Raw genomic sequence first — 57,671 nt, 5'->3', positions numbered from 1 at the left:
GTTATTGGCGACGACCAAGTCGTGCCGAAGGGCAGCAGCTCCATAGAGCAATCCACCCAGAGCAGGCATGCTTTTGCTTTTCGAAGAGATACCAACGGCATACACCTTCTCGTGCTTACCTTGGGTAATATTCCTAATCAGGCCCCCGTCATGAAACAGTGGTCCTTTGGAATCGACATAGCGCATCTTGTTGGCCAGTTTGCCAGCGGTGCCGGGAAGGCGCAGGCTCATGGCTGCTGTCAATGCGCGTGACATTTCAACGCTTTTCATACGCCAGCCTCCTCGTCTTCAAGTATTTCCTTTATTTCCCGCGCATAGGAGTAGTGTCCGGCCTGATCGATATAATCTTCGAGTTTGGACTTCCAATTTTCCTTTGTTGCGTTCAGATTAATTGAAAGTTGCTCTAACACTTGCCGGACGGCATCCACGTCGGTGTTGAGGGTAAAAAACCGGGACATGGCTGCTGAAATTTTATCCGGGTCTTTGCTGTCATATGAAAAAGAGAGGATTGCCACAGTATGCAATACACTCTCATCTGAAGCCGTCACATCTTCGGTCGGCTCTTCATTGACAAACGACTGTTTGTTCTCCCATATCAGAAGCAACTTTAGCAGTGATTCTCTGTCGGCCTCGTTGGTCATCCCGCTGTAGGAAAGCAACTTCAAAGTGGTTATAAAAACCGCGCCTGATGTATTCTTGGGCTGATATTTGAGCAGGACGGTACCCTTATTATCGTCAACGCCCATCACGCCAGAGCTCAGTGATGACTCAATCGTGCCATCCGACCAGATCTCATATTTGCTTTCGCCATCAAGACCATCAAACCCCGAGGGCTTACAAAAAGAAGATGCTTTACGTTTCTTCACCGTGATTGAAACAGGCGCGTCAACAGCGTTGCCAATATCGGTGTCAATCGGCGGATTTATGATGATCAGACCGGTACCGTTTTGATAATTGGCCCGCGCCAGCTTACGCACGGTGCCGGTAAAGTCATCAATCCCTTTGGAGCCAAGCAGAACGCATGGGACGCCTTTCACCCCAAGGACTTCATCAACTGATACAAATTGTATTTCAGCTGATTGTTCCAGCACCGATGACTCAAACAGGTCTTTCTGGATATCAAGAATTAGGGTTTTCATCGCAGCTCCAATCTTGTCCTGATAAGTTTCATCTTCTTCAGAGCCTTGATAGCCTCATCATGATCCGGGTGCTCCTCTTCGCTGTAAGATCCGTTGCTCAGCCCTTTATAAATATCCACCCAAAGCTCAAAGGAGACCGGCTGACCTGAGGTCTCAAAGACGTTATCACCATCAGCGATCACCTTTGTATTGAAGGACTCATAGGCCATCTTGGTTTTCTGATAGGTATCCTCAGCCTTCGGTTCTTCCATGATGCTCTTGCCTTCAGACTGAAGCAGCTTATTCAATGCCTGAAGCCGGGTGCTGCGGATGATTTTCCTCAAGTCAGACTTAATCGTGTCCAGCCTGTCGGAGATCTTCTGTTGCATCGGCTGGAGCTTGGATTCGCACGCATCAACCTCGTTTTGCAGCAAGGTCAAAAGCTCATCTTCAGCCGTATCATCGCATTGGGATTGAATCTGACTTTCCAAACCGCCTGTAATCATCCCGTTATATTTCTGGATCTCAGACTTGATCCCGGTGAGGTCTGATAGGATTTCCTGCGGTGCATCCTTGGTAAATTCCGAAAGCTGAGTCCATACACTATCGGTAGCATCAAATGTATGAATGACCGATTCCCAGCGGGTTCTCAAGGCAACAAACCGTGTATAGAAGCTGTCTGTCATATCCGGCGAGACAAGATCACCCAAAGCGGACAAGCGTTCCCAGGCTGACTCGTATTTGGAATCCACAAGATACTGATCGATCAGCAAGGTATAGCTACCAGCCTTAATGGTTGCCATGCGCGTCATGGACGGAGAACCGACACCCTTTAAAGCGTTTTCCAGCTCATTCTGAATAGCCTTGAGCGGCAGTGTCAGTGGAACGATCGGGAATGGCTTTCCAGAAACAAGCTTCAATTCGTTGCTGTCCTTAATGATCCGGTTGATCTCAGACAGCAGCTCCTCGCGCTTGGATAGGAAGTGTTTTTTGAGCCAGCTCAGGAAGGAGACTTTCTCCCAGAGCGACAGGGAATTATATTTCCGTTCAAACTGACCGATCTGGGCCGCCACGCACTCGAACTCCACATTCTTACTGCCGATATCCAGCGGGCAGACTTTCACGATGAGGTTCTCGATTTGCAGGATCTGTGCGACCAGATCCGTAAACGCATCCTCCTGAAGTGAATTTATAGAAGGTGCTGTGAGGATCTTGAAATCAATCGCTTTGATTTTCTTTTCGGAATCCTCGAGTTTCAGGCTGGCGTCGGGATATGAGGCATTCCAGAGAATGCCTGCCTGAGTCGGGAAAAGTCCTTCACAGTTTTTGATCGCTTCCTTACATTCGTTCTTCAGCCACTTGGAAGCGGCTTCCCGTCGGATTTCCAGCTGATTCTGATCAATCGCCCGGAAAAGCTCTCCACTGGTCTGGCGGACGGCACCCAGCCCAATCAGAAGTTCAAGGATCTGCTCCATCTGCTGAACCGACTTGAATTCGGTTTCAGGCACGATAAAGAAGAAATTCTTGGCCAGTTTATTCGCTGCGGTCTGTGTTTTCAGTTCGCGCAGAATTGAAAAGAAACAACGGGGAACTCTCGAGTTGTGATCCGGGGTTAAGATTTCCAGCAGATCTCCATAGCTCCATGCGGTTGGCGGATTGGTATTCTTTTTGGCGGCCTGCTTGCAGTTTTCAAACTCCACATCGCTCAACGGACCGCCATGGTTTTCATGAGTGGCATCCAGAGAATTTTTCGTGGCAAGCATGTAGCGGTAGCCTTTGGCAAAATCGGCCACCGGTATACTTTTCGCCTTACTCCAGATCGGTGCGATCAGGTAACCGTCCTGCCTGATTTTGTTGGACCAGTTTCTGGCTTTGGAAACCCATTCATCCTGATAGGATTTCAGCAGACCATTGGCGACCTTGCTGAGCCTTGCATCCTGTGGTTCAAAAACGGAGTTCCGGGCAGAATACTTGATTAGAAAATCTTCTTCCTGAACCACCAGCCGTGAAGTCAGAACACATCGCTTCAGAATCGGATATTTATCCAGTTGTTCCTCAAAAGCGGCATAATCTGCGGATGCGGGGAACAGCACAATAATTGGATGCACTCGCTCGGTGCCAAGATATGTGCTCAGCTTTCTGATGGTCTCATCAGAATCGAGACAATAGACGATTGTCAGTTTTCCGTCTGGTGTAACCCGGAATCCATCCACAGATGGGGATGTGAATCGTGAAGAGAACACCTGATGAGGAATGCCGGACAATGCCTGCACGGTAGCTGCGTTCTCTAATGACTCATCCAACAGCTTTGCCAAACCAAGGCATGTCGCTACAGTCCGTTTATTTTTAGAAGCGGATACCTCTTTTACATAATCCTCAAGCTTCTGCTCAAAGCGACCGTCCTTGAAGAACCGAACACTTTCCGTATTCGCATTGAGCAATTTGTTGAATTCCTTCCACAGGCGGAATGCCATTCCGATAAAGCGGCTATCTTCCACCCTGTAATCAGGGCTCAGGAAGATCCTGTGCAGCGCTTCTGCGGCAAACTCAATTCCATCTCTCGGGTAAAGAGCCGTCAGCTGCTCGCCCCATTGCTCAAGGTCGGTGTAGATGACAATTTCCGAAGAGTCGTTGCTTCCCGCCGTGACCGAAAAGGCTTTCAACGCTTCCAGCAATCCAACCACGGACAATTGGCATGTGGAGGTAAAGTAGGTGTCTGATTTGCCTTCAACCGGTTTGAAGCCGTATTCAGGCCGGATGAGTTCACTGGCAAGCGTTGACGCATCGATATGCACCATGCTCAGCTCAGCAAATGTCTTTCCGCGCCCGGCGATTTCATGCTCAAGCAGGGTCTCAGCAAAAGCCGGGGAGATGTTGGCAGATGATGTCCCACCCACGCCCACGGGGAGCTGGCCGTAAACAATACGCTCCACGGTTTCTTGAGGCACATCCTTAATCTTGCCGATCAAAGGCATGGCGGCATTATCGTTGAAAATGTTGCCAGCCCGAGCATCGGTTTTGGCAAAATCCCGGATCAATGCCCACGAATTGATATCTTCGTTTCGCTCTTTGTGTCGGGCATAGGTCTCATGCACTGATGACATAATGACGTTCAGCCAGCCAAAGTTTCTGTTGGCAGAGAGAAAGGCCGCCTCCAGCGTACCCGCCGGATATTCCACCGACTCCGGATCAGCCAGCGACTCTTTGATATGATTCACATACCGGCTAACATCGGTGACCTGATTCGGTTCTATTGTTACACTGCTGGCGCGACGCAAGTTCGGACCGATCTGAATTTGGTCCCTCATACCCATGGAGCAGAGCAGCAGGAAATTCACATAGGGGTGCTGGCTGCGCCAGTTTTCGTGCTTGATAACCTCGGAGACCATCAGCAGGTATTCATCATCAATACTGGACGGGGTGTCATCACGAAGGCCCCGCTTCAGATCACCGGGGGTTTCCACTTCGTCAACGATTATCCAGAGATGTTTGATCCCTTTAGGTTTGAGGATTTCCATTGCGGCATCGAGCCTTGCGGAATAATCCAGATCTTCGTTTTTCACGCAGGCGGTCAGCTGATCAAGCGGAATCCCCTTGGCATGAAGGGCATTGGTGATGTCTGTATAGAGCGCTTTTACGCCTCCGGATTTCACATCGCATTCGAGCGTCTGGCGAAGGGATTCAACGGTGAGTCGTGCAACCCATGTGGGTGCATCAAGCTCATCATCACATACAGAGCTGTAGCGTATGTAAACAGGCAGGACACCATCGGACAGCGCCGGTTCAAGCACCCGTGCCTTTTTATCTTTTCGGTTATAGGGAGCGACCACATATTCGTGTTCATTCAAGAGCCACTCATCGATCTGTCCGGTGGCCTCTCCAATCAGTTCATAGCCGAGACGGGTCTTACCAAGACCCCAGTCTCCGAATGCCACGAAAAATCCCGCAATATCGTGAGTCTGACCATCCCAGAACGAACGTCGGAATTGGTGCAGAGCGTTAAATACCTGATTTTGTCCAACCATGCAGAAGCTGGGTGGATAAAGCGCGACTCCTTTTGCTGCCCAAGGTTTCATTATCATTTTACTGTTCCTCCGCGAGGTTGTTATTCGTTTTAATTCCGATAACCGTCCCTCTTGCGGACGGTGTAAATTCGATTTTCAGGCGACGGCAGTTACTGTCACCGAACAAGCCGCGTCCCATCCGGGGCTGGCCAGTGTGATAGGATTCAATGACCAGACGGTCGTCATACATGGATTCACGGGCAAACTGGTCCAGAGCCTCTTCCCGCTCTTCAACCGGGGTCTGGCAAAGCTCTCCAAATTTATCCGCAAGGGCGCTGGCGATAGCGTATCCTTCGCTGTCCATGGTTTGCAGTAATGCCTCAAGAAAGAGCTCATCCTTTGACTTGCCGTGGCCACCGGAAGCCGAAACGCCGAATGATTCAAGGACATCGTGACCGAGCATCAGGCCCACGTGATCCGTATCAACGGCCCAACCATTGCCTTCATCACTGAAAATTCCGATATAGAAGAGCAACCCGAAACTCTTTTTAATGGCAGAGGAGAGATCCTTAATGGAGGGCTGGTCGACACGTATGCCACACCATTCAATGGGCAGGCTCAAGCCGTGTTCCGACAGTTCGGCAATCCATAAGGGACCCAATGCCAATTCCGCATGGTCTGAGAGCAGAGCATTGAACTGTAGACAGTCCTTGGAGGTGATATCCAGTCTGGCCTGTTCCGGCCCTATAAATGACATCTGACTCTTGGGGAATTTGTTGAACACGTCCACCTGCAGCAGCCAGCCCTTGAGCATCAGCCCAATCAGAAGTCGTGTTCTTGGTTCCCGGAGCAGAAGATTTTTTGCCAGCAAATGAAGCCACTCATCTGACTCAGCGCTATTCTTGTAGGTGTTTCCCAGCTCCAATCCTGCCTCAGAAACCACAAAACCGTGGTCTGTTTTCTGGATAAGATCGAGCCCGTTTACACACAGCCTCTGGCCGAAACGCTCGAAGCCCATGGCGTTGACAATACCATCCGTTCCACGTCCTCGAGGTTTACCATCTTTCTTGAAGGTCAGGGTCGGCGTGATATCGAACAGCTCCTGCTCGATCTCCTGTCGTGTATAAACACGGCCTTCTTCCGCCCGGGCGAGAGCCTCCGGGTATTCCTGATACCTTGTCGGGTCACTCCACAGAAATAGTTTTGGTAATGCTACCTTCGAGGAGGTGTCTTTTATCTGACTCATGTATTCACCTCCTGCGGTTGATTTTTTTGTAAATGTTTTCTGACCGCTTCAATCATGCGGTCCTGCAAAGACTTGCCGGGCCGAAACACGGAACGAAGCCGTCCTGCCATCAAGGTGGACTGGAAATCTTCATGAAGAACGAGGTTGTCATCGGCCTGTTCCAGAATGTCCAGAGCCAGCAGGTTCTCCATCATATTTGCAACCTGTTCCTCCTCCAGCGGTCTGGCGGCAAAACACTCCTGGCATTGAACCAGCGGCGGCAACCAGTCTTTCAGTAATCCCATTTTCCGTGTTTCATAAAACAGCGCCACACCGGACAACCCGGCTCCGGGTTGTAAAACCAATTCGAAGCTCGGTGAAAAAGCGGTCTTTGCCCGGTAATGATTAATCGCCAGCTGGGTCACGGCCTTGTAAAAGGGCTGTTCAATCAGAGCATCCTGCAACGCATTCCGGGCAGCGTCAGCTGTCCCCATTTCACTCATTGGCTTTCCATATTCATCAAAGAGCGCGATGCCGCTTTGAATATCCGATCGGCTGACATTCCATGGTGCCGGAACCAGATTCATAAACTGTGCATTGCCGTCAGCATCCACCAAGGGGAGGATCGGCAGGAGTGCCGGGGTGCGTCCGTGGGTTTTGCACGGCTCCGGCATGGCATAAGGCACAAAGCGCTTCAAAACAAAATCAAAGAGGTCCTGCGGCCGGGCCGTTCTGCCCAGCAAAGTCTGGTTCCAGTTGTCCCAGTTGTTCTGCCTTTCGGAAAGCGATGCAAACAGAGTGGGTATCTGATCCGCCTTCTGATCGATGATCCGTTTCCCGTCGGTTTCAATTTCGTTCAGCATCCGGTTTATAGCTGAGAGGAACGGCAGCAGCTCATCGCCGGACCATTTTTCAACCTCATCATTCAGTCCCTGCTTGGCAGCGGATGCAGCACCTTCGGCAAGAATAGAAATCAGATAGCCACGATATTCCGGGACCTGAAACAATGCGATGCGGACGGCTTTCTCCGACTCTTCCCGGAGCAAGCTCCAAAATTCGGGTGAAAGGCTCCAGATATCGGTGGTCGCTGTATGCAGAATACCTGCGTTTTCGAAGGTCGTAATCCACTCCTGAGCACCGGCAAAACCGCTCAGTTCAAAGCGGGTGACCTCGCCCCATGTGATGAGGTGATCAATCAGGGCCTGTGCGCTCTGAAGCATCTTTGGTGTATTCAAATGGGTCATATCGTGCTTCATCCCGTCACCACCCATTGCATAAATTTTCTTTTCAAATCGTCTGTTTGTTTCCGTGTAAGATTTTTACCGGAGTAGGCTGAAACCTTGGTCTCGCGGCCGGAGCCTTTGAACTTTTTGTAAGTTGAGAACTCAAATGATTTGGCCGTCAACGCCTGTTCTTCAAAGCGGTATTCATAGCGCTCGTTATGACCTATGAAGGCTCCGCAAGGATCGGTTGTCCAGTAACCCGGGTAACTCAACCGTTCCAAGGCACGGCGCATTTCAACGGCGGACTGATACCTGCTGGCGGGATCTACATGGACCGCCTTATTGATAACAGTTTTAAGATTCCGGGGTACGAAAGGCTGGTAATCACTGGTCTGAACGACTTTTCCATCCTTCACCAGCTGATAGTAGTCTCCCTGACCCAAGGCATTGAATTTGTCGCGGATGTGACCAATACCATTCAGTAAGCGGAATGCAGTCAAACCCACCTGATAAATATCCGTCTGCACATTGATCTGATTGGAATTAAGCACTTCCGGAGCAATGTGCAGTTTGTATGCACTCCTTGGCTGAACCGGCTGCCCACTCGGTGAGTGACAAGTGATGCCATAATCGGTCAACACCCCTTGGTTGGCATCTCCGATAAGGATGTTTTTTGGCTTAATATCGTTGTGATAGAGGTTCAGTTCGTGCAGATATTCCAGTCCCCGCAGAATGTCGGCCATGAAGCGAATCACCTCAGGAAGCGGCATAAAATTCCCTGAATTGACCCCGGAGAGGATGGACCCGTTTGCATGGTAATCCATGGCGATAATGACAAGGTCGGTTCCGTTGTGCTGAACCACATCCGCATAGTGCATTTTCACCAGATTGGCATGATCCAAATGGTTCCCGATCCGAGCCTCCTGAAGGCGCTCGTCAATCGCTACCCCTTGGGCCAGCACTTTTACTGCAACATCCCTGGAAATGGTCCGATCGTGGGCCAACCATACATCACCAAAGCCACCGCCTCCGATGGACTGTTGGAGGACATACTTATAAATGGTCTGCCCGGGATTGATCTGCACTCGCTGCTGCATTATTTATCCCTCCCGGTCCATGCGGCAGCCACGGCATCAGCCATTTGCGCATTCCAGTATTTATCTGAACGTCCCACATTGTCTTCGGCAAATGCCTGGACTTTTTTGGAGCTCATGCCTTGCTGCATGTTTGCATACAGGAAGGTGTGGGCCGTTTTCCCATTCTGAAGGGCGGACAGCATGACAACGCCATCCATGTGGGTTGAAAAACGGTTCGCCATCTTTTCTGTTCCGAACTGGTTCATCTTGATGGCAACTTTGGAAATATCGGGATACATCCTGTATAGCCGCTCAAGCTCTGAATAAAGCCATTGCAGCTTTTGAGGTATCTCCTGACAGTCTGCCGGAAAATCCAGTTTGTTCTCAGCGGCGGAATTAACCAACGAGGCTGTCTGACCATCCCATTCAACAATGGCGTATCGGACACAGGTTGAAGCGGTGCGTATCCCGAGTATCTGCATGATTAAATGCCCTCCAGTTCTTTTTCGATATTTTCCCAAGTCGGGGCTTTGAGTTTGCCAGACAGGATGGCGTCGGTATCTAAATGGCCCTTAACCAATTTGTCCGTTGCTTCTTTTGCTTGGCTTGAAATCTCGAAGGACTTCTCACACAAAATTTGAAATTGAATAACTCTTCTACCAATCTGATTCTGCTCATCTTTGCTTAGATGGGGAAGACTGAAGGACTCTATATCATCTGGATATACGCGCCTTTGCACGCTTCCTCGTGAATATCGTTCACTTTGCATACGACCGAAAATAGAATTCAAGAACAGGCAAAGATATCCCGGATGGAAATCATCATTTGCCCTTATAACGGTAACATCTCCTCCCGCAGACATTTTTCCCCAGTGAGGCAAAACGATTGCGGCATCACCATGAGGTGAGCAGATTGAAGAGTAGACTATATCCTTTGCCTGGAGCTTGCCGACATGATTTCGATAGATGTTTGGTTCTATTTTTATTGCAGCTTGTGTATGTGATATTTTGTAGGGCTTTATATCTGTTGTTAATAAGCAAGGAATATTCCCTGCATCGCTACGCTTGGGAGTCGAAGAACGGAATATGCTTTCACAGGCAGAACCAAAATCAATTGTTCGTAAACCTATTTGTGTGAAGTGTGAATTAATCTGATAATATTTTGGCAAATAGAATTCTGCGGCGATGCGCTCCTGTAATCGATTTAGGTCAATAAAATTTGATTTTTCATTCGATGCGGCAAATGAGCTTGTTAGAAGTTTTTGGTCAAACATCTGATTTGCTTCTTTAAGGAGTGCATCAGCTCTTCGTCTGCATTCTTCAGCAAGCTTCAGCTGTTTCCCAATAAATCGCTGAACCTTCTCATCCGGCAATAAAACTGGTACGTTACGCAATTCTTCATTGCCGATAAATTCCACGGTTGTATTTGTTCTTAACCGAGACCTCCACTTGACCCCAGATTTACTCGATAGGTAGCTAGTTAAATAATAGGGATCACAGCCTTTTGTTTTAGAAAAGAAAACTGTTCCGCTTACTAAGGCTAACCTATTATTTTCGGACACATAGACAGTGTGTTGATTTGGCCCCTTAACCTTTATTAAAAGAGCTCCAGAAAATAGTTTTCCTTTTGGGTATCTATCAGCCATCCAGCTTTCGACATATTTAACCCGACTCCAATTGATACTCATTGTATCGCCATCTAAATCAACTCCTGAGATGAACGGAATTGCTTCATCAGGAATATTTGGTTGCTCAAAAGTCGTGGTTTTTTGATATAGAATTCTCCTTGGAGAATCTAAAAGATCACCCAGTAGCACTTTTTGATTACTGCGAAACCTACTCAACTCCTTATCTAAATCGTTGTATCTTTCATCATAATAGGACGCATCAATCCTGCCCTTTATTTCCTCGGGAGGGACAACCGCACAGGAAGGTGCTGTTCTTAAGATATGACTCATCTCGTTCCCTCCAGCTTAGAATATTCGTGTGCAATAGTGACGAGGTCATTACCTGCGGGATCAGGCATTTCTGTTTTGCCCTTTTTCAGATATCCAACATGATTGGCAACGCCCATAAAAACCGAACCCTGTTTTTCAGAGGCATGCTTTTTCTTTTGCAGATAAAGGAAGCTGGTCTTTGCGCCTGTGCCTGAGATTGCAAAGGTCTCCGTAGGCAGGCTGACAACCGCTTTCAGGATAGCCTTACCTCCTAAAAATTCGCCGGTCTCATCATCTTTCGATCCCATGATGTATTCACGGATATAGGCATCACCCGAGTTGCAGAGAATGCCGTCCGGAACGACAATCAAGAGGCGTCCACCGGGCTTCAGTAATTGCAGGTTGCGATCCACAAAAAGCGCAGCTGGGTCTGATTTATCTTGTTCTTTTCTCTTGCTGCGATCACCTGCCTTCCATTTCCAGCCAAGTTCGAGACCTAATTCATCCTTGCGCATTTTGGCCATACCAACCGGATCATCATACTTTCCAGAACCGAAAGGCGGATTGGTCAGAATCAGATCGAATTTACCCACCAGCTTATCCACATGGTTATCCGTAATGGAGTCGTCGACTTTCAGCAGCTGGCTGTGGTCCTCTCCATAGAGCAGCATGTTGATGCGTGCCTTCTGGATGCTGCCTTCTGCCTGATCCGCCCCAAAGAAGCTGTGGCGCTTCATCTGGCTAAGCCATGCCAGCTTGTCTTCGTCGCTGTGACCCACATGCTTGTCATCAAGAATGCGTTTTTTGATCTCGCGTAGTGCGCCCACCAGAAAACGGCCAGTACCACAACAGATATCCCCGCATAGAAAGGCGGGCAGATTTTTTTCATCTTTACCGGGACTCCAGCGCTCCTGCTGATCCTTATCACCCCGGCGAGCCCAAAGCTCGGCATCGGTGATGTCATGGAAAACCATGTGGGTCATGCACTCAACCACCTGTGAAGGGGTCAGGTAGGTAGCCAAGCCCTCGTTGCTGGCATATTTGCCGCGAAGGAAGACATCGAACGCCCAGCCAAGAAGGTCTTCGTGGATGAGATGCGCCCTCATCATCCGGGCCTGTTCGCCATTACCCACCAGTTCCTTGTCCGGCACTGACAAACGGATAGGCTGACCATCGCGGTCGCGCAGATCCATGGAATCGATTGCCATGGCGAGGATATCGGTGTTTTCAAGTTTCAGCGGCTCGTCATAAGCAAAAATGGTGTGAACTTCACCGGTAATGTCCTTGGCATTGTACTGCGGCAGATTGTTGATCTCCCTGAAGGCATCTTTCAGTTCGATGACAGCCTTCTTCCCATTCTTTTTTACATACTCGGAAGAGTAGATCTCGGAGAACAGCTTGCCCTTACCAGCACCGTCCTTGATCTTGTAGCGGGGTGATTTTTCAAGATGAATGCGCAGAAACAGAAGTTTGCCCAGTTCATCGATAGCCGCATTGGTCGGCTTAACGCCGCCCCGGGAGTAAATGGCATCATGCAACTGGTCGAATTTGCGCTGGATCGCCCGGAAGTCTCCACGGTGATACTCAGCGGAAAGATCCTGAAGCAGACGGGAACGGGAATCGGAAATCGGCTTGGCAATCTCTCGCCATAAATCCTTGCGCGGCAGGTCGGAAATCTGGGCGTCTTTTTCCAGATCAAAGACAAAATGATTGTCGCCATCCCATACCCAGACAAAGCGGAACGGCTTGCCTTCATCCGCACCCAGCCCGGCTTTGAACTTGGCGTCATCCTGAATGGAAGGACGGGCGGCATCGCCGGGATCTGCTGCCGCAAAAAGAATCACCGGCTCGTCACCATCCATCGCCACCAGATCCGCAGTGGCATCCATGCTGCCGTCGCCAAACGGATCAAACAGCTGGAAGTCCTCAATAAGTTTTTCGTAACCCAGTTCGGCAAGTTGCTCCCGGGCCTGTCCCCGGAGCTTGCCCGGTGCATTGTCTTTTTTCTTAGCCATAATTATCTATCCTCCTGCCGGTTGGGCCGGTTAAAAACATTCGTATTCATTGTCATAAACTGAGACCGTAAAGCCTGCTCCACCGCCGGTGCGCTTAGCCCGGTTGTTTGGGTTACCGCCGAAACTACATTGCTGATCAGATCGCCTTGTTTTCCGACTGTCCTGAAGTATTGGATCGCCGCATCATGGATCACCTCCTCATCGGACTTTCCGCTGCCGCGTGTGGTCCATTTGGAGCTGGCCAGATAAGGAACTTCGTCTTCCTTCACCATAAAACCGTCGCAAGGTTCCGCTGGTGAAGAGGCTTCCTTGTCGATACGTTCAAACTTCGGGTTCAACCGCAACAACAACAGGGCGCGTTCGGCACCACCGCACTGATTCAGGTCGGGTATTGAAGCCGCAATGGTCTCCGGTGTGGCGGCACCTTCGCGGTTTAGATATTCAATCATTTGGGATGCAATACTCATTGCTTCATTTCCTCCCGTAAAAACTGCTCAGCAAACTCCAATACATGGGCTTTTGCGGTCAAGGCTTCACGCCTTCTCTCGAAGGCCCGGGCGACACGACTGTCAAAATCTTCCCGCCAGATCACCGACAATTTGGGAACCAGCAGCGAATCCAGATCCTTTTTGCTGATAAAACGCTGCACGGCCCCAGTGGCAAGGCTGTTCAATTGCGCCCGCACAATAGGGTGAGTCATGGCAATGGTGAAATACCTTGGCGTTTCAGTGAAGCGCAGAGCGGTAAACGTGGCACTTCCAAGAATCCTGCAGTCTTCGGCCGCCGTCTTTTCATCCAGATAGGCCACTTGTTCTCCGTTACCCGTTGTGCAGATCAACACGTCCCCGGGATTCAACGGCTGCCTCATTCGGGGTGAAAGGTCGGATAATCGGCAGGTTTCCACGCTTTCCACCATCATGGTGTTTTCGTTGATATGCTCGGCTTTCACAGCGCAAACCTGTTCATCCTCGTCAATCCCTTTCAAGGTTGATGGAACCGTTTTGGCTACCTGAAGAAGATGTGTAACGCTGCCACTCTCCAGCAGCTGCTTCCGGAGCACCTCATTTGCGCAAAACGCAACATCCCATCGGCCAATCAATTCCGTTTTCCGGATCTTGAACTGGCGCATGGTTATCTGCATCTGTGTCTTGCGATCGATCTCCGCGTGGACAGCCTGTACAATCTGAGACAGTTCTGTTTCCGACTCCTGGCTCAGGCGTGCTGCATCGTCATAAGCCTTCTTGATTTTGTTTTGCAGTTCTCGGCCCGGAAGCGGGATGGGAATTCCGGCAATATCTTTAAGGCGCAATCGTCTTAACGCTGTGGCAGACCGCCTGTAGGCGAGATCTTTCAGAATCCTGCCCATGGTGGGTGCGGACAGTATGGCCGCCAGATATTCGGGTACAACGGCCGACTTCGGGCGCATGACCGTGATCTCGGAAGACACGGTAATATCGTCAAACCCCTCGGGCATAACCGCTGCCCTGAAAGGTTCGGCAGCCTGAGTGAACAGCACATCCTGAGGCTTTACCGCCGTCCACTTGGCGGCCTTATCTATTGACGCATATTTCAACCCGGAAAAATGGATATCGCATGCATCGAGATTGCTGAGACGCAGCATCGGGATACCTGCTTCACATGAGGTCAATCGTGAGCCGTCGGCAAAATAATCAAGCAGGTCCCCCAACTTGATGAAGCTGTCGTAGTTACCGTTTGTAATGGTCTTTACTGTCTTCTCACCAAGGTAAAACCGGGGGTCGAGGCGGTTGCCTTTTTTGCGAAACTTTTTCAGCTGGATCACGGTACTTCTCATGCGCGATCCTCCGGATTAAATGCCGCTTTAATGGTTTCAATCGTGGCAGCAATTACATCGCTGTCGAAGTCTTCCTGCTGTAATTCGGTCATTGAGATCGAGTAATCAGCGGGAATCTGTTTGGCCTTTTTCATGAACAAAATAGAGCATCGAATGCCTGTGCCGGAAAAACAGAATCCGGGCGGCAAGCTGACGATGCCAAGAACCTGCACGGAATCCAACAGCCAATCCCGGAAAGCCTTGTGGCTTGCTCCGGATAAAATCCCTTCCGGCAATACGACTGCAATTAGACCATCCGGCTTACACTGATCAATGACCTTGATTAAATAAAAGTATTCAGCGGGATATTTCTTTGACGCTGGATTACCTTTAAAAAAGGGACTGGTTAATGCGGCATCCTTTTTCAATTGTATTGATCTGCCGAATGGGGGGATCAATACAACGGCATCCTTTTTCTTGGCTGGTTTACTTTCAAGATAGCCATCATCGATGAAGGAGGCTTTGGGATACAAAACCTGCAACAGGGATAGAAGCTCCTGATTCCCATTCTCCAGAACGACTTCACCATTGCCCGAACCGGACAGAATTGAAAACTGAGCGCCTACAGCAGATGTAACAAGCGCTATTGAGTTTGCGCGTTCACCCATAGACTGAAAAACCGGAGACAGGGCCAACGGCAATCCTTGTATGCATTTTTTATCATCGCTTGCTCGTGCCACCCAATCGGTCAACCGGGCTGACTCTTCGGGTGTCGCTGGCTTCAGTCTAAAGCCAGCAAGGACGGCACACAACTTCAAAACGCCTTCAGAGTTGATATCTGCATCTTTCAGTTTGCCTTTGATGCTCGAAATCAAATCAGAACACTCATCAACCGTTCCAGAGATAGAGCACGCCCACGCATCCTCTTTTCCTGCCTCTTCATCAGCAATTCGGGCAACCAGAAGATTCGACGCAACAGCATCGATAGCCTCCCGTTTTTTCACGCTTTGCCGCAGGAGGGTCGAGAGATATTCAAAAACATCCTGCGATGGAAATAGCCCTGCCTTAACAGGTCTCAAAGCGCGAACGGGATGCAGCCCGCCTGCCTTTGGGGGTGCTTCATAGAACGACAGCGTCGAGCCGCCTTCAGCCACAACAAAGGATACGCCCTCGTTAGAAAGCAAAGACAGGTATCGATCAGAGACAGACCCACGCTTCGGAGACACGACAACACCCCGTTTTCCGGCATACTTAAACTCCGCATCAATAGACAGGCGACCCACGCTCGCATTATCCAGTGGGGTAACCTCAATGCCTCTTGCCTTTATGTATTCTTGAGCTTTCATATAATCTCCGTGTCACATACTCACTTTTACATTACCCAATATACAAACAGAGCCCGCCCATGTCAAATAAAATTTTATCACACAATCACATTTCTATTAACTTTTCTCCGTTCCACGCAGAAAAAATTCTTTTTAATCTCGGATTTTCAGGTGGTTGCATGGTGTACAGCCAGACGGGCCGGATCAAGTCGTTGGTCTTTACCGCCACCAGAACGCGCTTATAAACACAGCGGCCATTGGGATCGAATGCCTCGAGCCGGTCAATGGGCGGCAGATCGAAGCCGGGATTGGTGAAGGTCATCAGTTCCCCGTGGACCAGATCCCAGTCGCCTTCTGGTCGGGCCATGCCATATTCAGGCAGCTCGATGGCGTTCTGTGTTCGGGTATCGGCCAATGGATCATCGGTACCGGTGGCCAGCACTGAGCTCTCCGGGACCTCCAAGGCCGGGAATCCCGCTGGCAGCTGGTAGAGCCTTCCCCAAGTGGTGGCGGGTTCGATGCCGATGGCCCGGGTGCAGAACCGGTCAAAGTTCCAGAATCCCTTTTTGAGGGTTCCGTAGACAAAAAGCCGGAGGTGGTTGTCGTTATTTTTCATGCTTTCACTCCTTCGGGCAAGGTTCCTTTGCGTTCCTGACAGACAAATTTGAATGGATGGCTCTGCCACTCTTTGAGGGTTTCATGGCGGAAGGTCAGCATTGTGAGCGGCGGAATTTCCAGCTCGCGCCAGCCACGCAGGTCATCCAGAGCGGCTTCGATGTATTCCGGTTCCGAGGCGTAGAGCACCGCCCGGTGTTTGCGGCTGTAGCGCAGCGACAGCGGCTTATTCCCCTTGATGACGGTAATGGCCCCAGGATCGAGCCGTGAGGCCAGCACGGCGCTCATTTGGCCCCGACACAGGCGCAGGGCATTGCGGAAGCCTCTGCCGTCGATGGTTCCGTCGGGTGCAAAGCGGTCGGCCAACCGGAAAAGCAGTTCGCTGTCCACCTCGGCATAGCGCGGTAGCCCGAGTCTGCGGAACAGATAATTGGCGTTGTAGATGGTGCCGTTATGAGTGCCGATAATGATGCCGGAACGAATGGGGTGATTATTGCGGCTATTGGCTTCACTGCCCCGGGTGCGCCAGCGGGTGTGCCCCATGAGGATGGTGGTCTCGTTATCCACCTCGGCCATCAGCTCGTGAAATGTCGATTCCCTGACCAGCCGGTGTGCCCGGATGGGACGCTTGAAAAGACGGAAGTCGCCGTCGGTCCGCAGCCATGCTATGCCGCTGGCGTGAGGACCACGCTCCTCACTGCAGAGCAGCATGCGGATAAAAACCTCGTTCAGGTATTCCCGCTCGGCAATGCGGCGGCGTTTTTTGCCGAAGATGATGCCTACTTGTCCGCACATAGATCATCCTCCTTGTCAAAGGTGTCCTCCGGCGGCAGGTCGATAAAGGCGTCATCCGGCAGGAACTCCACCAGCCCATGCTTTCCCAGCAGAGTCAGGAATTCGGCGGCGGCCGCTTCGGGATCTTCGGGCAGCTGGAGTTTTCGGTCTGGCTGGATGCGGCCAAGCACCCCGTGCATGTAATCACGGGCGGTCGCTTCGATGGTGAACGGTGTCTGGCCCTTCATGATCTCCACCAGCTCCGCGCAGTTTTTACCTTTCAGAGCGATGCCATCAGCCTCGAGCGGTTCGCCGTCGAGTGTCGTCGAGTGGATCAGAATCTTCATGATTCACCTCCTAAAACAGAAAGGCCGGGATTAGACCCGGCCTCTGTGGTTTGAATGGTGGTTTCGGTTTCATCCGGTTTGGGACGACCTTTCTTGAAGGCCGCGTCACCGGGCATGTTTTTCATCAGGTGTAATCGGGCGGTTTTGAACTCATCCCCGATCAGGCCGAGATGGAGCAGAAAGACCCGGAAGTCATACTTAGCGCTTTGCGGATCGAAGTCCCGCTTGCGGCTGGATGCGGCTCGGCCGTTGAGCGCCTTGGCGGCGATGCCCAAGCAGAACTGCAGGTAGGCTTTAATCTTTCCGGCATGTAGGGTCGCCTCGAACCAGCGGAACTCCACCGTGCCCCGGTACCAGACGTTGTGCAGGTTGACTCCGTGGTAGCGAGTGTTGTCGTAATGTTGCGGCTGGTTGTTGTGGTAGCCGTACCAGATGCGGTTCAGCTGGGCCTTGGTCTTGGGCCGGTGCCTTTCGATATTCCGGATCAGCTCATCACTGACTGGTCGGGTGTAGCGGCGCAAGCGGTCGCTGTTGATCCCGAGGGCATGGAGGATCAGCGGTTCCTGTTTGTAAACCACCTTGGCAAGGTTGCCCAGCTTGCGCCCGTCAAAGGGTTCGGCGTCGATATGGATGTGGATGCCGCACTGGCTGTTGATCTTTCCACCGGCCTTGCGGATGGCCCGGGCCACCTCCTGCAGCTGCTCAAGGTCGTCATAGGCCAGAACCGGACTCACCAGCTCCGCCCGCAGGTGGGATGGCACATTGGTCAGGGAGGCGTCGTTGACCACCTTCCATTTGCGGCCCCGCAGGTCTTCCACTTCCCAAGGGTCGTAGCTGGCCGGTTGGCCGATATGCCTGACATGGCCGCCGACCACCGAGTGGATTGCCCAGGCTATCTGTTCCCGGGTGCGTTTTACGGTCTCGATCTCGATTCCGTATCTGAGTTCTCTTAAATCCATTCACAGTCTCCGTTGTTTCGGTTTTTAACTCGTTGCCGGGCTTGTGTTTAAACCCTCAGCTTACATGTGAATGAATGCTTTAATTCCGTCAGAAAGCAAGTAGAAGAACAGACAGATTCGACATTTAACACCTTTATTTTCAACATGTTATGATTCTTGAGGCGTTCGGGCGGGCACATCAAAAGAAACGCCCCGAAAGCATGCGGGCTCTCCGGGGCGTTGGCTGTTTTTCACGGATGGGGTGGGCTCAGGAGTCCGGGCTGCTACCCGTGATCAGGCTGGTATGAATCTCCTTATTCAGGGTTTCATCCTGCTTCATCTTATCCAGAAAGGCGGTGCAGGCTTCAGCCTCATCGAGCGGCAATCCGAGTTCCTCTTCCAACCGGCTCAACCTGTGGTGCAGGTTTTCAATCAGATTGAAGGAGTGATCCCGGACCAGTCCTTCCCGTTTTTCCTGTGGAGACGGGATGAATTCCGTCATCCCGCCACGGCGTTTAACGATCATCTCGGGACCTCCATCAGCTCAGGGTTGCACCGAGGGTGTGAATCCTCGGATAGGTCAATACGGTTCCGGTCAGCTCAGCCTTGTAGCGCACCTTGTTGCCCTGCGGATCGCTAAAGGTTCGGACCAGCGTGTATTCGGTCCAGTCTTCATCGATGGGCCGGGTGTCGTCGATGGTCATGGCTTCCCATGTTTCACCGCCATCATTGGAGGCGAACCACTGAACACTGGTGCCGCTGGGGATATCCATCTGGGTGTAGACCTTGGTGGATTCCACACCCTGCGTCAGCTCGTTTTCACGGGTCAGGTAGGTCCCGATGGTATTGTTGAGGTAGCCGATCAGGTTGACATCCCGGAAGTTGAGCGCCGGAGTGTCGTTTCCCATGCCGGTACTGAAACGCACTCGAACCAAGACGCCATTGGCCAGATTGGGCAGACGCTCTTCCTCGGCCGGAACAACCGCATCCCACGTCGCGCCACCATCGGTGGAGTATTCCCAGATAAGGTGGGTGCCTTCCGGGATGGCCGAATATTCATCGATGTTCAGATCAGAGAACTGCACACCGCTGACCGGCTGAAACTGGACCGTGCCTTCGTTCTCGAACTCGTAGCCATAAAGTTTCATAGTGAGGTCTGAGCCGTTGAGCGGTGTCCAGGTCTCGGCATTGGAGCTTTCCAGAAGCACACCTTCGGCATAGGTCTGGCGGGTGATGATGCCCTGACGGCCGGTCTTGCCGAGTGTGGCGGTGCGCACCTTGTAGTTGGTGCTGTTGGTCAGCAGGACCACCGCATAGCTGGTGTTGGCTTCCGCATAGAACGGATCATCGAAACTGATCTTGGTTTCACCGCCGAGATTGATTTCCGACGGAGCTATCACCTTTTCAGCAAAGATGGTGTCGTTTGGCAAACCGGTGGTGACGCCGCGAATCTGAACCGTTACCGGAATGGATGCGTCACGCTCGGTGAACTGAATACCCACTGCAGACAGCACCCGATTTTCGGTAAAGCTGAAGGTCTGCGCCAGCGGATCACGACGGACAAAGATGGTGCGAGTTCTCCAGACGGTACGCACCACCGGCACGCGGACGATACGGGTAATGATGTTGGTCTGAATAAAGCGCTGAATACGGGTGATCACCAGCGGATCATTGATCTGCAGGCTGGCCCGGGCCGTGTACTGACCATCTGCCATTTCCACGATACGGTTGCCGTTGCGGGCTTCCGTCGGCACCGTGAAAGAGGCGGTCACGCGTCCGGCATCATCGCTGACCAGATTGCTGGCCATGACACGACCGTCACAGCGCAGGATAATCCCGGAGCGATCCGGCGTAAAGTTGATGCCTGTTACCGCAATGCCGGTCTGCCCACGGCGGCCGATATTGGGCGTGACCTGAAGCATGGCGGGCGGCTTTTCAAAGACCGCATACGGGTTGATGTTGCGTTCCTCGGACCAGTCGCTCTGTTCGAGCACCACCTGTTCCGATCCGGGCAACAGCGCCAGACTGCCGAAGAAGCTGGCATCGCTGCTTCCCGTATCTACCTCGAGGGGATTGGAAATGGCCGAACGATCCGGAGAGGCAAACTTGCTCAGCTCATTGACCCGGGCATCCCACTCGGCGTGATAGATATCCGACTGGGCCGTATTGGAGAAGTCGTCCGAGTAGATGCCTTTCTTGGATTGGGCGTCGCGGTTCTGCAGCTCGTTGTTCATCTGATACTGGGCATCGTTGTATTTCAAATCCTCCACATCTTTGATGATGTCATGGATCTGATCCATGGTGATGCGGGTGAGCCCGAAATTGCGGATGGTCATATCGGTGGAATTGGGCGGGCAGTCGATGCTGCACAGTCCCAAGGTATCCTCCGGAACGATCGGCAGCTTGGGAAAGTCCGCCGGAGCGCCTTCGAGTCTTTTGATCTCCCGGGTGGTGGCGTAAATGATGTCCTTGCGGCTGAGGTAATAATCATAGTCGATACTGCAGTTGGAGCCGTTGACCGGTTCATCACCCAGCGCTCCGCGACCGAAGTTGACCACATTCAGGTTGCCCGGCTCGATTTGAGTGGTGGACATGGAAACCGACGCCGAGCTGCTGGCCGGAGGATTTGAGGCCACAGGTTCGTCCACCGCATCATCGATATAAAAGATGGCTTCGCTACCCAGCTCCTTGATGCGCTGGAAGTCGGTTCTCGAGCCATTGGTCGTGGCCCGGTAAACCCGGTAGCCATTGGCACCGTTGACCGGCAGCCATGAAAGACGATTCATCTCTCCGACCAGAGTCATTCTCGAAAGAACGCTGCCGGAGTTGAAGGTGGTTTCACCCGAGCCATCAAAAGCGGTCACCACATAATGATAGGTTCCGGCTGTCGGATGGGCGGTAATACCAAACCAGCCGCCATCCACATAATCCTCGCCTTTGATCATCTGCTTGGTGTAGGTCCAGCGCACGGTGTAGGTGGTGCCGATGGCCGGTTCATTTCCGGAACCGATCCAGTCCACATGGTTGCCGGACTGCTGCCAGTCGATGCCTTCCTGAAAAATGGTGGCACCCTGACTGACCTCCAGAATATCGACCACCGGATTGGGATCGAGCAGATCTTCTCCGCCGCCGACCGAGCCACGGGTCACATTGGCGGTCATCTCCACAATGGCTTCCACCTGCGTGGTCTCTTTGAGCGGTGTGGAGTTGACCGGATAGCGGCGCTGGCTGATGTTGTAGGTTTTCTGCTCACCACGCACCGACTTGATGGCCACCGACTTGGGCACCAGCGTGGAGGTCGGCAGATCCCGCTGATGACGGAAGCCCTGAATGTAGGCCCGGCCCGCGTTGGTGATCACCTCGACGTCGGTATCATCCACCGAGCCGATAAAGCTGTCGAATCCGCTGACCAGATAGCTTCCCGCCTGATCGAAGGTCCGCTCGGCAAGGTTCTGCAGCAACGAATTGAGACCTTCGGCTGCGGCAAAGGAGAGCTGATCCTCGGTAATGGAGGAAACCGTAATCCGGCTGCCGGGAAGCGTGCCCAGCAGGTCGCGCAGATACAGATTGGATTTTTCCTGCACCGTCGCCGTAACATCGCCGGTCTCCCGGTCGAATTTGTAAATCGGCACCACCTTGCGCTCGGTCACGTTATTGGGAAGCGTCAGGCCGGTGGTGTCGGTGGTTTTCAACGCCAGAACCCATTTCTCGCGCTCAGCGGTGGGTTCGCCCGTAGCCGGATTAATCAGCGACGGGTCCTGTGTGTAGCCGTAATTGTATTTGAGCAGCTCGGCATAGACATAGTCCGCGCCGCTGGTGGTGGCGGGGTCATAGGTCAAAGTGGCTCCGGCGACCGCTTCCACATGGCCGTCGATGTAGATCATGCCCGGCGTCAGGGTAATTACGTTATCCTGCACCGTGACATCGAGACCGCTCAGAATCGACCCTTCCTTGAAAAGGATATCAGCAATCTTGCGGCGCTCGAGGTTGATCAGTTCCTGCTGTTCATTCAGTTCCGAATCGAGCAGATCCCGGTCCTGATGATAGCGGATGCGTTTATAGTTCTTGGCGGGATCGAATGTATCTCTTGAAATACTCATCTGTTTTACCTCCGGTTATATTTTGATGATCCCGACCAGCTCCACGCGGGTATCGGAAATCTTGTTGAAATCTGGAATGTTCTTCACTTCGTACAGGTAGCCCGGGCGCAGCACCTCTCCGACGGGGTTGGTGTCCTGATGAAACACTCCGCCCATGGCCAGATCACCGCTCGCGCTGGCCACATACTCGACGTCACCGCCGAAAAAGCCGTATTCACGAATGGTGATGCCGTTGGCCTCGGCCTCATCAAAACGAAAGAAGATGCCGATGGTGTTGGTCTCTTCTCCGGTTTCCAGATAGCGGACACCATTGACCACCAGCGCACCTTCGGCGTCCTCCTTGAGGAAGGTCCGTTTGTAGAACCGCTTTCTGGCCCGCTCGTTTTTGAGAGCCGTCTGCTCGATATCCGGCGCAGGCGGATTCTGCGGTTCGGTGAATGTTTCATCTCCATCCCCGATGGCGCAGTGGGTTATGCCTTCCACCGCCTGTCCCATCAGGAGCTTTGCCGTCAATACACGGCCTGATTTGACTATGAGTCCCAATGCCATGGTCTTCTCCTTATGTTTGAATCTCGTGTTCTTCGTTGATAATCACATTGAAAATGGTCAGCCCCGCGTCGGCGGAACGGCCAAACTGCTGCTCCAGATGCTGGGCGGTATCGGCCGTCAATGCCTGATAGCCGCTGATCCTAAGAGCTGTATCCAGCATTGCCTCCCGGGGATGCGTCACCCGGACGGCGGCAAAAGCCAGCTGTTCAAATGCCTGCGGGATAATCAGCCAGGTATCGGCATCCCGCTCGATGCGGCCCGCCACAATGACCTGATTGTCAGCCACCGTTGAACGCTGGTTTGAAGCCCTGACAGAGGCATCTGCCTGAATCACGACGGTCCGCCTTTGATCTCGGGGGCCGAACAGGTCGAAATAGGCTCCCTGCACAGGCGGCAGGTTGACCTGAAATTCGGGGCTGCGAATGCCCCGGATAACGGCAGGTCTGATGATTGCTCCCTTATGCACGGCCACGACGAATCCTCCCGGTCATCTTGAATGCCTGTCCCTTGTTGAGATTTGCCAGCGGCTGCGGAACACGCCGACCTTTCACTTGGGTTGTGGTTTTGATTTGTCCTTTAACAACAGCCATGAGCCTTACTCCTTAATTGCACACCAGCCGCCGCCGGAAAGGTTGAACACCCGATAGGAATCCGAGCCGATTTCAACGGTGTCCTCGGAGGCCACGTTGGCTCCGCCGGTGGCATAGATTTCGATGAGTTCCCCACGCAGCTCCTGATAGCTGTCAGCGCCATTCATGCTGACCAGCCATGGGAAAAGAATGGTGGTGTCGTAGCGGCGTTCGGGATCGGTATCGCTTTGCAGGTTGCCGTGGGCCGCACCGCAACGGCCGCGTTGTCCGCTGGCGGAAGTCCAGCCGTCGAACTTGTTCACAGCGTAAAAGGTGCTTGGCATGTTGTAGTAACCGGTGATGACCGGCTGCGGGTCCTCGCCAATTTTGGCCCCGGCCGCAAAATCACTGACGAGTGTTTCAATGGTCACGGTATTGGGCGTGGCAACCGTATCGATGGCGGTAATTTTGATCCGCTCGATATTGGCATCGTCTTTGATGATGTAATGCTGATCGGGTGTGAAGATCGATGCATCGTTGACCTGCGTCACCATGGCACTGCCGTTGACAATCGCTGCTTGGGTGATGGCAACAGCCGAAGACCAGAACCGTTTGATGGAACCGCTGTAATGGCCGTAGTAGGTCGAGACAATCTTGCTGACGATGAATACATGATCGAGGTCGGCATACAGCCAGTAAATAAAATCGGCGGTGTCCTCCGCTCGGATATAGTTATAACTGCTGGAAAACCCTTCGTTGACAGCGGTCTGCGTGGTGTTGTCCCAATACTGGAAAGCGGCCACTTCAATGCGACCGGAGCTCTGCCCGATCTGAAAACGCAGATAGATATCTTCCGCTCCGGATTCCCCGACAGACTTGAATACATAGTATGGCCGTGCATCGGCGGACTGGTCGTCATGCAATGTCCAGCCAACGGTGGTGACCAGAAAATCTTTGATCTTGTTCAGCAGGTCCAATCGGCCGCTGGCGGTTCCCTGAATACTTTGATAAGCCATGGTTCACTCCTTATAAAACGGGGTTCTCTGTTCCGGTGAGGCGCAACTTTATGTCGATCTTGTTCTGGACAGGAGTGCCCGAAAGTACCGTGCAGCGACGCCAGAAAGAGATGGTCTGATTGTGGGCCTTGGCTCCGATGTTGAGCGGAGCGCTTTGGGTGGCGGTATCGAGTTCGGCCTGCGTGAGCGCGAGCTTGTACCAGACCGATTCATCGGTTTCGAACTCGTCGATCGGGTCCACCACCAGCCCTGTATAGTCATATCCGGAATAGACCGGCGCATCGGCCGCGTGGGATGCTGCCACGGTGTTGGCTACGGCGCGTCTTACGCTCAGATTGGTGGTTCCGCCGCCGGAAAGGATCTGCATCTGCTCGGTGCCGATCACAATGTATTCCGCATCGGCAAAGCGCGGTTCGGTCAGTTCTATGTCGGTCTGGATGTCATCGATCGGTGCGGCGAGCGTGGTTTGTTCATTGGCCACGAAAATCTGCCGGTCTTTGATTTCTCCATCCGTACCGTTGTAGTTGTCCGCATCCGGATTGCTGAAATCGCCTTCCGAAATCTGCTGGGTCAACTGTTCATCGAGGTATAAGTGAATTGCCATAATCTCTCCTTAAACAGGCCATTGGGTTACTTGATATTTGTTCACGGCGCTCTCTGTTGCGGCTTCCTGCGCCTCGCTGAAATCCTGTTGACGGAACAGCCATCGGTAGGAAGGCTCGGTGAACCGGAAACCCGCCTGATTGAGTTTCATCCGTCCGATGCGGAGCGGTCGGGTCCGATCCACGGAGAGGCGTAAAGAGGTCGTGTTGAGGGCGCGTTGGTTCAGGCTCAAAGGCACGATCCGTGGGCGTTGGAGAGAACCTGTATCCACATAGACTTCAAGCGATGCCCGTTCTCCGGTGAGGTTCGCATTGGTCAAAGTCCGGTTGTTGAGGACATTCGCGTTGAGCTTGAATACAGGCCCTCTCCGACGCCAGCGGTTGATCAGATCTGATGCTTCGGTGACACCGGCTTTGCATCCGGCGGCGGCAACCAGCAGCGCACTGCTGTGTCCGCCCTGAATGGCATTGATGACCACATCGCCGTTGAGCGGTGAGCGGCCCAGTTGGAAGCATTGCCGGTTTCTCGCTTCGATGTTGAAGCCGAAAGCCTGTCTGTTCTGCAGGGCTTCCGAAGCCTCCGCCTGCAGAATTGAAAAGAGGTCTTTCTGCCGAAAGCAGTAAAGGGTTTCCGCATCGGCAAAGGAAAGTTTGCGGCGGTTGAGATGATCATCCGAGAGGTTGAAACCGGATTCGACAATATCGGTGAAATAATCCCTTCCGGTATAGATCGGGTTGCAGAAGGACAGCCTGTCCTCACGGATGGAGGTATTCACCAGCCGTCTTTCGTTGAGCGGCCTGTAATTGAGGCGCATCCTGTTTTGACGGCCATGAAAACGGGAGACCTTATTGGCGGCCCGGTCGATTTCCGGAACCATCTCAACAGTGCTGGTCAGCTGCAGGTAATCGTATATCCGCTGCTTGTTGGTCAGATGGCGACAGGAGCCGAGACGGCTTCTTCCCAGCACGAAGGTTTCATCGAGAAAAGCCAGAACCACACTGCGGACATGGGCGGCGTTCTGAAATTCCAGATCGGCACCGATCTCCAGAAACGTGGCCAGCCACTGCAGAAAAAACGCCCGAGTGCCAGCCGGGTGATGAAATGACAATGCATCCCGTACACCTTCGGCCAGGTTGAGACTGTGAACCCGATACACTCCGAGGCTGAACACATTGCCGGGGAGTTTTGCCGAGCTCAAACGGGAGCGGGAATTCAAACGGAGGGCGCTGCGGAAGGTTTCTTCGATCTGGCCCTCCCAGCCAATTGATGCAAGGCTGCGATCGATGGCGGGGATGGTCCCTTTGCGCCGGTAGATTTCAACCGCCTCACGAATCAGACGACGCTGGTTTTCCGGCGTGTCCGTGCCGTCATAGCGGTGGCCGACCAAATACGCGAGCAAGGGCAGAAAACGCTCGTCACAGCGCTCCACATCAAAAATGTCGGGGAACCTGTCGATGACCTCCTTGATCTCATCGAGCGTGCCTGCCGGGAGTGAAAGCAGAGAGCGAAGGTCGCCGCTTTCATCCTTGTGCTCATACAGCGGCGGCAGCAGGTCGATGAGGTTGTTCTGGAACCAGTCCGCCACTATTCGGCCCTCCGCATATTGAGATTGACCGTTCCGAGAACCGGTATTTCACCGCGCCCAAGTTCCACATCCAGCTGGGGCGTATAGAGCCGAATGTGACTGACTCCCCGAACACCATCGATCAGGGCAATGAGATCGGATGAATGGATGGTCTGGCCGAAGCTCACCTGATCGAAAGCGAAAAAATCTGCCAGAGCTGATTCGATTCGACTGCGCACATTTTCGAGTGCTTCACCCGGCCATGCATAAACTTCACAATCGATATGAATGGGCCGGTACACCGGATCGAACAGCTTCACTTCGACGGTGATCACCTTGCGGCGTTCCAGATATTCAGCCAGATCACGCTTGAGCAGCCCGGAAGGCATGCCGCCGCCATTGGGGGCGATGGCCAGATGGACGTTGTAATAACGGATGTTCTGGCAGTCGTTGGTGTCGAGCACCTTGGCTTTGGCAACTCCGGGATAGCCCTCGGCAAGCGCCTTGTAGTCCTGAAGCGTTACCGCCTTCCAGAGACTGCGCAGTTCGGCCGGAGCCTGATTGCGTGCATGTTGAATGGTCTCCCGGGATAAGCCGCCGGTAGCAGCCACCGGATTGGAGACGGTCAAAGGGATTTGAGCACCGTCGTGATAGACGGCTGACAGAAGCTGCGTGATGCGGCCCGGACCGATATTTCCCTTGGCTCCGAGACTTTCGAGCCAACTCACTGAAATGGTTTTTCCGGTAGCGGGAACCGCTCCGGATTGGCCATCACCAAAGAGAATGGAGGTAATATCCAAGGCATCCGTGTCGGCCATGAAGTGAAGGCTGCCGCCGTCGCTTTCCTGAAAATGGCGAACCTCACTCCAGATATCATCATCGATAAAAACACGGATGGTTGCCTGGGCGATGGATACACCGCTCAAGTGAAAACGCTGCCAAGGCTTTCCGGTGGCTTCCAGCTCCTCGGATTTGCGGATTCCCTGACGGGCATAAATATCGACGGAGAGTTCACCACGAGGAATGAAGGCATCATCCACGGTTTCAAAATCGGCCTTGCCATCTTCAAGCAGCGCCCGGCACTGAGTTCCGGCCGGAATCGGCAGATCAGCATCGAGAGGAGCAGCCAGTGAAAAGCGGATGGTGGTTGTGGAAGAGACCGGCGTATCGAGCTGATAGCCGATGAGCTTGCAGAGATTGATCACGTTCTGACGCTGGCGTGCTGTGGGCAGAAATGCCTCGGCAGCCTGCGCATCGAGGTAATAAGCCAGCATGTCACCGACACCACAGAACAGTTCCAGCAGAACAACTCCAAGGTCGGAGTGATTGAAATCGGTCCAGCGGTCCGTCAGCTGCGGCACTTTGGCCAGCAGTTCCTGCCGGATTGATTCGTAATCCTTGTTGATATATTCAATGCTTGCGCGGCCCATTGTGCCTCCGGTTCGTTCGTCGGTTTTAAGCGGAGCGATAAACTCCGCACACGCCGATTACTTACCGGAAGCAGTCTGGAAGTGTCGGAGGTCTAAGGAAGTTCCCGGAAGAACGGGTAAACGAGGTTTCCTTCGACCTGAGTCTGGATGACCCGATAGGAAATGATGACAGGCAGTTGGTTGAGGTCTTTGTTGCGGGCGGAATCGTCGAAGGACACGTCGGTAATGACCACACGTTTTTCCCAGCGGCGGATCGCATCGATGACATGATGGCGGATGAGACCTTTAAGCACTTCATCATTCTGCTCGAACACCAGATCTTTCAGTTTCGAGCCGAACTCAGGGTTCATGAATCGCTCACCGGGCCTTGTCCCAAGAATCTGAATGATGCTTTCCCGGATATGTTCATGCTCCCGGGAGGTCGATGTGGAGACTTCGGCTCCACCGGATATGGATTGAAAGTTCAGAGGGAATTTCAGCCCTGTACCGAGAAAATCGTAGTTCATAGATCACGCTCCTCACATTCAAGATTACAGAGCCCCTGACAGCTGATGGAGCCGCCATTTTCACCCGAGCCATCATCCGGAAAGCGGACAATCAGACTGGTGCCGCTTTTCATGGAGAGATGAATGGTGCCGCCGCTCTCGATGAGGCCGCCATGCCCGCTCTCTTCACAGGAAAAACCCTTGGCTCCATCGGCCAGAATTCGGACGGTGATGGTCTCGCCGACACCTTCAATTCGGGCAATGCCGAGGATATCGATGCTGCCGGAGGGATTGATGACGGACAGTGTTTTCAACTGATGGTCGAGCAGCAACCTGTATGGGGCAAGCTCGATGCTGAAGCGATGTTCGGTCAATTGATCCACTTGGGCCGAGATCGGGAGGCCCTCGATTCCGGCCTGTTCCACCGTGGTTTCTATCCATTCGGGCACCAGTTCATAGATGCGGCCGGGACTGACTTCCACGGAGGTTGCCGGTCCGGGTGTAACGACATGGGGCTCGCCATCGACAATGACCGAAATGGTGTGGTCATCGTTGGTCTTGAGGATCATGCCATCAGACAGGGTAAACAGTCGATTGCCGTCCGGCAGGTCTTTCACCTGACTTCCTTCGGGAAGCGAGGCAAACGGATAGAAATCAGGCGGCGGCTCGGTCGTGACTTGATCCATATAATCCTGTGTATTCTGAATGTGTGCTTCCAGCGCTTCCTGTGCCTGCTGTTTCAATGCTTCTGATGCATTGTGAGAGGCTTCGATAATGGTCTTCATGCCTGCGATTTCAGCTTTGATCCCCGCAAGCTGCAGCGCCATGTCTTTGAGAATGAAATGGTTTTCGCCGGAATCGGTCTGTTCGACCACGGCTCCGGCCTGAGGTTCTTCTATGGATATCATGGGCGTTCTCCTAAATTCCTACGCTGCCCGGATTCGACTCAAACTCCATCTGGTTGAGGGCGGTGATCGCTCCGGTGGTTCCGTTGATTTCAAATACATTCCAGACGGTCCCGGGTTGATTGGGCACATTGAAGGTGTATTCCCGGCCGTCGTAATAAAACACTTTCACGGTCGCGCCTGATCCGGCCAGACCTGTACTGGTGCTCGAGTTGCGGTTGGTGTAGTCGTGAACACTGTAGCGATAGGTTCCGGCCACCAGCCGATGCATGGTGATGGTCTCCGGCCCGTAAGATGAGGTGTCATCCACATCCAGCTCGCCGCAATCCTGCACATAATCTGTCGAGTAATAGACATGAAACGTGCCGCCACCCGGACGGGGACCGCGCAGGTGAGAATCAAGATCCCGGGGATTAAGTCCCCACTGCAAAACGATGCGGGCCACCTGTCCGTTGAGTTCCGGGGAGAGCACGATATTCTGGCCGGAGCTTCCTGATTCGAGGACGTTCAGCAGGCCATGGGCATCGATATAGTTGGGCGTGCTTGCTTCGTAAACATAGAGTCCTTCGAACAGCTCCATTTCATACTGGCCGGAGGCATCGGTGATCTGCTGCGCCACAATCGGACCTTCCTCGCTGCGCCGTATGGTTACCAAAACACCTGCAAGCGGTCGGGCGTTGAGCGCATCCACAACAGAACCGACAAGATGAACACTGGTGCCCAGATCGAGCAAGAAGTCGGGATGATTGGCGAACCACGACGGATCACGGACCTCGACATTCAAATGGCGCAGGCTCTGCCGGGCATCTGAACTCCACGCCATAATCATGGCGTTGCCAATCTGCAGCCCGCTGACCAGAAAGCCCTCGTCATCCACATAGGCCACGGCCGGGTTGGATGAAATGAACTGCGGGTTCAAGCCACTGCCGCGAACAGATAGCGGGATGCGCTGCTCGAAATAAGATAGCGAGAGTCGGATGCTCTGAGGATAAATCTCCCAATAGGCCGGAATGTCGAGTTGTTCGGTCATGAGGGCATTTCTCCTCCACCCATTGGCGTACCGTACACTTCAACTTGAACATGGCGAACACTCAGGCGGTCATCCGAGCGCCAGACCATGACAATGGCAGCGCCGGGCTGCATACCGCAGATCACATTTCCCGCTTCATCCACCTCGGCGACATCGCTGTTGGAAGATTCAAACACCGGTGATTCAACAGAGCCCCGAATGGAGAGCGGAATGGTTTGCGGCCATTCAGAAGTAGAGACGCGGATCAGCTTGGGGAAAACGTCCCAATATGGATGTGTCGGTATGGTTGATTCTTCCGGCATGCAAATTTCCTCAATTGTCTATGGTGTTCGGGCTGCCCGCAACAATCACTGCTCCGCAGGCGGTTATGTCGCCGATTCTGGCGTTGGGGCTGCCTTCGGTAATGGTGGTCATGCTTCCGGTAACAATGGGCGTGACGCCATGTCCGGGGATTGGGCAGACGTGCAGGTCGCCCATACGAGCCACCGGTATGCCGTTCACCATGGTTCGGACGGCGGATGTGACAATCACCCCGCCGTGACTGCTGACATCTCCGAGACGTGCCTGTGGTCCGCTCATGGTTTCAGCCTCAAGGTTAAATTGATCAGATAGCCGACAAGCCCGCCGACAGCGGTGCCGATTCCCAGTGTCAGCCCGACAATTTTCCACATGGTCTCCGTACCCACCTTGCTGCTGACCCGGGTGTGGAGCCGGTCAATCTCCTCAGCGTGGCGGTGCAGGTCTGAATTGATGCCGCGAACCAGCACCTCGACATTCTCCTTGTCAGATTTCTTTTCGATTTCCCGTTCGATCTTCTCCAGCCGGTCCTGAATTTCACGGCGGTGGTTTTCCAGAATCCCTCGGAATTCCTTGCGCCATGCGTCGAAGGTTCTGGCGAGCATCTCTTCGGATGCGGTCAGCCCGGGTTGTTTTGAATCACTCATGCAATGTTCCCTTATGTGTTAATCAATACTTGGTTTGTCGATTTGATGATGATGTTGCCGACAACACCATCCATGAAAATGAGGCTTCCCGCCTTGTCGGTTGCGCTGATGCTTTCCGTTCCCGGAGCCGCGTTCATTCTGACCACCTGTCCGGCTTTGTCGGTCAGACGGATCTGTTCAGCGCCTTTGGTGGAGTCGATCAGGATTTCCTGCGTACCGTTGAGTCCCCAGATGTGAACCTTTTCCCGGCCTTTGGTGGTATCAATCAGAATCTTTTGCCAGCGGGAACGGCCCTTGTCGCAGGAGAGGATGTGAATCTTTTCCTTGTCCTGCCATGCCTCCAGCAGCACCTGCTGACGGCAGAGGTCCGTGAGTTGGACCCGGGCTTTTGATCCGACGATCTGTGAAGCGATATCCAGCTGGTCGCCTTTTTCAGCATCCTTGGTACCGCGTCTGAGGGCGTTGCCACTCTGCATTTCCGGTTTGACCTTGGCTTCCATGGTGAGGATCTGACCGGCCCGGTCGATCAGGCGCATCATTTCATCACCATCACGGTCATCGGCCAGAATGGTGTGCCCGGTTTCCGTCTTCATCAGCACCCTGAAACGCGGGCAGTAGTATTCCGGATGGCCATGGTATTTCCGGTGTTCGAGATTGTCGTGGGGATTGCTCTGGTGCTCCAGCTTGTCCTCGCAGTCATGACAGAAGGCATTGCTGCAGGTTCGTTTGGATTCCTCCGGCTGTTCGCCGGGATTACTTCCCGCGAGCCAGACTCCGGTCCAAATCGGATATTGAACAATGCCGCCTTCAAACTCGGCCCAAACCGAAGCACCTTCTTCAGGCACGAGGAACATGCCGCAATCATCATTGCCGCCATACGGAAAGCAGGGAGATGCCCAATCCGACCAGTTTTCGCGGCCCGTACCCAACACTGCAGGGATTTCGAGCCGAACCCTACCGAGCCGTTCCGGATCATTGTTGTCCCGGACAAAAGCCCGGTACTTGCCGTACCAGCGGTTGCGGTAGCGTTCTTCTGTCTGTTTATCGGAGGTTTCAAGCATGGCTGCCTTCCCTCCGGCGGCTGTCATTCCAAGCATTCCAGCCACCCACGCGAACAGCCCAATACATCAGTCGGCGTTTCCATGCCGGAACACCGAGCTTGGTCATCAGGTCGAGAAATATGCGGTCGGCTTCAACTCGGGTCACCAGTCCGGTGTGATAGAGAAAGTCATGCACAACGGCAGCCGGAGAATAGCGTCCCCATGGCGGCACAATTCGCCAGAACAGACGCGGTACAGATGCAAAATCCGTTTCAAATCCGGCAGGCACGATAATGGTTCGGCTGTCAGAGATCCTGACCTTGTAGTCTTTGATCAGACGGGCACTGCGGCCATTGGGCAGCAGTTCAAACTGCAAAGGCCCGTTCAGTCCGATTCCCGAGCCGACGGTGACGGTCTTTTGAAACTCAGTCATTACGCCACCTCGCTTTCCCGGTTGTCCGGACATCGAGATGGACCCATGACGGATAGATTCCGATGCCGCCTTGTTGAAAGGCCGGAATGGTTTCCGCTGCACGAGCCAGGTCTTCGGCTGTCAGTCCATCCGGGCAGGCGACATCGGCAGCCATTCCCAAGGTGTGAAAACTTTGGGCTGCTCCACCAACAGACTCATTGTGCCGGTTACAGCGAAAGCCGCTGGTGATGCTCAACGGCAGGTTCAATTGATCGCGCAGTGTCTGAATCGCCGAAATCAATTCGGGATGCACCGGAGCCGAATGCCCGCAGCAGTTGGTTCCCTTGCAGGCAAATTCGGACCGGCTGAAATTTTTACTCAGATCTCCCATGGTTCCTCCTAAGAAACAGCACCGGAATCCGCATTGATGGTCACCATGGCCGGTGGCTCATTCTGCGGGGTTGCCGGTGCTTCTTTATCGTTTGGTTTTCCCTTGGTCTGGGCGGACTTGTCTCCTGCACCTTTGCCAAGGGCGTTCTTTTTGAGTTTGATTTCACAGGAATAGCCGGATGAACCGATGCTGTGGCGAACCGAGTGGCAGTAGTAAATGCCGGAAAACTTCCGGCCCACGCCTTTCACTTCGAGGTTCTTTTTGGCCCGCAGTGAGGGAATGCCGATGGTAGCGGCGGTGGCCTCCACCTGTTTGAGTTCGGCCTCTCTGAATTTGCCTTCGGCTGTATCCTGAGCAGGCTCCTGTGCCGGTTCTTCATGGAAGGCTTCGGAGCGCTCGTAGGCGGGAACGACCTGTCCGGTTTCCTGCTCTTTGAAGCTGCCTTCACCGGTATTGCCATCTACCAGATAAGTCTGCTTACCCAGCGAGGTCCGTTCGGGAGTTGTGGCATTGTTGGCTTTATGTTCCACCACATCCTTTTTGCGTGGATCGACACCGACTGATTTGGTTTCGACCCCGGCTCCTTTGGCTCCCTGTGATTGGGTCGATGGTCTGAAAGAACGCAGGACGCCTTTACGGTCGGTGAAATATTCCAGCGTCAAAAGCGGAGCCTGTTCCAGTTCCCTCGGATGGAAATGGAGCTCATCGTCCTGAATGAAAAAGGAGTAGCCGCTGACACCCTGACCATCCCGGTCACGGGCCTTGGTTGCCAGTTCTTTGAGAAAGACGGCGTCGGACTGATTGCTCTGGGTTACGCGAAGGTGGTGGCCCTTCGTGGGCGTCACGACCGGCTTGAGGCCATTGGCGGAAGCGATCTGCTCGGCAATTTCGGAGTAGAGAATGCCCGGCGCAGGTTTCTGCCAGACCTTCTGGTTTTCTTTTCCGGCCAGCTTGAAGCCTTTGTCGTAGGCTTTGATACGGATGGTGGGGTCGCCGTTTTCAGGGAAATCGTAATCGATGTCCTTGATGACGGCCTTCTTGCGTGGAGAGAGATTTCCCACATAACCGAACCGGGCAATGATCTCGTTGCCTTCCTGAAAAAGCGAGTCATCTACAAACTGCAGGTTGCGGTTAGTGATGGACAGCTCGAGGACATCCAGTTCCTCTTCATTGTCGGTGAAGACAAAAGAAGTGATCTCCTGAGTAATATCCTTTGAGAGCGATTTGCCCTCTATCTGAATCAAAAATGTCGGTTTGAATGTATCGAGTTCCATGCACGTCTCCGGCTGTTCGCAGTTCACTGCTTACATACCGGAAGAGCCGCTGGAGTGTCGGGGCTCAGTCGAGAATGTGCATGCTGACGTGGTCCATGGAAGGGATGCGAAGCAGCATGCCCGGCGTCAGTTCAAGGGGAAAAAAGATGTCGTTGTAATCACAGATGAGCCACCAGAGCTTTGCCTCTCCCAGATACCTGTGGGCCAAAAGGTCCAGCCGGTCACCGTCGGTCACGCTATGAAAGCGGTCATCGAATCGCGGGGATGTATCGATCGGAAACCGCATGCCAAGGGAATCACCGTCACTGTCTCTATACCGGAGACACTTTGCGTATCTGGAATCCTTGCCGATCATGAGCGCACCTCCGACCAGCTGACCGATTGATCGACGTATTCTTCGAGGGAGATATCCACCTCGGCCCGCTGTGGAGCGAGATTGGTCTGGTCAAAGAGGCCGAAAAAGCGGGCCTTCACCTGTCTGACAATGCAGGTCACGCCGGGATAGAGATCACCGAAAATGAGAATGACCCGGTGCGGCGCATTTTTGAGCATGCTGCCAGCGTGCTCCGGGTATTGCAGAGACCGCAACCAGTCAACTTTCTGTTTTACCGGACCCTTGAACAGTTCGATCTTGAAGGTGATCCGGCGTGGTTCACCGGCCACGTACTGATAACGAGGGTGACTCATGCCGGGAATCTTGATGGAGGCATAGCTGGTCGATTTTTCATCGCTGATATTGTTGGGGTTGTATTGGAATTCCAGTCGCTCGCCGGTATCGGCATCGACCAGATATCCCTTTATCGGTTGCCGGTCCCAAGCCATCATTCAACCTCGTGGATTTCAACGATCGTCTGGCCAATCTCTCTGGCATGGGACAACTCCTGCTGCATCCCCTTGGAAATACCGTTTCCGGTAAACGCCCAGACTTCAGAGCAGGTCTCCATGTAAGCGAGTCCGCAGCTGATACCGGCGGAACGCTGTTGCGGATCGTGGTCATCGACAAAGCGGGGATACAACAGGTGTGGCGCGAATGGCGCATAGCCTTGGTCCATGGCCATGCGGCACAGCTTTTTGGCCACTTCAACGTTTCTTTCAATGTCCCCGGCAAAGGGGCTGCAAATAAACACTCTTTTCATCGGTTGCCTCACAGGGTTTCATAGTTTCTTATTTTTCGTTCCCGGAGGTCCTTGTAGACCGCCTCGGCCACCTGACGTCCATCGATATGCGTGGCCACGGAAACCTCCACGGGTCGTTCCGAAAGCGCATCGAGCTTGTTCAGCAGCGCCTCCAGAAGGCTGGTCATATCGGGGCCTTCCTGCTGGCCTGCAGGCGGTGATACAAACGAATTCGTTCTTGCCGCTGCCAGCTTTTCAGGCGGATGCAGTTCCGGCTGCATTACCGAAGAGGCATTGACCTCCTGCAACATGCCAGTCCCGACCGTATCCACGGAAGCTCTGACATCAGCCGGAATACTCAACGCGGGAATCATCCCCATCGAGGGGGCGATCTGCCCGGCAATGGTAACCGGCGGAACCGAAGGAGCCGCAATGGCGTCCGGGAACTGATAAGGCTTACTTACCGGAATTTTCTGTGTAATGTCGGCTGCTCCGGCTGGCCCTGCATTCACGACCGGCATTGCCGAAGCCATGACCGGCGAAAGCATAAGCACGGCGGAAAACACCGTCGGGATGAGCTTTTTATCGAGACTCGGAATCAGAGCGAATCGACCGGCGCTTTGCTGCACAACAGCAGGTTTAGCGGAAGCGGTCTGCAATTTGGGGGCAGCTTTGGCTTCAGGTGCCGATAAAGAGGAAAACAAGGACTTGATACCAGTCCACGCACCACTGAGCAGTCCGGAGGCTTTCTGTTTCACCGACTGAATGACACCACCCACACCGGACTTAACCTGGCTCCAGAGGGCTGTTCCTTTTTCAGCTACCGCAGAGATCCCCGAGCCAATGATGTTTTTCAGCCCGCTGAAGGTGGCGGAGAACGTCTGTTTAACCGCCGTGGCACCGGCAGTCAGCTTATTCCAGACACCACTCCATGAATCCGGCAAAGACAGTTCCGGGATGAGATTGCTCAACGCACCTTTGATCAGCCCACCGGCTTTGGAGACAATTGCTCCGGCACCGTCAACCAGTGAACCCCAGAGATTGCCCGCCGTTCTGAAAGGAGCAGCAAGCAGATTCATTGCGGTCTGGCCCGCTGATTTGAGCCCGTTCCAGACACCAGACAGTGCAGACAGAACTCCACGAGCCGCAAAGGAGAACACTTTTGCAGGCAATGCCAGTGTGGAAAGCATTCCATCCGCCAGAGTTGTGAGCAGTGCTTTACCTGATGCTGTCAGGGTCGATAGCGGACCTTCCTTGGCATCAGAGAACGGCAGCAGGCTTCGCAGCTTGCCGAGGGCACTTTTCAACATGCGGAATGGATAGGTAACCGCCGACCAGATGCCTCCACCCAGCGTGACGAGCATCTTTTTCCCGGCCTCGAAAAAGGTCATGTCGCCTGAGAAGAAGCTTCTCACTGTGGCGAACAGATTCCGCAAAGTGCTGACGAGCGGCAGGTTCATGAAGACACTGACGATACGTTCACCGGCAGCAACAAAGAATCGAACCATCCCGTCGAAAACCGAGGTGATGAAGTTCCAGACGCCGCTGATAACATCGCGAGCCCATCTGAATGGAGTAGCCAGAAAATCGAAGACCGCTCCGCCAATGGCCTTCAAACCATCCAGCAGGGAGACATCTCCGGTCAGTATCTGCCAGACGGAATAGATAATCTTCCCGGCAGCCACAAACGCCTGAGCAATCAGTCGGACCGGAAGCAGAAATTTATAGATGAATTTGGTGGCATAGATCAGTGAGCCGACGATCACCTTGCCGACCCAGACGACGCTTCTCACCACAATGGCGAGCGCTTTGACAACCATCGTGATATTCCATACCACGATGCGGAGTGCATAGGCCAAGCCCTGCAGCAGAACACCGGCAACCGTTCCGACCACGGAACCAAACTTTCGCCACGCCGATCCATCCACTGAATTGGCCGAGACACCAAATATTTCCACCACCGAGAAGATGGCTTTGTAGAGGGTCGCATAGGCTGAAATCATTGCCTTTACGGCCGGTTCGAGAATGGCCCGGATTCGACCGAAGGCATGTGAGAAGGCTTCCCACAGCCCGGACAGGTATTCCCGCACCCGGTAATAGACCTTGAAGACGGTCACGACAAAACCGAGGAGCCCGGCTGACTTGAGCCGGTTGGCAAGCTCGGCTGACATCTGGCCGGAGGAGCCGCTCAAAGATGAGATGAGCGTCTTCACGCCCTCGAAGACCAGTTTGATCTTGTTCCACGTCCCGAGCACCACATCGCGGATTCCTCCGAAGTTTGTCTCCCATGCCCGTTTCAACAGATAGACCGCCAACACCACACCCGCAATAGCGGCGGTGACCGGCAGAAAGTATGTAGCAATGGCAGAGCCGACACCTGCGGCCGCTGCACTGATGGCGACGAACCCGGCCTTGATTGCCGGAAGCATGAGTCCGACCAGTCCAACAGCCGAAGTGACCGCTCCGGCAACGACCAGCACCGCTCCAAGCGCCATGGAGAGCGTCAAAACTACCCGGGTGACTCCGGGCATGGATTTGGCCAGTTTCTGCAGGAACAGAATGAAGCGGGAAATGCCGTTCATCACCGGGGTCACGACTGGCAGCAAGGTGCGACCCAATATCTCGGTCAGGTTGGACATCTGCTGCCGGATCAATCCGAACTGAGCTCCGATATCCTGATTCATGGCACTGGCCATCTGATTGGTGACGGCTGTCCCGGTTTTCATGGCTGTGCCGACTGACTTGATATTGCTTTCGAGCGATTCCGTTCCGGCCGCCATCTGCAGGAGGAACTTGACCGCTTCATCGGAACCAAAGGCTTTCTTCAGCTTCACCTGAGCTGCGGCCTGTGACAAATCCGGAAACTGCTGTTTGATCTCCTGCAAAATGGGAATGACGCCTTTGAGACGGCCGGTTGTATCGGTAAACGAGAGCCCGAGCTGATCACCAGCCTCGGCCGCTTTCATGATGAATGCCTTGTAGAGCGTTCCCGCTTCTGAGCCCGGCATGGTGGTCTGCAACTGACCGAGGATTGCCAGCTGTTCCTGCAGAGGAATGTTGTTGGCTGCAGCAACGGCACCGATGTTTTTGATCGCATCGGCCATCTGGGTTCCGTTGGTCTTGAACGATGCCACGGTTTGGGCCATGGCTCCGGAAAAGGCGGTGGCCCATTCCATGTCGGTCATATCCGCCATGATGGGTTTGAATATGCCGTAAGCCGTGGTGAAGGTTCCGACCATCTCCTGTGTGGTCGCTTTGGTGGCTTTGGCTGTGAGACCGGCCATGTTGGTGAAGACGCCGACGGCCTCGTCGCTGAGGTTAGACAGAGCCGATTTCACATCGTATGTGGCTGTGATGAAGGCAGCCTTGTTGGCACCCGACCACTGGTTGGTGAAGGATTCGGCGGCATCCTCGATGGCTCCGAGATCTTTGACACCCAATGAGGCTAATTCCCCGAGGGCTTTTTGAGTGGCGGCGGTAGATGCGACCAAGGCAACAGGCGCGGCCATGAGCGCAAGACCGGCTCCCACCATCATGGTGCCTTTCTGGATACGATCCAGATTTCTGGTCATGCGTTCACTGGCGGCCGCGACGGTTCCGTCAAGGCTTGTCATCGAACTTTCAATGCGCTGGGCGTTCTGTGAGAACGCATCCTTCATCGATACGACAATGCCCAGTCCAAGGTCGTTATTCATCATCGCTTATCCATTTGCTCCCGTTCAAAATCAATCTGCCGCTCCAAGGCTTCCACAAACTGCTGTCGAAGCTTGAGCGGCAGTGATCGGATTTCCTGATAACTCCAGTGGAGCCCGCCATAGGCGAGAAAGAAGCTGTCGCTTACAAGCGAACTCCTGGAAATAAAAAAGCCGGTTCGGCCTCGAGACGTGTTCTGATCCGGGTGCCGCAGCCATCGCAGTCGACTTCGACCGTTGTATCGATACCGGCATCCACCCGGGCCATTTCCTGTCGCAGGGCACTGCGGTCGCGCATGGGCATCTCAGCGAGGGATTTCTTGCTGGGTGCCTTCCCGTCAATCTCGATGAGTCGAATCATCATGGCCGATGAAATGTTCGGCTCGCGCAAGGCGGCGAGACGCTTTTCCTTGTGGCCATCAAGCAGACCGAAACGGACCGCTTTCTTGGAGCCAGGCAGCTTGAATTCAAACTCACGCTCCTCGGTGTAAGGAGTGACTTTGAGATCCTCCAGATTGACCGTCACATAGTTGGTCATGCGACACGAGGCATTGGGGCACGTCAGTTCCAGTTCCACTTCGTCTCCGAGGGAAATCTGGCGCAGCTTGACCAATGCAAAAAGGCGGTCGCCCGAGAGCAGGTCGAGAATATCGTTCACCGCTGGCTTGTCATTCTCGCCAAGCCGGACGGTACAGTTTCTGAGCACCTGATTGATCGCCTCTCCATTGCGGATCAGGCGCTGATTGGTCAGGAGTTCTTCTTCGGCACCGGTCATCTCCTTGAGTTCGATCTCGATGCCACTGGGTAATTCGTAGGTATACATTGCTTCACTCCTTGTTTATCAGGTCCAGTACTGGTAGCAGATGGTCAGTTTCTCGATGGTGTTTTCGGTATTGCCGCCTTCGAGCTCGTCGTATTCCAAGGTCTTGATCCATGCGCCATGCAGCGTCCAGCGTCTGGTTTCATTGCCGCTGCGGTCATAGCGCACCACATCGATGTCCTTCAGATAATCGGCAGGCAGACCACCAGTCACTGCATTAACATCAACCTGCTTTTTCACCCATTCACGGGCAGCCTCGTCAGAGCCGTCCTGAAGGATTCCTTTTTCGAGGGTGATGTCCTCAAACTTCACGCGTCCGGCCACCTTCTGGTCGAACATGGAACCAGCAGGCGCAAAGGCCACTTCCTCGAATTCCGTTTTCGGCTCCTGTCCCTTGTGAAACAGGGCCACGTCAAAGCCATTCACCTCGATGGCAAACTGCCAGTTCTGGTAAAGGCTCTTGGGCATATTTCCACTTCTCATGGTTGTATCTCCTGATTAAATGATTTCACTGAAGTCCGCGCCGGTACCGGTCAGGATGAAATTCAGTTCGATGAATTCAGCTGTCTTGGTCGGCTTGACGAACACCCGGGCAATCATTTCATTGCGATCGATAACCGCCGGAGTGTTGGTTTCCTCATCACACTGGAAGGCGTAATCATAGAGACCGCCTTTCTCCTTGATGTCCTGCAGGAAGGGATTGATCAGACGACCGAGCGCCCGCCATGTCTGCGGATTGTTCGGCTCGAACACCACAAAACGGGATGACTCGGAAATGGCTTCCTCCATATACATCATCAGACGACGGACATTGATTCGATCCACCGCTGAAGGCTGACTCTGGAGCGTTTTCTGGCCCCAGATGTTGATGCCGGTGTCCGGGAAAACAGCAATGACATTGACTCCTTCGGGATAGAGCACGTCGCGCTCGCCACGGCTGGTTTTGTAGGCAACCGATACCGCGTTGAAAATGCGGCCACGATCGATTCCTGCTGGAGCCCACCAGACGTAGGTCTTCTGGTCGCTTCGGGCACAGCACCCGGCTACAGCGCCACAGGGCGGGATGTATTTCTTGCGGGCGGTGATGGGATCGCTGATTTCCAGCCACGGGTAATAGAGAGCCGCGTAAGACGAGTTGAATGCCGCGTGGGTGTAGGTTCCCTGACCCTTCCTGAAGTCAACGACCTCCAGCGGTTCAAGCATGAACGGCGTGTCGGCAATGAATAGCAGGTCCTTGCGGTTCTCCGCATAGGTGATTCCGGCATTGATGACCGGGACGGTTGTAACACCGGGGACCATGAGCAGGTTCAGCGCATCGATCTCATCAAATGCATAGAGCCCGGTATGCTGGGACGGGTCGCCGATATAATCTGAATCGGTCACACCGGTGAGGCCATTGTCGCCACCAATAAGCGGATAGGTGCCGTTGGCTGGCCTGTCCTCGGCCGTCCCGGTGCTCGGAGAAAGGTCGCTGACAGTGATGTAATCTGAGACCTCATTGATCATGAGTTCCACATGATTGGCCGACGTCTCATCCATAGATAGGTCTTTGAACACCTCGACGATGTTGTCCTTGTGTTTGACAACAAGATTGAAGGCGTTGGCCGGGTCCAGAGAGCCGTCCTCGACCATCACGGAAATACGGTCTCCCCATGTTCCGGGGTTGGCTGCGTTCACTTGCAATGTGAGCGCAGGTGTTGCCCCCCGATTGGAAAGAACGGCAACCGAGTTAACAGCACTCAGCGTGCTCTTGTCAGTAATATCGGTGTAGTGGGCAACGCGGCAGACATAGAGAATCGATCCTCCATTGTCGAAAAAGGCTCTGGCCGCATAAGCCAGGTATCCTTCGTTGATGTAGGAGCCGAATTTATTGATGAACTGCTCCCAGCTCGTTACCAGAACCGGCTTATTGACCGGGCCTTTTTCAGTGATGCCCACCATGGCAGCTGCCGAGGTGGAGATCTGCTTCACATAAAAACTGAAGTCGGTTTCCCGGGTGTAAATGCCGGGTGATAGATATGCTGGCATCGTTATTTCCTCCGTTTCGTGGTTTTGGGTTCAGTGGTTTCAGCCGTCTCATCTGAAACGGAGGGCTTTTCCTCTTCCGGTTTTGAAAGGCCCACCAAGCCGCGTTTTTCAGCAAGCGTGATTTCTGGTGAGATATCCTTTTGTGGAATCGAGGTGCGCTCACGCGGGCCGAGATGCAATGTTCTGTCTCCGGCCAGATTGAAGGTGAGCGGTTGAAACTGAAGGTTTCTGATTTCAATCACTGTTCATCTCCTTTGGGTTCATAGGTTCGTTCTTCATTCACGCTGCCGTGAAACTGGAAAGTTCGGTCCTTGATCAGATGGCCGTTTTGGATTTCGCCATCGTAAACAGGACAGTCTTCAATGCGGATGCGTCCAGAGCTTTGCTTCAGATTGGAAAGGTTGACCCGGTTCAGGCCGCCCAGCGGAGCGATCTCCGTCAGGTTGAGATGGCCCTGATCCGTAATGGTCAAAACGGGATTGCGCTGGACAAAGCGGGAGACCGACTCCTGAAATTCAAGGAGCTCGACCTCACGGTCCACCGTCACGATCAGGTCAAAGTCGAGATGATAGAGACGCGGGAAAGAACACTCCTCGAATGACAGAGCGTCCACGTCCTTTTCAATCAGGCGGCTTTGGCTGCGGCGCAGTTTGTTTTCACTGACTCGCGGCCCCTGCAAAATGACACTGGGCGTGCGCTGAACTTCAAAAACATCATCAGCCAGCACCAGCACGGCATCGGGATGGATGTCGGCTTTGACCTGCCTGATCAGAGTTTCTGTAACGGTTCGTATTGTGCTCACGGTAGCCTCCGGTTGTTTCTGCCAGATTACTTACCGGAAGCGCTGCGGATGTGTCGGGTTAGAGAATGCCTTTCAGAGCTGTGCGATAATTTTGCTCAATCTCTTTGCGGTATTTCTGCATGACGGGATGAAGAAAGGGTCTGGCCGGGATGATAATGGTCGCTCCGTTCGGATGGTTGATGGTGGCTCCGTATTCCATGACAGCGCCGATATTCACCATGCTTTCACCGTCCTTGTTGACGGTTCCACGGAGAAGACCGACAAATGCCTTGTCCGCCATGATCTTCTGGGTGATGGAATTGATCAAAAATCCGGTGTCGATAAGCGCCTTGCTGGAGCCCTTACGTTCAATAGTACTGTCAGCCAGCTTGGCAAACGCCTGCCCGCCGGGAGCCTGATTGCGGATGCCACGCTGAATCTCCCGAACAAGAAACAGGGCATTGCGGATGGTCGCCTGCTGAAGGGCCATGGCGATCCGGGGACCAAGGGTGCCATTCAGTTTGGCTTTGGCCTTGTTCCAGTCACCGGTCCGTTTAACGCCCATGGATCTTCACCAGCTTGATGGATTGGTGGGTAATGACTCCAAAGAAGTGTTCTTCTTCGAGTGTCTGTATTCTGTATGTGATTGTCTCTATCTGGAGCCTGTCCTCCGGGAGCACGTCAGCTTCCGGCAGTACGGAGACGGTGGCATCGATTTTTCCGGCGAGATCTTCCGGAGGTGTGTGGACTATTTCCACGAGAATCGAGCCGATTGGGCTGTATTCCTGATCGTCGCTTCCATACAGATTTTCACCGGGAACAATGCGCAGCACTGTGGCAGTGATGCCGGAGGATACAATCAACTCTCTGACATCCTTCACGGCCTGTTCTTTTTCCCGATCTGTCAAAAGCATCAGCAATCCTCTTCAAGGCAGATTCCCTGTTCGTAAATCACAGGAGTTAGGCCGCCGGGGGTGATGATATAGCCATCCTCGTTGACCTCGGTTCCCGGCTTCAATGCGGCGAGCCTTTTGCGGTATTCATCCAGCAGATCCACTTCGAGCTTGGCCCAATGTTCAGGCTGCTTGGATTTGTCGACCCGCTTGTCGCCGCTGGAAAACGAGAAGGCATTGGCTGTGGCAGAGCGCATCACCTGACAGGCATGTATCTGCCCGAGCAGCAGAAGCAACTCCCTGAGTTCACCGCTGATATCCGGCAGAATCTGCTCGCCCTCGATGGTCAGCGTAATCTCCGCATCCCGGGACAGCTTAAAAACCGCCTTCCGGACGCATCTCTCCAGTGTGGAATCCACAAAGAGAGACGCATCCGGATCGGACAGATCGATGCGCAGGTCGGCTATGAGCTCAGGAAGCGTCAACGTCAACCTCCGCAAGACGGTTCTTCAACGCGTCGATGACGGTTCTGCGTTTTTCACCTTCCATATAGCCTTTGAGTTTGGCCGGGTCGGCTTCTTCATTGACCTTGGATATGGCATCGGTCGCGTTGAGCTTGCTCAGATCATCATCCTGATCCTGCTTGCCCTGAGGAGAAGGCTTGTCAGCTTTCTCTTTGTCGATCTGAATCAGCACGCCAGTTTTCAGGCAGTGTTTGATCTGATCGGTCTGATCTTCAACAGGTGCGACCTCTCCGGGTAGCAATTTTAGTCCGGCATCCGGAATGATGAGAATGCCGGGGCGAACATTTTTTATCGTCAACATGATTCCTCCTTCGGCATTAAACACCAAGTTTCACTCGGGCCAGAACGTCCGGACGGGTAACACCCTGACCGATTTCGGACCAGACCAGCCAACCGGTTTTGAAGCGGGTCTTCTGGTCGATGGATTCGGCTTTGAGCTTTTCACGGACCGGCATTTTGCCCACTTCTTCATCCGGAATGATCAGGATTTCATCGAGAGGCATGGATGCCGTCAGCAGAATGCCGCCGGTGCCGTAGTTTTTGACCACGCCTTTCTGACGCAGCTCCAGCTTGGTCTGAGGATCGAGATCCCAGCCGCGCAGATCGTTGAAGCGGCGACCACGCATGACGATATACTTCACCGACAACTCCAGGTCTTCGATGATGGAGATCGCCTCGTTAAGGGCTTCCTCGGTCAGTGTGTTTCCGGCCACTTCAACGGTGTTGGCAGCCGGAACTGCAGCCGACAAGACAGAGATGGTCCTGCGGTCCATCTCTTTTCGAATGGCATCCGAGGCACTGGTCTGGATATCCATCAGCGTACCGATGTTGCCGTTCTTGAGGACGGAGATATCCACCATCGGGTTGGAGTGGATGCGGTTGGTCGGAAACTCGACTTCATCCTTGCCGATCTCCTGTTCCTGCGCTTCACCGTCCTTGCTGATCCAGTGTGCTTTAACGGTCGGCTTTTTCTGATAAAGCGGACGTTCACCCTTGGGTAGCGTGTGTTTGGTCAGCAGCAGCGAGGAGATTTCCTTGCGCCGGATCTCCTGTTCGATCGGAGCGGCAATTGCAGCAGCCAACGCCTGCATCCCTTCCGGGGACTCAAGAGCTTCACTCATGAGCCTTGCCATGGTCTCCATGTATTCCTGGCTGTGAATGTTCATTGGGTTGTTCTTCATGTGTACAGCTCCTGTGGTTAAATAAGCAGTTTGAATTTCAAAACGCCGCTCTGGACGGAAATGGCCTGAGCGATGACGTACTCGTCATTTCCGATGTTTCCGCCGGTTAACTTGCCAGTGGCCGATACCTTCAAGTCATCCCCGGGATTGATCGTCCCTTCGAAAACATCCGTTTCGTACACACCGCCGTTGCAGTAAATGCCGGGCATTTCACCGCCTGCGTAATCCTTGATCAGGATGCCGAAAGAACGGACCTCCGGATCGGTGTTGACAGAAAACAGATCGTTTCCCGACAGACTCACCAGATGACCAAGCTGGCCATCGCCTTGCATATAGCCGTCACCGTAAGCGAGGCCCCTGTGACATGGATTGATAAAAGACATAGCTCTTCTCCTTGTTAGTTGATTTCCACGGTTTCGTTCGATTCGTTACCGACACGGTTGTTGTAGGCAGCCATGAAGCCGCTGCGCAGGCGATCCTCGAGGGAGAGCTTGCGGTCATCCACGTCGTGCGGTCTCACCCCGGCTGAACTGCGCATGGGTGTTTCGCTCGATGCTTTGGACTTCTGCTTGTCAGGCTCCTTTTCCGGTTCCGGCTGAGCCTTGGCATCCGCCTTCTGGCTTTTGGCCATCTTTTCATAGGCGGCTTCGGTGGCGGCAAAAGCGTCATCCGACAGTTCCGCCAGACGCTTGAGTTCGGTGTCGCGGTCCTCGCCGAAGTCCATGCCTTGCTTTTCGAGCTTTGAGATCAGCTTGTGAGCACGGGCTTTCGAAGCGGCAGCCTTCTGTTCGGCTTCCAGCTCCTGAATGCGTTTTTGAAGTTCGGCCACCTGAGCTTTCAGCTGGCGGTTTTCCTTTTCCAGCTCGCCTCCGGGAGCCGGATTGTCTTCCTGCCGTTCCTGTTTTTTCTTAGCGGCGTCGGCGGACGACTCATCTGGTTTATTGGTTTTTTCGTCCATAGTTGGATCTCCTTTGGGTTGGTGTTCAACAGAAGGTTCCTGAACCGACGCCACCTGCAGAATGCGGGCATTTTCATCTGCCCCTTTGCGGTCCAGCAGGCCCAGGCCCGTAAAAGTCACGCCGTGAAGAGTCTCGAAGACAGGTTTTCCATCGAGTTCACGGCCCTTAAATTTCCTGAGGTGAGTGCAGTAATCGGCTTTGCTCTTGAAACGCTTGTGGCAAACGGAGCATTCACCTTCTTCGTAATCACACTCCATTGATACCTGCGTGATGATGCCTCGCTTCATGAGCTTGTAGGCCAGCTGGGCATTTGGGGTGTCTCCGGTGTAAAGCTCACCGACGCATTCCACCCGGCCACCGTTTTCATCCTCCAGATAGTCGGCCGCCACCACTCCACCGACAATGTCGCCAAACTCCTGCGAGTGCTGAAGGTCGACTTTCTTGTTGATGGCGGTCATGTGCCTTCCGGCCAGCTCCTCGGCTGTGAAGTGGTCACCATTTCGGTTGGTGCCGGTTCGGCAGAGAATAAAGGTAAATTGGGGATCGCCCGGCAGACCTCCGCTCATCGCTTCGGCGTTCAGCCCCGCATTTTCATCGAGGCAGAGCTCCACCGGGATGGATGTATGGATATTGGCTGCGGCAGCCATCGGAACAGGCTTTGCCGCCTGATCGGTATCCGCATGGGACTGGTTACCTTTCAGGCAAACGAAAAGGCGCTCCTTGGCGCTGGAAGCCTCTCCATGCTTGGAGGTGATTGAATACTTATGATCCTTGGTCTTCATCCGGCTCTGACGCCCCAGACCGCCAATGATCTTTTTCATCTGCTGTTCGTTCGGATAGGCGTGGTCGCGGTATGAAATGAGCCAGTGCGGGATATGGGTGGCATTACCCAGAAACTCCTGAAAGAAGTCGGATGCATTGCCCTTGGTCACAGTCACATGGCTGGTTTCGTAGTTTTTGACCTTGGTATCGGCCTTAATGGTCAGGCCGTCCCAATAGGTCATCAGCCCTTCGACAAAGTGATAGGCTTTTTCGTAATTGGTGGTCGAAAACTCGGTGGCATACGGCGGATCAAAGTAAGCGAGGTCAGCCTTCACCTTGGGAAGGATCTCGTTAACATCCCCGCGATAGGCTTTGTTCTCCTTGCCGTTATCGAATATCAGGGCGTTGATCCGTTCGATATTCGCTTTCAGGCGCTTTTTGAATTCTTCAGGCGTGTCCTGCCTTTTCCCATAGTCGGTGGAAGACGAGAAGTGGCCGAATCCACCTTTGCCGCTCATACAGGTTTTGCCGAGAGCAAACAGCGCGATGTCCTTTTTGTAACCGGACAGGTCGTCGCAATTGGCCCTCAACGAGTCGATGAGTGCGTGGACACCTTTGGCAAAGAAAATCCCTTTGAAATTGTCCTGAACAAAGGTCTTGGCTTTGGGATTGTCCGCCAGCAGCTTTTCGATCTCTGCCTCGGACAGTCTCGTCGAACTGTTTTCGATAATGGCTCTGGCTGCGTGGTGACTGTAGCGAAGACGGTCATTGGCAAAAACTCGCAGCCCTTTGGATTTGTACATGTAAGCAACAACGGCCGAGCCGGAAAAGGCATCCAGAACAGAGGAAACTCCGTCCGGGGTGTTACGCCAGATCCAGTCGACCAGTTTCTGTTTGCTGCCGATGTAGTTGGTGATGTACTTGGGGCGTTTCTCCGGGGGCTGCTCTTCAGGAGCCTTCTGTTCGGCTGCATCGGTCCCGAGCTCGTCGGGATCGATAGCGAGCGCCGCATCTGCCTCAAGGAGGAACGCCAGCCTTTCCAGGTCAGTGGCAAACATTTCCATCAAATTCTCCGGTTCAATCACTGTTATTTGCCCCGATCGCACCGGGCGAGCGGGAGGTTTCAGCGATTACTTACCGGAAGGCTTTGAAATGTGTCGGAACGGCGTCTGCTTTTTTAGGCGGGAATCTTCAAAAACTGCAAAACAGCAAGACCACAGGCGTTTACGGACGGGTATTCCCCTGTTTCGACCTGTTCGGAAAACACGCCGTCATAGGGAGACCGGCTCTGGCGGTGATACTCCAGAAAATCATCCGGGATGGTCAAAGCATCGCTTTCAACCAGCCGGTTGATGATCCAGTGTGCCTGTTCACGGCGATCCTGAATATCGCCCCGACTGTTGTTCGGGTAGAACATTTCAATATCGAGGCCCGGGCCGGGACCTTGCACCCAAACACCGACAGGCCGATATTCTGGAACTGCCGCTTTGGGATCAACGAGGATGGAATCAATCATGTATCTCAGCTTCATTGCCAGTCCTCCGCAATCTTGATGTGTTCAGCAAGGATCTCAGAATCGATGCGCTGGAACAGATCCCGGTTGTTTTTTCTGAATGCCAGCCATGCCTCCCACTGCTTGGCATGAGCCGGTTCGGAAACGGGCTCGATCATTTCAAGGTTGTAAATGCGGTCCAGATCATCGGTCAGCTCGACAATCAGCCATGCATTGATTTCAGATCCACCTGATTGCGCCGTCAGCGTGTCGTCCACGGATATATTGACGACCTTGATCGTATGGCTGTAATTGAAACCTTCCTGATAACCGAGCTCCTTCCATAGCAACCAGAAGTCCGTTCGGATGATTTTCCCAGAAGCATCGAAATGCGGTGCAATCCTTGTTACCGTCAGCTCTGCGGTAATGGTGTCGATAAAGTTTTCACCGCCACGTTCCCGAACCTGCAAACGGCACCCGCGCTCATTGAGCCAATGAAACTGCCTCTGGATGCGAGATTTTTCCTCTGTAATTATGTTTTCCATATCATTTCCTCGTATTCCACGTACTCGGTGTGTGAACGATGTCTTCTATCTTGCGGCCGTCGGGCAGCTTCTTGTTCCCACGGGAGGTGAAGCTCTTGATAATCTTCTGACGCTCGGCGGCTGAATTGGCCACGATGTATTCGATATTGTCCAGCAGTGTCACCGAATACTTGAAGATGGTCTCATTGCCGCTCTTGCCCGAAAAGTTTTTCCAGTCGTCGATGTTGTTACCACGGTTTTTCCGGACATAATCATCCACAACCTTGCCATAGGCATCGTGGCTGTAGCTGATCGCATCCATGCGCCGCAGCATGCTCTTTTTGAAATACAGTGCCGGAGGGGCATCGCGGGTTGGTTTTTTCTGAATCCGGGTAAAGAAATAACTGGCTCCGCCTGTCTGCATGTCCGCCACCGGGGACATGCCACCGGGAGGAACTCCCATACGCATCTTTTCGACCGTGCTGACCATAGCGCCATTGTTTTCAAGGATGGTGTCGATGAAATCGGACATGCCTTCATTATTGGTCAGGCGATGAACCAGAGAGTAATCCTTCATTTTCTTTTCCAGATCCTCTTCAGTGATGTCGAACCGGTACTGGTGGCGATATCCGCCTTTCAGCCCGCGATCGAGAAAACCGGCCTGATAAGCGCCCATCGGGTCATAATCCGGCAGTTTGGTGATATCATCAACATTGAGTTCTTTTTGCCAGTAACCACGAAGAGTCTGTACCCGCTCATTGACTGATGCATCGCGGTCATCCAGCCTTTTTTGAAGCCGCTTGTATTCTGCGGTGTGGTCCACTTTCCGGATGTAAGCCATCTTTTCCAGATACATCTGCTCGGCGTTCTCGGGTGAAGAAATCCGTGCATCGATGCCGAGTTTATCCAGTTTGGTCATCAGGGCTTCGACCTTCTTGCCGCTGGCATCACCATCGATCACAATCTCCAGCTCTCCTCGCTGGGCATAAAGGTTTGTATTGTCCCATGGTCGGTATTTAAGACGTGTACCGTCGTCAAAATCGGCGGTGAATTGAAGGCCGTCCTGCATCCTCGAATCCCGGTTGAACATCCCGTAATTATCGACATCATCCATCTCGACGGTTATCTTGCCGCCGCTGATGCGCCTCTTGGTGTGAGTGACCTTGCCTCTGGTAACCTTGAAATCCGGTTTCTTGGGCTTGACCTGCTTCGGCAGCTCGGGAAGGTACTGTTCAAAGACACCGTTGGTGGCGCGGTCCCAGTCGACCGCCTCTTTGATTTCATCCAGCCATTTGATATAGCTGTCGGCCATCTTTTTGACTTCCGGATCTTTGCTGCGGGCAAGCACAAGCAAACGGGTTCGAAGCTTCTCTGCTTTCGCCAGTTTGGTCCGGTTATAATTCCCGTCACCGACATGAAAATTGACGTTCTTCACGGCTTCCAGAATGGTCGAAAAAAAGGTGTCGTCCTGCAAAGGCTGGCCTTTCTTGAGTTCGACAAGATCCAGCTGTTCCCGAAGCAGAGCGGTGATTTTGGAATCCGTATCCGGTCGGATCTTCATTTTGACAACGGTGCGTTGTTTGCCTTTGAAGGTCTCTGTGAATATCAGCGCGTTCTGGTCTTCGACATCGCCACTGTCAAACGGCAGGGTTTTTCCCTGCCATCCGAGTTTACCGGCATCATCGATGATTTTTTCATCCGCATCCTGCAGCAGCTTTTTGATCCCGGGTTTGGTCTGCAGTGATGAGAAACTGAAATCTTTCCGACCTAAAACATCCCCGTAATAGCGCTCGAAATCCTTCCGCAGATCATGTTTGCGCTGAAGCGCCTGCTCATAGAATTTATCCAGCCCGATTTTGTCTTTTCCGAAACGCCCCTCGGCATAGGGCCGGATGATATCGAGATATGTGTCGTCAGATATCTTTTCGACCTCCTGAATGTACTTCAGGGTGACCTGAGGATCGAAGTTGACCTTGCCGTCCTTGGCTGCCCGAAAAACCTTATTGTAAAAAGGTTCTTCTTCACCAAAGGCGCTGTTGGGATGGTAATCCAGAGAAAGATTGTCCTTGCCGAGGTGTTTGAATGCCTGCCCCTTGTCGATGCCATATACATGGCCGTTTCTTCCACGGATGAACTGTTTGGAGTGTCCGTCGTGGTTGGCGATAAGCCAGTCGACAACATGTTCCCGCTGCAGCTGTTCAAGCTCAACGGTGGTCAGGTCCTCCGGGAGTATGTTTCTGAAGTCGATTTCTGACTTCAGGTCCGTGCGCCATTTCTGAATGGAACCGGTCCTTCCGTTCAACTGGATATTTCGAACCTCGATTGCATCCGGGTCGATCAGACGCCCGATTTTGTATGCGGCTTCCTCACCATGAGCGATGAAGTTGTCCTTGGATTTCTTGGCCGGTTTAAACAGCCATTTATCGCCATTCTCATCGGTCCAAAACTCTTTTTCATGCGCTCCGCCGACATTGGCCTTGCCTGACTTATTGAATTTTCCGGTCGCTGATTTTTCATTCCATTTCTGATCGGCGGTTTCAAATTCAGCACCTTTCTGGGCAAAGGATGGTGGTTTGGCTTTGGGTTCAACAGATGGTTTAGGCGCTGGTTTTTTCTCTTTTGCAGGAGCAATCTTCGCTTTTTTGCCGCTATGCTTTTCAGCCCATTTCTGCCATTTACTCTCGATATTGGATTGCGCTTCTCCGATCTTCCCGGGGTCAGTTTCAGTAAAGAGCGTGACGAGGTCATCCTTGCTTGCCCATTGCCAGTGTTTGAGCTGCGTATCCTTGGCGATGGATTTAAGCTCCGAAGACTTGAGTTTGGATATTTGCTCCTGAAAGAGCTGCTTTTTGAGAGCGATTTCCTTGGCATGCCCGGCAAGCAACTCCTGAGGCAGTTCCTTCGCCGATGCCAGAGCTTTTTCCGCATCAGATACCTGGCTGATAAAACTTGTGTAGTCCAACGGGGATTCCGGCAGGTGAACTCCGGCCGCAGCCTTTTCGACCAGCTCTTTCTGTTTTTTCACCAGAAGCTGTTTGGCTTCATCGGCGGCTTTCTTTTTGGCTGATTCCGCCAGATCCGTTCCGGCCTTTTTCTGGAGTGCCTCAACGAGCTGTTGCTTGTTTTTCAGGACACCGATTCCGTACTGTTTTTTCTTTGCCAGCAGCTCTTTTCCCTTCAGGGAGGTGTGGTCGATGCCCGGCTCGAGTTTGTCCAGTAACTCGATGGTCTCCTGCTTGGTCATATTCAGGGAGATGCCGTTGCTTTTGGCCATCTCTTTGAGCTGGGATACCGGCATGCCATCGAGTCCTTCCACCGGTGGTAGTTTAGACATCTGCTGGGCAATGAGTTGTGCTTGTTTGAGTTCAGCCTGTTTTTGAGACAACAGCCCGATCAAATCTTCCTTTGTCCGGAGCAGGCCGATCTTGTGCTCTTTGAGCTTTGCCTTCAGTCCGGTCCCTGAAAGTGTGCTGTGGTCTATTCCCGGCTCTGCCTGATCGAGCAGCTTGATGAAGTCGGCCTTGGTGCGGGCAATAGAGATGCCGTTTTCTTTTGAGAGTGTCTGGAGCTGTTTTACGGTGAGTGCTGTAAGGTCATCGGCGTTTCCGTTTTCAAATGCATCCTTCAGTTTGGCGTTCTCTTTTGCCTGAGCGTCGGCCATTCCCTCCAGCGCATGCGGGGGCAGTATGCAGGCATCGCCCTGTGAAGCCGTGGGTGCCGCCTGTGCAGACAAGTCGGAGCCGCAGATACTCATGGGCCACGCGACAAGGTTTGTGCAGCGGCAATGCGGATGTGCGGGTTGTTGGGGGAATTTATCGATGGGGAATGTCTTGCCGTCGAGAGGTCCACACACCGGGCAGGTTCTCTCATCATTCATGGCCATCCATTCAAGTCTCTGAACACCGACTCGCTCATGGAATTTCAGCCGCCCCATATTGTGCGACCGCAAGACTTCAGTCCGGGCGATCATTTCCATGCGGTACTGCGCCTTGCTGAACACGCGACTGCCAGCCTGTCTGAACGAGTCTTTGTCGATGATGACTTTGCCGAGGTCCCGGACAATATCATCTGCGCCTTTGCCTGTGGCTATCCCGCTCAGAATTGTCCGTTTGATACCATCTGACAGCTCACGATGGACATCACCGGCAAGCGTCAGGTTGTACTGCGTCATGAAGTCGAGGGCATTGGTGTCGACGATTGTGAACACTTTGGTGGCCAGCTTATCGATACCTTCAGGTTTCAGGTCGGCATAGAAAGGCAGTGATGCGGATGTCAGTTCGCTGATGCCTTGAGCGATTCCGCCTTTGAAAGCGTCCTTGGTGCTCTTGCGGAAGACGAGCGTCTGGTCACGCTTCAACTGACGCAGAACATCGTCCAGCTCGCCCTGAAGTTTCTCCAGACCTTTCAACGCAGCCAGCTTGTTGTCCGGCAGAGATCCAAGACTGCGGTATTTCAATATGGCCTGAGCCACTTCCTGTTCAGCCTTGTTGAGGGACTGAGTCAGTTGGGCGGTAATGGAATCGTTGTAGCTGTTACGGGATTTCAGACTTTTGAGCGTTGCCGCCTGAATGCGTTCTTTAAGGTCGGAAGGCATGGTCAGGATTCCCGGCGGTCAATGAATCTGCAGGCCGGGGAATCGAAAGTGCGCTCGGTGTTGTGTACCCGGCAGCGGTTGGAATCGGGATTGAAGTGGCTGCACTCATCACACAGGGAGGTCGCCGCCGTTGCTTCCAGTTCCTCTGTATAGTGATTGTGTGCCTCGGTATCGAGATCATTGCCGTCAGCGGGAATACCGAGCATCTTTCTTGCGCTGGGTACACTCATGATTCCGGAAACCACCATATCGACGACCGGTTTCACCTGTTTTTCATCCATCAGGTCGATGTTCTTACGTTCGGTCTCGCGGTTGGCAGCTTCGATATCCGGGTCCAGATCCATCTTGAGCTGCAGGCTGGAACGGCTGATCAGTTTACGGTCATACAGCTCGATGAGCAGCTTCTTGAAGTCGACGGCATCACTTGGGTCGAGGTCATTGAAGATGAATTGCAGGGATTTGTCGGCGTGGCCTTTCAGTTCCATCCAGTCATCGAAGACCCAGTCGAGCAGTTTGCGGGCGGCCTGTTTGATCTCCCGGATCATGACCATCATTTTCTGCATGCTCACCGAGGCCGTGGCAAAGTTGGGACCGTCTCCGGTCACCAAGGAACGGGAAAGGCCGAGAGCCACTACGATGTCTTCTTTGACCTCCTTGACCTTGTCCTCGACATTAAGGACCTGGCCGTCGGTGCCGTGAGTTTCCACATTCACATAAAACGGGACCACAAGGCCGCTTTTCATATCCATCTTGTTGACCATGTCGCGGACCTGTTCCAGCATTCGCTGGTCCGGCATTACCATCTTCTGTCCGAAGGCACCGCCCACTTTGAGCAAGCGGAACGGCGTGGCCCAGCGCTTGGCAATGGCCTGTTCGGCGCGGCGGTAGTCACGCAGCAGTTCAATGGCCTGAAACGCGGGAAGAACCAGTGAATTGCCTCTTGGTGAAAAGCCCGGGGCATCCCATTTCAAGTGGATGACCTGATCCACCGGAAGGTCGATGGGGTCGCTGGCTGAACCTGAATCTTCGGCATGTTGGGTGGCTTCGATAAGTTCGCCTTGTGCATACTTCACCTTCACCGAAACCGGATTGACACATACCACTTCCTCGATGTCCTGACCGGAAGTTGCATATCGTTTGAAGCCGACTGCGTCGCCTTTGACCAGCAACTGAAGGATCATGTCCTTTATGAACTCCGAGACATTGAGTCGCCATGCGGCGTTGACCGCATCATCTTTCAGAGTCTCGTCATCACTGGTAATTTTGATCTCATCCCCGACCGCAAAGGTGCGCCATGAATTGACGCAGTTCTTTACCAGCGGCTCTTCGACATAGTATTCCCAAGCCTTTCTGGCTCGCTCTTCCCATGTAGCCGGAACCGCGTCCGACGCGTTTACCTTGCTAAAGGCCGATGCGTCGAGGGCTGCCGCTGCGGCCATGGGCACAATCGCATATCCATTGGATTCGTTATTAGGCTGCTCGGTATCTGGCTGGGCGTTTGTATCCACGTAATCCTCTCGGGTTGTTTCCGGTTTAACGGCCGCACATCTCCCCGCTGTGGGGCGATCACGGCAACACTGGGGTTACTTACCGGAGAAAGAGGAAAAACGTCGGAAAGGAGGGTTAAATAAAGACCGGCTCTGTCAGAACAGGCTTGAGCCAGACGGTCTCTTCACCGGCAAGGTCGAGGTTGCCTTGCTCCCGAATGAGCATGGCACAGCGGACCGCATCGATTATGTGGTCGTTGCCTTTGGAGTAGATGATCTTACCGTCCCGCAGGGTGTACGTCTGGGTGGTGAACTGGTCTTCAATTTCCAGATCGTCTGACGGGAAGATGATCTGTTTGCGCTGGAGGGCACCGTTAATCAGGCTGGTCATCAGCTCTTTTGTCCGCTTCTTGATCTCCTTGCCATCTCGGATGGTGAGCCGGGTCATGCCGCCGAAGTCAAAGCCTTTCAAGCGGCCTTCCAATTCCAGCTCTTTGTATTTGTCGAGGGTCAGCAGTTCCTGCACGACGGCCAGACCGTTGCCGCCATTGTCCACGCCGATTCCCGCCGGAGTGAAATAGCGCTCGAGCAGTGCGATGGTCTGGGCAATGTGCGGATACGAAACATGCTCCATGTGAATACGCAGCACCAGTTTCAGGATGCTGCGATCACCCACCTCGGCTTCCTGAAAGATAACCAGCTCGGTCGGGTCATTGGTATATCCAAGGTCACCGCCAATCCAGAATAACCCGGTTCGGGGCGTGAGGTTGAGCAGCAGTTCAAGCCGGTCATAGGCGGCTTCCTCTGTTTCACAATCACGCAGCTCGGTATCGGTGATGGTGACCTTCTGATATTCCAGCAATTCCTGTCGGCAGAGATTGAACTGCTCAACATTAAACGTTCCGTAGGAAGGCTTCCCGTGTTCCCCGGCAACCTCATGCTGCCAGCCCGATGTGTCTTTGCCGCCATAAAACTCCAGCAGCTCCGATTCCCGTTCAGCCGTCCAGAATGGATTGAGCCAAGAGGCCCAGCGGAACACCTTGAATTGTTCCGACAGGGTCAGCCGATAGTAGGTAGTGTTTCTCAGGCCATTGGGGGTGGAATAGATTTTCAGGCGGCCGCCTGTTTTCAAGCATTGTCTGAGCGCCTTCCATGCACGCTCGGAAAGCCACGCGCCTTCATCTACCCAAACTCGGTCTACATGAAGCGAGCGGAATGCATCGCCATACGCACCAGCCGGACGGAAATAGATCACGGAGCCATTGGTAAACTCCAGTCGGAAGTATGGCTTCCGGGTTATTTTGGGTTTGCCGTATTTCGAGATGGCAATGCTGTTCATCAAGTCTTCATTGTGATCCAGCTGGTATTCGATTTCCTCGATGACCGTGTCCAGATGTCCCTGATGAGGAGCGGCAATCAATCCCTGTCCGCCGCGAGTCGTGAAGGTATAGTGCAGTGCATCCGTCGAAAGCACGATCGACTTGCCAACGTCACGGCCATCGAGGTGGATGATGTTTTTGTGGGAACAGCGGAGGTCTTCCTTCTGGTGATCCCAATACGAGCGTGCCGAACCGTCCCGGTTGTAGAGATATGCCTGTCCCCACAAGACCGGGTCACGGAGTGTTTCGGCCAGCCTGCGCTCCTTATCAGAGACACCCATCAATTCATCTCTTTACGGATGGCAATTCCAAGAACCGATGAGATCAGCTCTGTGAGGATCTGCTGAACCGCCAATGTGTTCGTCCTGTTACTGACAGCTTCCTCTATATCCAGAATGGCCTGATCGAGTTCCTGCCATTCCACGTATTTCTGACGGGCGGCTTCCATACGTTCGAATGCGTCGTCTATGCGCCCGGCCGCCAGCTCAGAGCCGATATCGACCAGTGCCTGACCGGCCTCCCGGATCGCATCGCTGTTTTGTTCGAGTATCTGTTTCATTGTTCACTGTCCTCCGGGTTTGTGTTCGCCCAGCTATCCAGTGAATCAATGGCTGTCTGCAGACGCAGGCCGATTCCGACCAGACGTTCCGCATCAGGGTGGTTGGATTCAACCAAAGCCTTGTTTGCCTCCCGGACATATTCCGGGGTGTAGCGGTTCAGGGTGGATGTTGCCGACTGAA

Annotated in this window: 58 protein-coding genes (2 of these 58 running past the window's edge); all 58 read right to left on the bottom strand. The window is 53.4% G+C overall.

Translation table 11 applies throughout. From position 1 onward, the window contains the following. Positions 1–270, bottom strand: partial view of a hypothetical protein gene (locus MRX98_RS12830; RefSeq protein WP_246909157.1) — the beginning only. The gene continues 876 nt to the left of window position 1, outside the view; only the first 270 of its 1,146 coding nucleotides appear in the window; the start codon lies at positions 268–270; the stop codon falls past the left edge of the window. Then, positions 267–1,139: a hypothetical protein gene (locus MRX98_RS12825; RefSeq protein ID WP_246909155.1), complete on the bottom strand. Its 873-nt coding sequence runs from the start codon at positions 1,137–1,139 to the stop codon at positions 267–269. The genes MRX98_RS12830 and MRX98_RS12825 overlap by 4 nt, the downstream gene beginning before the upstream one ends. Then, positions 1,136–5,200: a hypothetical protein gene (locus MRX98_RS12820; protein WP_246909153.1), complete on the bottom strand. Its 4,065-nt coding sequence runs from the start codon at positions 5,198–5,200 to the stop codon at positions 1,136–1,138. The genes MRX98_RS12825 and MRX98_RS12820 overlap by 4 nt, the downstream gene beginning before the upstream one ends. A gap of 1 nt (position 5,201) precedes the next feature. Next, positions 5,202–6,368 (bottom strand): hypothetical protein, encoded by a 1,167-nt coding sequence (locus MRX98_RS12815; protein ID WP_246909151.1) that lies wholly within the window; start codon positions 6,366–6,368, stop codon positions 5,202–5,204. Next, positions 6,365–7,603: a hypothetical protein gene (locus MRX98_RS12810; RefSeq protein ID WP_246909149.1), complete on the bottom strand. Its 1,239-nt coding sequence runs from the start codon at positions 7,601–7,603 to the stop codon at positions 6,365–6,367. Before MRX98_RS12810 ends, MRX98_RS12815 begins: the two co-directional genes overlap by 4 nt. Next, entirely contained in the window at positions 7,600–8,667 is a 1,068-nt protein-coding gene (locus MRX98_RS12805) for a serine/threonine-protein kinase (RefSeq protein ID WP_246909148.1), read from the bottom strand. Before MRX98_RS12805 ends, MRX98_RS12810 begins: the two co-directional genes overlap by 4 nt. Then, entirely contained in the window at positions 8,667–9,128 is a 462-nt protein-coding gene (locus tag MRX98_RS12800; RefSeq protein ID WP_246909146.1) for a hypothetical protein, read from the bottom strand. Before MRX98_RS12800 ends, MRX98_RS12805 begins: the two co-directional genes overlap by 1 nt. Positions 9,129–9,130: 2 nt before the next feature. Further along, on the bottom strand, positions 9,131–10,603 hold the full coding sequence (locus MRX98_RS12795; RefSeq protein ID WP_246909145.1) for a restriction endonuclease subunit S: 1,473 nt from the start codon (positions 10,601–10,603) through the stop codon (positions 9,131–9,133). Beyond that, a complete protein-coding gene (locus tag MRX98_RS12790; RefSeq protein ID WP_246909143.1) occupies positions 10,600–12,597 on the bottom strand; it encodes an HsdM family class I SAM-dependent methyltransferase in 1,998 nt (665 codons plus the stop codon). The genes MRX98_RS12795 and MRX98_RS12790 overlap by 4 nt, the downstream gene beginning before the upstream one ends. Positions 12,598–12,599: 2 nt before the next feature. Continuing rightward, complete coding sequence (locus MRX98_RS12785; protein ID WP_246909142.1) at positions 12,600–13,064, bottom strand: hypothetical protein; 465 nt, start codon at positions 13,062–13,064, stop codon at positions 12,600–12,602. Continuing rightward, positions 13,061–14,410, bottom strand: coding sequence for a restriction endonuclease subunit S domain-containing protein (locus MRX98_RS12780; protein WP_246909140.1), 1,350 nt, complete (start codon positions 14,408–14,410; stop codon positions 13,061–13,063). Before MRX98_RS12780 ends, MRX98_RS12785 begins: the two co-directional genes overlap by 4 nt. Next, on the bottom strand, positions 14,407–15,735 hold the full coding sequence (locus tag MRX98_RS12775) for an N-6 DNA methylase (protein ID WP_246909138.1): 1,329 nt from the start codon (positions 15,733–15,735) through the stop codon (positions 14,407–14,409). The genes MRX98_RS12780 and MRX98_RS12775 overlap by 4 nt, the downstream gene beginning before the upstream one ends. A gap of 85 nt (positions 15,736–15,820) precedes the next feature. Beyond that, on the bottom strand, positions 15,821–16,330 hold the full coding sequence (locus tag MRX98_RS12770; protein ID WP_246909136.1) for a gamma-glutamylcyclotransferase family protein: 510 nt from the start codon (positions 16,328–16,330) through the stop codon (positions 15,821–15,823). Next, a complete protein-coding gene (locus tag MRX98_RS12765) occupies positions 16,327–17,124 on the bottom strand; it encodes a class II glutamine amidotransferase domain-containing protein (protein ID WP_246909130.1) in 798 nt (265 codons plus the stop codon). Before MRX98_RS12765 ends, MRX98_RS12770 begins: the two co-directional genes overlap by 4 nt. Beyond that, the gene (locus tag MRX98_RS12760; protein WP_246909129.1) at positions 17,109–17,450 is read right to left on the bottom strand and encodes a hypothetical protein; all 342 of its coding nucleotides are present in this window, start codon (positions 17,448–17,450) and stop codon (positions 17,109–17,111) included. The genes MRX98_RS12765 and MRX98_RS12760 overlap by 16 nt, the downstream gene beginning before the upstream one ends. Further along, a complete protein-coding gene (locus MRX98_RS12755) occupies positions 17,447–18,409 on the bottom strand; it encodes an amidoligase family protein (RefSeq protein WP_246909127.1) in 963 nt (320 codons plus the stop codon). The genes MRX98_RS12760 and MRX98_RS12755 overlap by 4 nt, the downstream gene beginning before the upstream one ends. Before the next feature lie 247 nt (positions 18,410–18,656). Continuing rightward, entirely contained in the window at positions 18,657–18,914 is a 258-nt protein-coding gene (locus MRX98_RS12750) for a VrlD (protein WP_246909120.1), read from the bottom strand. Positions 18,915–18,927: 13 nt separating this feature from the next. Further along, positions 18,928–22,488: a DUF4815 domain-containing protein gene (locus tag MRX98_RS12745; protein WP_246909113.1), complete on the bottom strand. Its 3,561-nt coding sequence runs from the start codon at positions 22,486–22,488 to the stop codon at positions 18,928–18,930. 15 nt (positions 22,489–22,503) lie between these two features. Then, positions 22,504–23,037 (bottom strand): hypothetical protein, encoded by a 534-nt coding sequence (locus MRX98_RS12740; protein WP_246909111.1) that lies wholly within the window; start codon positions 23,035–23,037, stop codon positions 22,504–22,506. A 10-nt stretch (positions 23,038–23,047) separates the two neighbouring features. Next, on the bottom strand, positions 23,048–23,509 hold the full coding sequence (locus MRX98_RS12735) for a hypothetical protein (RefSeq protein WP_246909109.1): 462 nt from the start codon (positions 23,507–23,509) through the stop codon (positions 23,048–23,050). Beyond that, positions 23,496–23,627 carry a hypothetical protein gene (locus MRX98_RS22045; RefSeq protein WP_281432337.1) on the bottom strand — a complete coding sequence of 44 codons (132 nt, stop codon included), beginning with the start codon at positions 23,625–23,627 and terminating at the stop codon, positions 23,496–23,498. Before MRX98_RS22045 ends, MRX98_RS12735 begins: the two co-directional genes overlap by 14 nt. A gap of 5 nt (positions 23,628–23,632) precedes the next feature. Next, entirely contained in the window at positions 23,633–24,622 is a 990-nt protein-coding gene (locus tag MRX98_RS12730; RefSeq protein ID WP_246909105.1) for a hypothetical protein, read from the bottom strand. Positions 24,623–24,632: 10 nt separating this feature from the next. Then, positions 24,633–25,226, bottom strand: coding sequence for a hypothetical protein (locus MRX98_RS12725; RefSeq protein WP_246909103.1), 594 nt, complete (start codon positions 25,224–25,226; stop codon positions 24,633–24,635). A 9-nt stretch (positions 25,227–25,235) separates the two neighbouring features. Next, positions 25,236–26,810: a phage tail protein gene (locus tag MRX98_RS12720; RefSeq protein WP_246909101.1), complete on the bottom strand. Its 1,575-nt coding sequence runs from the start codon at positions 26,808–26,810 to the stop codon at positions 25,236–25,238. Beyond that, positions 26,810–28,219 (bottom strand): baseplate J/gp47 family protein, encoded by a 1,410-nt coding sequence (locus tag MRX98_RS12715; RefSeq protein WP_246909099.1) that lies wholly within the window; start codon positions 28,217–28,219, stop codon positions 26,810–26,812. Before MRX98_RS12715 ends, MRX98_RS12720 begins: the two co-directional genes overlap by 1 nt. Before the next feature lie 92 nt (positions 28,220–28,311). Further along, positions 28,312–28,725, bottom strand: a complete 414-nt coding sequence (locus MRX98_RS12710) for a GPW/gp25 family protein (protein ID WP_246909097.1) — start codon at positions 28,723–28,725, stop codon at positions 28,312–28,314. Continuing rightward, complete coding sequence (locus MRX98_RS12705) at positions 28,722–29,612, bottom strand: hypothetical protein (protein ID WP_246909095.1); 891 nt, start codon at positions 29,610–29,612, stop codon at positions 28,722–28,724. Before MRX98_RS12705 ends, MRX98_RS12710 begins: the two co-directional genes overlap by 4 nt. Positions 29,613–29,622: 10 nt before the next feature. Beyond that, positions 29,623–30,639, bottom strand: coding sequence for a hypothetical protein (locus MRX98_RS12700; RefSeq protein WP_246909093.1), 1,017 nt, complete (start codon positions 30,637–30,639; stop codon positions 29,623–29,625). Next, positions 30,636–30,941, bottom strand: coding sequence for a hypothetical protein (locus MRX98_RS12695; RefSeq protein ID WP_246909091.1), 306 nt, complete (start codon positions 30,939–30,941; stop codon positions 30,636–30,638). The genes MRX98_RS12700 and MRX98_RS12695 overlap by 4 nt, the downstream gene beginning before the upstream one ends. A gap of 10 nt (positions 30,942–30,951) precedes the next feature. Then, a complete protein-coding gene (locus MRX98_RS12690) occupies positions 30,952–31,218 on the bottom strand; it encodes a PAAR domain-containing protein (protein WP_246909089.1) in 267 nt (88 codons plus the stop codon). Next, positions 31,215–31,583 (bottom strand): hypothetical protein, encoded by a 369-nt coding sequence (locus MRX98_RS12685; protein WP_246909087.1) that lies wholly within the window; start codon positions 31,581–31,583, stop codon positions 31,215–31,217. Before MRX98_RS12685 ends, MRX98_RS12690 begins: the two co-directional genes overlap by 4 nt. An 11-nt stretch (positions 31,584–31,594) precedes the next feature. Then, a complete protein-coding gene (locus tag MRX98_RS12680; protein WP_246909085.1) occupies positions 31,595–32,644 on the bottom strand; it encodes a phage baseplate assembly protein V in 1,050 nt (349 codons plus the stop codon). After that, entirely contained in the window at positions 32,637–33,056 is a 420-nt protein-coding gene (locus MRX98_RS12675) for a DUF1353 domain-containing protein (RefSeq protein WP_246909083.1), read from the bottom strand. The genes MRX98_RS12680 and MRX98_RS12675 overlap by 8 nt, the downstream gene beginning before the upstream one ends. Next, positions 33,049–33,426 carry a YcbK family protein gene (locus MRX98_RS12670; RefSeq protein ID WP_246909075.1) on the bottom strand — a complete coding sequence of 126 codons (378 nt, stop codon included), beginning with the start codon at positions 33,424–33,426 and terminating at the stop codon, positions 33,049–33,051. The genes MRX98_RS12675 and MRX98_RS12670 overlap by 8 nt, the downstream gene beginning before the upstream one ends. 8 nt (positions 33,427–33,434) lie before the next feature. After that, positions 33,435–34,700 carry a phage late control D family protein gene (locus MRX98_RS12665; RefSeq protein WP_246909062.1) on the bottom strand — a complete coding sequence of 422 codons (1,266 nt, stop codon included), beginning with the start codon at positions 34,698–34,700 and terminating at the stop codon, positions 33,435–33,437. A 64-nt stretch (positions 34,701–34,764) separates the two neighbouring features. Continuing rightward, entirely contained in the window at positions 34,765–34,986 is a 222-nt protein-coding gene (locus tag MRX98_RS12660) for a LysM peptidoglycan-binding domain-containing protein (RefSeq protein WP_246909060.1), read from the bottom strand. 65 nt (positions 34,987–35,051) lie between these two features. After that, on the bottom strand, positions 35,052–35,525 hold the full coding sequence (locus MRX98_RS12655) for a phage tail protein (protein WP_246909058.1): 474 nt from the start codon (positions 35,523–35,525) through the stop codon (positions 35,052–35,054). Beyond that, positions 35,522–35,836: a DUF7768 domain-containing protein gene (locus tag MRX98_RS12650; RefSeq protein ID WP_246909056.1), complete on the bottom strand. Its 315-nt coding sequence runs from the start codon at positions 35,834–35,836 to the stop codon at positions 35,522–35,524. The genes MRX98_RS12655 and MRX98_RS12650 overlap by 4 nt, the downstream gene beginning before the upstream one ends. 8 nt (positions 35,837–35,844) lie before the next feature. Continuing rightward, entirely contained in the window at positions 35,845–39,513 is a 3,669-nt protein-coding gene (locus MRX98_RS12645) for a phage tail tape measure protein (protein WP_246909048.1), read from the bottom strand. Positions 39,514–39,652: 139 nt separating this feature from the next. Continuing rightward, a complete protein-coding gene (locus tag MRX98_RS12640) occupies positions 39,653–40,330 on the bottom strand; it encodes a T4 family baseplate hub assembly chaperone (RefSeq protein WP_246909032.1) in 678 nt (225 codons plus the stop codon). A gap of 18 nt (positions 40,331–40,348) precedes the next feature. Beyond that, on the bottom strand, positions 40,349–40,810 hold the full coding sequence (locus MRX98_RS12635) for a phage tail protein (protein ID WP_246909030.1): 462 nt from the start codon (positions 40,808–40,810) through the stop codon (positions 40,349–40,351). Positions 40,811–40,825: 15 nt separating this feature from the next. Beyond that, positions 40,826–42,355 (bottom strand): phage tail sheath C-terminal domain-containing protein, encoded by a 1,530-nt coding sequence (locus MRX98_RS12630; protein WP_246909028.1) that lies wholly within the window; start codon positions 42,353–42,355, stop codon positions 40,826–40,828. A gap of 2 nt (positions 42,356–42,357) precedes the next feature. Further along, positions 42,358–42,597: a hypothetical protein gene (locus MRX98_RS12625; protein WP_246909016.1), complete on the bottom strand. Its 240-nt coding sequence runs from the start codon at positions 42,595–42,597 to the stop codon at positions 42,358–42,360. Beyond that, complete coding sequence (locus tag MRX98_RS12620) at positions 42,594–43,157, bottom strand: hypothetical protein (protein WP_246909014.1); 564 nt, start codon at positions 43,155–43,157, stop codon at positions 42,594–42,596. Before MRX98_RS12620 ends, MRX98_RS12625 begins: the two co-directional genes overlap by 4 nt. Positions 43,158–43,215: 58 nt before the next feature. Further along, positions 43,216–43,701 (bottom strand): phage virion morphogenesis protein, encoded by a 486-nt coding sequence (locus tag MRX98_RS12615; RefSeq protein WP_246909012.1) that lies wholly within the window; start codon positions 43,699–43,701, stop codon positions 43,216–43,218. Further along, entirely contained in the window at positions 43,691–44,050 is a 360-nt protein-coding gene (locus tag MRX98_RS12610) for a hypothetical protein (protein ID WP_246909010.1), read from the bottom strand. Before MRX98_RS12610 ends, MRX98_RS12615 begins: the two co-directional genes overlap by 11 nt. Then, positions 44,050–44,514, bottom strand: a complete 465-nt coding sequence (locus MRX98_RS12605) for a hypothetical protein (RefSeq protein WP_246909008.1) — start codon at positions 44,512–44,514, stop codon at positions 44,050–44,052. The genes MRX98_RS12610 and MRX98_RS12605 overlap by 1 nt, the downstream gene beginning before the upstream one ends. Then, on the bottom strand, positions 44,501–44,854 hold the full coding sequence (locus MRX98_RS12600; protein ID WP_246909000.1) for a hypothetical protein: 354 nt from the start codon (positions 44,852–44,854) through the stop codon (positions 44,501–44,503). Before MRX98_RS12600 ends, MRX98_RS12605 begins: the two co-directional genes overlap by 14 nt. Positions 44,855–44,870: 16 nt before the next feature. Then, on the bottom strand, positions 44,871–45,734 hold the full coding sequence (locus MRX98_RS12595) for an HK97-fold major capsid protein (protein WP_246908998.1): 864 nt from the start codon (positions 45,732–45,734) through the stop codon (positions 44,871–44,873). A 17-nt stretch (positions 45,735–45,751) separates the two neighbouring features. Continuing rightward, entirely contained in the window at positions 45,752–46,117 is a 366-nt protein-coding gene (locus MRX98_RS12590; RefSeq protein ID WP_246908996.1) for a hypothetical protein, read from the bottom strand. A gap of 14 nt (positions 46,118–46,131) precedes the next feature. Beyond that, complete coding sequence (locus tag MRX98_RS12585; protein WP_246908994.1) at positions 46,132–48,519, bottom strand: DNA adenine methylase; 2,388 nt, start codon at positions 48,517–48,519, stop codon at positions 46,132–46,134. 113 nt (positions 48,520–48,632) lie between these two features. Then, positions 48,633–48,986, bottom strand: coding sequence for a hypothetical protein (locus MRX98_RS12580; RefSeq protein ID WP_246908992.1), 354 nt, complete (start codon positions 48,984–48,986; stop codon positions 48,633–48,635). Next, positions 48,983–49,492 (bottom strand): hypothetical protein, encoded by a 510-nt coding sequence (locus MRX98_RS12575; protein ID WP_246908990.1) that lies wholly within the window; start codon positions 49,490–49,492, stop codon positions 48,983–48,985. Before MRX98_RS12575 ends, MRX98_RS12580 begins: the two co-directional genes overlap by 4 nt. A gap of 1 nt (position 49,493) precedes the next feature. Then, the gene (locus MRX98_RS12570; protein WP_246908988.1) at positions 49,494–54,065 is read right to left on the bottom strand and encodes a minor capsid protein; all 4,572 of its coding nucleotides are present in this window, start codon (positions 54,063–54,065) and stop codon (positions 49,494–49,496) included. A gap of 2 nt (positions 54,066–54,067) precedes the next feature. Then, positions 54,068–55,573, bottom strand: a complete 1,506-nt coding sequence (locus MRX98_RS12565; protein ID WP_246908986.1) for a phage portal protein family protein — start codon at positions 55,571–55,573, stop codon at positions 54,068–54,070. A gap of 115 nt (positions 55,574–55,688) precedes the next feature. Further along, positions 55,689–57,212, bottom strand: a complete 1,524-nt coding sequence (locus tag MRX98_RS12560; protein WP_246908984.1) for a terminase large subunit domain-containing protein — start codon at positions 57,210–57,212, stop codon at positions 55,689–55,691. After that, positions 57,212–57,490, bottom strand: coding sequence for a hypothetical protein (locus tag MRX98_RS12555; protein WP_246908982.1), 279 nt, complete (start codon positions 57,488–57,490; stop codon positions 57,212–57,214). The genes MRX98_RS12560 and MRX98_RS12555 overlap by 1 nt, the downstream gene beginning before the upstream one ends. Continuing rightward, on the bottom strand, positions 57,487–57,671 hold the 3' portion of the coding sequence (locus MRX98_RS12550) for a hypothetical protein (protein ID WP_246908980.1). It continues 88 nt past the right edge of the window; only the last 185 of its 273 coding nucleotides appear in the window; the start codon falls outside the window, past its right edge; it ends in the stop codon at positions 57,487–57,489. Before MRX98_RS12550 ends, MRX98_RS12555 begins: the two co-directional genes overlap by 4 nt.

The sequence above is a fragment of the Desulfatitalea alkaliphila genome (assembly GCF_022968795.1).
GTDB lineage: Bacteria > Desulfobacterota > Desulfobacteria > Desulfobacterales > Desulfosarcinaceae > Desulfatitalea > Desulfatitalea alkaliphila.
Note: the sequence above shows the minus strand (reverse complement) of the source record. Positions and strands in the feature narration are given on the sequence as shown.

Excerpts from the sequence above, each read along its gene's own strand:
- MRX98_RS12560 (WP_246908984.1), bottom strand. The coding sequence starts at position 57,212 with ATGGGTGTCTCTGATAAGGAGCGCAGGCTGGCCGAAACACTCCGTGAC.
- MRX98_RS12590 (WP_246908996.1), bottom strand. The coding sequence starts at position 46,117 with ATGTCTTTTATCAATCCATGTCACAGGGGCCTCGCTTACGGTGACGGC.
- MRX98_RS12595 (WP_246908998.1), bottom strand. The coding sequence starts at position 45,734 with ATGAAGAACAACCCAATGAACATTCACAGCCAGGAATACATGGAGACC.
- MRX98_RS12710 (WP_246909097.1), bottom strand. The coding sequence starts at position 28,725 with ATGAACTACGATTTTCTCGGTACAGGGCTGAAATTCCCTCTGAACTTT.
- MRX98_RS12610 (WP_246909010.1), bottom strand. The coding sequence starts at position 44,050 with ATGCTTTTGACAGATCGGGAAAAAGAACAGGCCGTGAAGGATGTCAGA.
- MRX98_RS12775 (WP_246909138.1), bottom strand. The coding sequence starts at position 15,735 with ATGAAAGCTCAAGAATACATAAAGGCAAGAGGCATTGAGGTTACCCCA.
- MRX98_RS12700 (WP_246909093.1), bottom strand. The coding sequence starts at position 30,639 with ATGACCGAACAACTCGACATTCCGGCCTATTGGGAGATTTATCCTCAG.
- MRX98_RS12790 (WP_246909143.1), bottom strand. The coding sequence starts at position 12,597 with ATGGCTAAGAAAAAAGACAATGCACCGGGCAAGCTCCGGGGACAGGCC.
- MRX98_RS12680 (WP_246909085.1), bottom strand. The coding sequence starts at position 32,644 with ATGCTTGAAACCTCCGATAAACAGACAGAAGAACGCTACCGCAACCGC.
- MRX98_RS12645 (WP_246909048.1), bottom strand. The coding sequence starts at position 39,513 with ATGATGAATAACGACCTTGGACTGGGCATTGTCGTATCGATGAAGGAT.
- MRX98_RS12660 (WP_246909060.1), bottom strand. The coding sequence starts at position 34,986 with ATGCGGTTTCCGATCGATACATCCCCGCGATTCGATGACCGCTTTCAT.
- MRX98_RS12675 (WP_246909083.1), bottom strand. The coding sequence starts at position 33,056 with ATGACTGAGTTTCAAAAGACCGTCACCGTCGGCTCGGGAATCGGACTG.
- MRX98_RS12575 (WP_246908990.1), bottom strand. The coding sequence starts at position 49,492 with ATGGAAAACATAATTACAGAGGAAAAATCTCGCATCCAGAGGCAGTTT.
- MRX98_RS12555 (WP_246908982.1), bottom strand. The coding sequence starts at position 57,490 with ATGAAACAGATACTCGAACAAAACAGCGATGCGATCCGGGAGGCCGGT.
- MRX98_RS12725 (WP_246909103.1), bottom strand. The coding sequence starts at position 25,226 with ATGGCAATTCACTTATACCTCGATGAACAGTTGACCCAGCAGATTTCG.
- MRX98_RS12640 (WP_246909032.1), bottom strand. The coding sequence starts at position 40,330 with ATGTATACCTACGAATTACCCAGTGGCATCGAGATCGAACTCAAGGAG.
- MRX98_RS12635 (WP_246909030.1), bottom strand. The coding sequence starts at position 40,810 with ATGAGAAGTGGAAATATGCCCAAGAGCCTTTACCAGAACTGGCAGTTT.
- MRX98_RS12785 (WP_246909142.1), bottom strand. The coding sequence starts at position 13,064 with ATGAGTATTGCATCCCAAATGATTGAATATCTAAACCGCGAAGGTGCC.
- MRX98_RS12810 (WP_246909149.1), bottom strand. The coding sequence starts at position 7,603 with ATGAAGCACGATATGACCCATTTGAATACACCAAAGATGCTTCAGAGC.
- MRX98_RS12585 (WP_246908994.1), bottom strand. The coding sequence starts at position 48,519 with ATGGAAATGTTTGCCACTGACCTGGAAAGGCTGGCGTTCCTCCTTGAG.
- MRX98_RS12805 (WP_246909148.1), bottom strand. The coding sequence starts at position 8,667 with ATGCAGCAGCGAGTGCAGATCAATCCCGGGCAGACCATTTATAAGTAT.
- MRX98_RS12800 (WP_246909146.1), bottom strand. The coding sequence starts at position 9,128 with ATGCAGATACTCGGGATACGCACCGCTTCAACCTGTGTCCGATACGCC.
- MRX98_RS12715 (WP_246909099.1), bottom strand. The coding sequence starts at position 28,219 with ATGGGCCGCGCAAGCATTGAATATATCAACAAGGATTACGAATCAATC.
- MRX98_RS12755 (WP_246909127.1), bottom strand. The coding sequence starts at position 18,409 with ATGGATTTAAGAGAACTCAGATACGGAATCGAGATCGAGACCGTAAAA.
- MRX98_RS12770 (WP_246909136.1), bottom strand. The coding sequence starts at position 16,330 with ATGAAAAATAACGACAACCACCTCCGGCTTTTTGTCTACGGAACCCTC.
- MRX98_RS12665 (WP_246909062.1), bottom strand. The coding sequence starts at position 34,700 with ATGGAACTCGATACATTCAAACCGACATTTTTGATTCAGATAGAGGGC.
- MRX98_RS12600 (WP_246909000.1), bottom strand. The coding sequence starts at position 44,854 with ATGTTGACGATAAAAAATGTTCGCCCCGGCATTCTCATCATTCCGGAT.
- MRX98_RS12730 (WP_246909105.1), bottom strand. The coding sequence starts at position 24,622 with ATGGCTTATCAAAGTATTCAGGGAACCGCCAGCGGCCGATTGGACCTG.
- MRX98_RS12685 (WP_246909087.1), bottom strand. The coding sequence starts at position 31,583 with ATGAGTGATTCAAAACAACCCGGGCTGACCGCATCCGAAGAGATGCTC.
- MRX98_RS12740 (WP_246909111.1), bottom strand. The coding sequence starts at position 23,037 with ATGGCATTGGGACTCATAGTCAAATCAGGCCGTGTATTGACGGCAAAG.
- MRX98_RS12630 (WP_246909028.1), bottom strand. The coding sequence starts at position 42,355 with ATGCCAGCATATCTATCACCCGGCATTTACACCCGGGAAACCGACTTC.
- MRX98_RS12650 (WP_246909056.1), bottom strand. The coding sequence starts at position 35,836 with ATGAAAAGAGTGTTTATTTGCAGCCCCTTTGCCGGGGACATTGAAAGA.
- MRX98_RS12690 (WP_246909089.1), bottom strand. The coding sequence starts at position 31,218 with ATGAGCGGACCACAGGCACGTCTCGGAGATGTCAGCAGTCACGGCGGG.
- MRX98_RS12745 (WP_246909113.1), bottom strand. The coding sequence starts at position 22,488 with ATGAGTATTTCAAGAGATACATTCGATCCCGCCAAGAACTATAAACGC.
- MRX98_RS12670 (WP_246909075.1), bottom strand. The coding sequence starts at position 33,426 with ATGGGAGATCTGAGTAAAAATTTCAGCCGGTCCGAATTTGCCTGCAAG.
- MRX98_RS12760 (WP_246909129.1), bottom strand. The coding sequence starts at position 17,450 with ATGAAGATTCTGATCCACTCGACGACACTCGACGGCGAACCGCTCGAG.
- MRX98_RS12580 (WP_246908992.1), bottom strand. The coding sequence starts at position 48,986 with ATGAAGCTGAGATACATGATTGATTCCATCCTCGTTGATCCCAAAGCG.
- MRX98_RS12655 (WP_246909058.1), bottom strand. The coding sequence starts at position 35,525 with ATGATGGCTTGGGACCGGCAACCGATAAAGGGATATCTGGTCGATGCC.
- MRX98_RS12780 (WP_246909140.1), bottom strand. The coding sequence starts at position 14,410 with ATGAGAAGTACCGTGATCCAGCTGAAAAAGTTTCGCAAAAAAGGCAAC.
- MRX98_RS12705 (WP_246909095.1), bottom strand. The coding sequence starts at position 29,612 with ATGATATCCATAGAAGAACCTCAGGCCGGAGCCGTGGTCGAACAGACC.
- MRX98_RS12795 (WP_246909145.1), bottom strand. The coding sequence starts at position 10,603 with ATGAGTCATATCTTAAGAACAGCACCTTCCTGTGCGGTTGTCCCTCCC.
- MRX98_RS12615 (WP_246909012.1), bottom strand. The coding sequence starts at position 43,701 with ATGGGCGTTAAACGGACCGGTGACTGGAACAAGGCCAAAGCCAAACTG.
- MRX98_RS12695 (WP_246909091.1), bottom strand. The coding sequence starts at position 30,941 with ATGCCGGAAGAATCAACCATACCGACACATCCATATTGGGACGTTTTC.
- MRX98_RS12820 (WP_246909153.1), bottom strand. The coding sequence starts at position 5,200 with ATGATAATGAAACCTTGGGCAGCAAAAGGAGTCGCGCTTTATCCACCC.
- MRX98_RS12815 (WP_246909151.1), bottom strand. The coding sequence starts at position 6,368 with ATGAGTCAGATAAAAGACACCTCCTCGAAGGTAGCATTACCAAAACTA.
- MRX98_RS22045 (WP_281432337.1), bottom strand. The coding sequence starts at position 23,627 with ATGGCTGTTGTTAAAGGACAAATCAAAACCACAACCCAAGTGAAAGGT.
- MRX98_RS12825 (WP_246909155.1), bottom strand. The coding sequence starts at position 1,139 with ATGAAAACCCTAATTCTTGATATCCAGAAAGACCTGTTTGAGTCATCG.
- MRX98_RS12570 (WP_246908988.1), bottom strand. The coding sequence starts at position 54,065 with ATGCCTTCCGACCTTAAAGAACGCATTCAGGCGGCAACGCTCAAAAGT.
- MRX98_RS12765 (WP_246909130.1), bottom strand. The coding sequence starts at position 17,124 with ATGTGCGGACAAGTAGGCATCATCTTCGGCAAAAAACGCCGCCGCATT.
- MRX98_RS12750 (WP_246909120.1), bottom strand. The coding sequence starts at position 18,914 with ATGATCGTTAAACGCCGTGGCGGGATGACGGAATTCATCCCGTCTCCA.